Raw genomic sequence first — 56,467 nt, 5'->3', positions numbered from 1 at the left:
GGTTTCGACTCGCCACAAGCCATCAAGTTGCGCCGCCAGCTCGCGAGGATCAAGCGGTTGTTGCGGGGTCAGGCTCTGCTTTTCGCCGGCCATGTCGTTCTTGCGCATCTTGCGGAAGTGGCCCTTGAGCAGGTTGCGGTAGACCAGCGCATCGCGGTTGTAGAAGGCCAGGGACAACCAGCCATCGACACGGGTCAACTGGTGCAGCACCGGCAGGATCGCGTGAGGCTCGGCCAGCCATTCCAGCACCGCATGGCAGAGCACCAAGTCGTAGGGTTCGGTCAGTTGCCCCAGCAGTTCCTGCCAGGGCGCCTGGATGAAGGTCGCCTGCTGCCCGGCCTCGGCGAAGCGCTGGCGGGCGCCTTCGAGCATCGGCGCGGCGGGTTCGGCCAGCGTCACCTGGTGCCCCTGCTCAGCCAGCCACAAGGACATGTGCCCCAGGCCGGCGCCGATATCCAGTACCCGCAGCGGCCGTTCCGGCAACGCCTCCTTGAGGTCGGCCTGGAGCACCGCGAGACGGATCGCGCCCTTGGCGCCGCCATAGATCTTCTCGGCGAAACGGGTCGCCAGCTGGTCGAAATGCCGGTCGCTCATGAGCAGAACCGCCGTTCACTGTCCGCCAGTTTGCTGCGTACCACCTGGTCCATGTCCAGCCCCAGCTCGCTGCACAGCAACAGCAGATAGAGGACGATGTCGCCCACTTCCTGGCCGGCATGGGCCAGCTTGTCCGCCGGCAGTTGCCGGGACTGGTCCTCGGTCAGCCACTGGAAGATTTCCACCAGTTCGGCCATTTCGACGCTGGCGGCCATGGCCAGGTTCTTCGGGCTGTGAAATTGCCGCCAGTCGTTGCGGTCACGAATGGCGTGCAGGCGTTGGGTCAGTTGCTCTAGGTTCATCGGGGTCTCCTGAAGGCGTATAGCTTCCGGGGGATGGCCGTGGGACGCAAGGGCGCTTTCGCCGGCCGGCCGGCTCCTACAGAATGCGCAGGCCCTGGCAGCTTCTATGCTGAACAGGGAACTCGCTGCGGGCGTTCATGGCCCAAGGTTGAGCTCGGGCACCCGCCCCCCTCTTTCATCAGGACGCATACATGCAGGTAGAAAGTTTCTTCGAGTGGCTTGGCCAGGCCATAGGTTCGGTCATCCGGTTCATCGTCGACCTGCTCAGCGGGTTGTTCAATACCCTGACCCACGCCGGCGGCAACTTCGTCGATGGGCTGGCCCGGGCCCTGGGCATGGACACTTCGATCGTCAGCATCATCGGCCTGATCATCGGCCTGATGTTTCTCTACTGGGCGATCCGCGCCTTCATGCGCGCCTCGATCATCCTCGGCATCGTCTGGCTGGTGCTGGGCCTCTGGCTGCTGAGCTGGATCATCCACTGACCCGTCTGCAATCGCTCGGCGCATCCCGGCGCCGGGGCTACAATGCCCGCTCTCGCAAGGAGCCTGCATGTCCCCGATTACCGATTGGCGTCACCGCCCCACCCATCGCCGGGTCTGGGCCCTGGCTGCGCCGATGATCCTGTCGAACATTTCCGTGCCCCTGGTGGCCCTGGTGGACAGCACGGTCATCGGCCACCTGCCCCACGCCCATCAATTGGGCGCCGTGGCGGTCGGCGCCAGCCTCTATACCTTTCTCGCCTGGGCCATGGGCTTCCTGCGCATGGGCGCCACCGGTTTCGCCGCCCAGGCCGCCGGACGCGGCGACGGTGCGGCGCTGCGCCAGATCCTGCTTCAGGGCCTGCTGCTGGCCATGGGCCTGGCGCTGCTGCTGGGGGCCATCGGCGTGCCGCTGAGCGGCGCGGCCCTGCACCTGATGCAGCCTTCGGCGGAACTGGACCAGATGACCCGGAGCTTTTTCCACACCCGCCTGCTGGGCCTGCCCGCGGCCCTGGCCAGCTTCGCCCTGGTGGGCTGGTTCCTCGGCACCCAGAACGCCCGGGCACCGCTGGCCATCCTGCTCAGCACCAACGTGCTGAACATCGCCCTCAACCTGTGGTTCGTCCTCGGCCTGGACTGGGGCGTGGTGGGTTCGGCGCGGGCCTCGGTGATCGCCGAATGGAGTGGCGCGCTGATCGGCCTGGCCATGACCCGCCCGGCCCTGCGCGCCTATCCGGGGCAGATCGCCTGGGCGGCATTGCGCCGCTGGCAGAGCTGGCGCCCGCTGCTGGCGGTGAACCGCGACATTTTCATCCGCAGCCTGGCCCTGCAATCGGTGTTTTTCCTGATTACCGTGCAGGGCGCGCGCCTGGGCGATGCCACGGTGGCGGCCAATGCCCTGCTGCTCAACGGCCTGCTGCTCACGGCCCACGCCCTGGATGGCCTGGCCCACGCGGTGGAGGCGCTGTGCGGCCACGCCATTGGCGCCCATGACCGCCCGGCCCTGCGCCGTTCGCTGGTGGTGGCCGGTGGCTGGTCGCTGCTGGCCAGCCTGGGGTTCGCCGCGCTGTTCCTGCTCGGTGGTCACCTGTTCATCGAAATGCAGACCGACATCGCCGATGTGCGCCAGACCGCCTTTACCTACCTGCCCTACCTCGCCGTGCTGCCCTTGATCGCGGTCTGGAGCTACCTGCTCGATGGCCTGTTCATCGGCGCCACCCGGGCCCGGGAAATGCGCAACGGCATGCTCCTGACCGTGCTCCTGCTGCTGCCCTTCGCCTGGGCCCTGCAAGGCCTGGGCAACCACGGCCTGTGGCTGAGCTTCCTGCTGTTCATGCTCCTGCGCAGCCTGACCCTGGGCGCCTTCGCCTGGCACCTGAAACAACGCGACGGCTGGTTCGCCGGCGCTCACTGAGCCGGCGACGCTTCGACAAAGCCGCTGACCCGCTCCAGCACCGGGGCCAGCCCGCGCAACGGCCGGGACAAGGCGGCCAGCAGAGTCGCGTGGCCGGGGCGGGCAAAGTAGAACTCCTGCACCGGCACCCCGGCGGCCCGCAACTTGTTGGCCAGGCCGCCGGTGTTGCGCTGCGGGTTGACCAGCGAGTCTTGATTGGCGGCTATCAGCAGCGCCGGCGGCGCTCCCTGGCTGACATGATTGATCGGTTGCGAATCCGCCGGCGAGTCGGGGTAGAAAAAGACCGGCCGTACCTCGGTGTTGCGAATGGGCAGGAAATCATAGGGCCCGGCCAGGCCGATCCAGCCCTTGATGATCCGCGGGCTCAGCCCGACCTGCGCCAGCCAGCGCGAGTCCAGGGCCAGCATCGCCGCGTTGTAGGCACCGGAACTGTGGCCCATCAGGTACAGGCGCTGGGTCGCGCCGCCAAATCCGCCGATGTGCTCATGAGTCCAGGCCACGGCCCGGGCCCCGTCTTCGAGAAATGCCGGATAGCGCACCTGGGGATACAGCCGGTAGTCCGCGATGACCACCACCATGCCGCGGGAAGCCAGCGCCTCGCCGACAAAGTCGTAGTCGCTGCGCGAGCCGCTGTTCCAGCTGCCGCCGTAGAAGAACACCACCACCGGAGCCCCCCGAACCGCCTGCCGCGGCTGGTAGATATCGAGCTTCTGCCGCGGATCACTGCCGTAGGCAATGCCCCGGGTCTTGATGAAGGTGCTGCCGGGCGTCAGGGAATTGAGCACCTTGAGCGGCGAGCAGGCCGCCAGCAGGCCGATCAACAGACCACCGAACAACAGCCGCCAAACGCTGCGTGGGGTATTGCTCATCGCCGTCTCCCTGATGTCGCCCGCCACGGACAACTGTGTTCAGGCTAGCTGCAATGGCTGAACCGCAGGCAAAAAAAACCCACCGCATGCGGTGGGTTTTCGCGGTTCGCGCTGACTGTCAGGACGACAGGTAGGACGAACGGGTCAGGCCCAGGCGCAGTGCGTCGAGGAACTGGGTCCGCTCGGCGGTGCTGATCTTGGCGCTGGCCACTTTATCGCGGTAGTGAGTCATCAACTCCTCCGGCGACAAGTGCACGTAGCGCAGCATGTCTTCGATGGTGTCGTGGGTCTCGATCCCGGCGTGGTACACGCTGCCGTTGGCCCGCTGGTAGATGTTCACCGAGTCGGTGTCGCCGAACAGGTTGTGCATGTCACCGAGGATTTCCTGGTAGGCGCCCACCAGGAAGATCCCCAGCAGGTAGTCCTCGCCCTCGTTGAGGCCGTGCACCGGCAGGCTGGTCTCGATGCTCTGCTCGTCGACGTACTGCTTGATCTTGCCGTCGGAGTCGCAGGTCAGGTCTTGCAGCACCGCGCGACGCAGCGGCTCTTCGTCCAGACGGTGCAGCGGCAGAATCGGCAGCACCTGGCCGATGGCCCAGGTGTCCGGCAGGCTCTGGAACACCGAGAAGTTGCAGATGTACTTGTCCGCCAGCTTGTCGTTGAGTTCGTCCAGCACCTGGCGGTGGGAACGCTGGCGCGCCTTCAGCGAGTTGTGCAGGCGCCGGCACACGGCGAAGTAGCACTGCTCGGCCAGGGCTTTCTCGGCCAGGGTCAGCTTGCCGTCGGCATACTGGGCAGCGACGTCACTCATGTAGTGCGTGGCGCGCCAGTAGGTTTCGGTGACCATCTCGATGTCGGTCGGGCCCAGCAGGTCCACCAGCCATTGCACGGTTTCCGGCAGCTCTTCCTTGTTGTCGATCTTCGGCACGTCGTCGTTGTGCTTCTCGACGTCGGTCACCTGCACCACCAGCATGGCGTGGTGGGCGGTCAGGGAACGGCCGCTCTCGGAGAAGATGTGCGGGTGCGGCAGGTTCTGCGCATCGCAGAATTCCTTGAGCATGCCCACCACCACGCCGGCGTAGTCGTCCATGTCGTAGTTGATCGAGCTGGCGTTGCGCGAGTGGGTGCCGTCGTAGTCCACGCCCAGGCCGCCACCGACGTCGATGTGATCCACGGGCAAGCCGAGGTTGCGCAGTTCGCCGTAGTAGCGGATGGCTTCCTTGAAACCGTGCTGGTAGTCCGCCAGGTTGGCGATCTGCGAGCCCATGTGGAAGTGCAGCAGGCGGATACCCTGGTCCAGGCCGGCGGCGCGGAAGCGCTCCACCACCGACAGCAGTTGCGCCGCCGACAGGCCGAACTTGGACTTTTCACCGCCGGTGTCGGCCCACTTGCTCGATGCCAGGGACGACAGGCGCACCCGCAGGCCGACCTGTGGCTTGACCTTGAGCGAGGCGGCTTCCTCGATCACCAGGCCCACCTCGGATTCTTTCTCGATCACGATGAACACGTTGTGGCCGAGCTTCTGGCCCATCAGCGCCAGGCGGATGAACTCACGGTCCTTGTAGCCGTTGCAGACGATGGTGCCGCCCTTCGGCGCCAGGGCCAGGACCGCCAGCAGCTCCGGCTTGGAACCGGCTTCCAGGCCGATGGAGACGTTCTGGGTGGCGATGATGTTCTCGATCACCGCTTCCTGCTGGTTGACCTTGATCGGGTACAGCGCGGTGTACTTGCTCTGGTATTCCAGGCGCCCGATGTTGGCGTCGAAAGCGCCGGTCAGCTGGCGCACGCGGTCCTGGAGGATGTCCGGGAAGCGCACCAGCAAAGGCAGGGACAAACCGCTCTTGCGCAGCTCCTCGACCTGCTCGAACAGATCGATGGGCAAACTGCTCGGGCCGTTCGGACGAACTTCGACGCGACCGGCGTCATTGATCGCGAAATACCCGGCCCCCCAATGGCGAATTCCGTAGACACTGCGGCTGTCCGCAACTGTCCATTGGCTGCCATCGTCTTTACGTGTGCGTCGTACGGACATCGAAGTCCCCTATAAAGAAGTCATAGAGCGCCGCCCCACTCCAGGGCTGGCGCAGTCTAAAGAATGAAAATGACGATTAGCCTGCAAGCGCAATAGACCGCGCCCACAGTGCCGAGTTTAGAAACCGTTCATGAACAGGCTCTGTGAAAACCATGGAGACGACGCTGGCGTCCTGAGCGAGTCAAGACAGGGTCCAGTCACAGGTGGTTTTCACAGAGGCTGCTAGCCGCCGGACTTCTTCGCCTTGAAACCGTGCTTGGCCAGTTCAGCCAAGAGTAGCTCGACATGGTCGCCCTGGATTTCAATGACGCCGTCTTTCAGGGCGCCACCGGTGCCACAGCGTTTCTTCAAGGTGGTCGCCAGTTCCTTGAGGGCGTCTTCGGCCAGGGGCACGCCGGTGATGGTGGTCACCGTCTTGCCGCCACGGCCCTTGCTTTCGCGACGCACGCGAGCAATGCCGTCGCCGGCCGGAATCACGGTTTGTTTGCAGATACAGGCGGCCACCGGCTGGCTACAGTCCGGGCAATGTCGACCTGCGTCGGTGGAAAACACCAGGCCACCAAGGGCGGCGAAGGATGCGGCTTTTTTGGCCACCGGCAATCCTCTTGGGAGGACAAAGACTGGTCGAAGCACATGGCGGTGCCATCGACCGCGAAGCCCCACTCAGGCAGGGGCAGCGCTACTGAACCGGGGTAGCCCGGTTCAGCTTGAAAAGTCGCGCAGTGTAACGGCAAAAAGCCCGGTTGCTAAGAGCCAATCAGCGTCAATTTATGCAACTTTAACGACGTCGCGCCAGATAGCGTTGCAAGGCGGCCAGCGAGTCCGGGCAATAGGGCTTTTGGTGGATTTCCTGGAGCACCTGATCCAGCGGAATGAAGCGTGCTTCGAGGACTTCTTCCGGCTGCAGGCGCAGCGGGCCATCCCATACGGCACTGAACGCCGAACACCAGAGGCGGTTGCCGGTGTCCTCGAAAAAGAAGTGATCGTGAGCGGTCAGTTCGACGCCGCTCACCCCCAACTCCTCTTCCAGTTCCCGGGCGGCGGACTCGGCATAGCTTTCAGTCGCCAGGACCATGCCGCCGGCGGCAACGTCCCAATAACCCGGGTAGATGGCTTTGCTCAAGGTGCGCCGGTGCACGCACAGCTCACCGGCGGAATTGAACAGCATGATGTAGGTGCCTCGCCCGATCAGGCCGCGCTCGCGCAGCTCGGAACGGACCATGGCCCCCAGCAACTGGTCTTCGCCATCGACCCAGGCAATCTGTTCAGCGTCGGAGGCGGCGCGGTGCGCCGCCTCTTTATCGGTTGCGACCATGGATCAGCCTTGATTGAGCAGTTGACGCAAGTCGATGACCGCCGCGTTGGCCCGGGAAATGTAGTTGGCCATCACCAGCGAGTGGTTGGCCAGCACGCCGAAGCCGCTGCCGTTGAGGATCATCGGGCTCCAGACCGGCTCCTGGGAAGCTTCCAGCTCGCGAATGATCTGGCGCACGCTGACGGTGGCATTCTTCTTCGCCAGCACGTCGGCGAAGTCCACCTCGATGGCCCGCAACAGGTGCGACAGCGCCCAGGCCTGGCCACGGGCTTCGTAGAACACGTTGTCGATCTGCATCCATGGGGTTTCCTCAAGCTCTTCATCGACCTGAGGCACCTGGCCGGGAGCGACCACTTCGGTTTTCAGGGCGGTGTTGAGCTTGACCCGGCCAACGCTGGCCGACAGGCGCTGGGACAGCGAACCCAGGCGCGTGCCGACATCACCCAGCCAGTTGTTCAGGTTGTCGGCACGGGCATAGAACTGCGCGGTCTTCTGGTTCGGATCGGACAGGCGTGCCTGATAGCGGCTCAGGGAGTTGATGCCGTCCTGATATTCCGACTCGCTGGACGGCAGCACCCAGCTCTTGTTGTCGAAGTTGAAGCGCGGCTCGGCCTTGGCCAGGTCGGCGTCCTCGGCGGACTGCGACTGGGAACGGGCGAAGTCCTTGCGCAGGGCGCGAGTCAGGTCGCGGACCTGGACCAGCACGCCGTATTCCCAGCTCGGCATGTTGTCCATCCACAGGCCTGGCGGAAAACGGTCGTTGGAGATATAGCCACCCGGTTTGTCGAGCAAGGTGCCGGCCACGGTCTTGAGGGTTTCCACCGTGGTGTAGCCCACCACCATTTGCCGGCCTTCCTTCTCGGCGGCGATCTGGGCGTTCTGCTGGACCGGGAACAGCGCCGGCTCCTGGCTCCAGTACCAACCCAGGGCACCGGTCACCAACAGATACAGACCCAGCAAGGTCGCCAGGGCTCGACTGAACAGCAGGCCACCGAAATAGCTGCGTGTCGCCGACTTGGGTTGGGCAGCACGATCCGGCGCGCTGCCCGCGCGATTCTTCCAATCCAGCATGGCTATGTCCTTTCAATCACTTGGGTTCATCGGTTCGACCACAACCCTACTCCATCGTGCCTTGCCTTGACGGGTTAAATCTTCCGGCAAATGCGCGTCGCGCAATGATTGCGAATCAGTCGGTCACTATAAATGAAGCACAGTCCAGAACCTATGCGACCAGTCAGTCAGGAACTGAATAACGTCGCTTTGCACATTATTGACGTACGACACTCATGGGACGCAAAAGTGGTGCTAGCATAGAGCCACCAGTCGATCTCAGCATGCACCCTAACTAGTAGTCAGGATATGACCGAGCCAGAAGACCCCAGCCGTGAGCGCCTCAAGCACCACTTTGCCCAGCGGGTAATTCATCAGGCACGTCAGATTCTTGAGATATGGCAGCGTCTGCAACGCAGCGAATGGTCCACCACCGACATGTCGGAGCTGTGCGAAGCCAACCTGCGCCTGCTGCGGTTCGCCGAACGCTTCGAGCAGCCCGAACACACGCAACTGGCCCGCAGCATCAGCCAATCCCTGGAAGCCGTGGATGCCAACCGCGGTCGCCTGAGCAGCACCCTGATCACCGATCTCAACCGCCTGATGCAACGCCTGTCGCGCACCGGCCTGCGCCACGGCGACCAGCTGGAACAAACCTTCCTGCCACCGTTGCGCAAACCGATCTACGTGATGCTGCAGGATCACGACCGCGCCGAGCGCCTGGCCAAGCAGCTGGAATTCTTTGGCCTCAGCGCCCAGTCCCTGGACAGCATTGCGGCCTTTCGCTCATCCATGGTCGAACGCCTGCCAGCGGCCATCGTCATCGATGTCGACTTCTGCGGTGCCGGCATGGGCCTGACCCTGGCCGCCGAGGCCCAGGTCGGCCTGGAGCAGAAACTCCCGTTGCTGTTCTTCAGCCTGCATGAAACCGATACCCCTACCCGCCTGGCCGCCGTGCGCGCCGGCGGCCAGGAGTTCCTCACCGGCACCCTGGAAGCCTCCAGCCTGCTGGAAAAGATCGAAGTGCTGACCTGCGTCGCCCAGTACGAACCCTATAAAGTGCTGATCATCGACGACTCCCGGGCCCAGGCGTTGCACACCGAGCGCCTGCTCAACAGCGCCGGCATCGTCACCCGCACCCTGATCGAGCCGATCCAGGCCATGGCCGAGCTGGCGGACTTCCAGCCGGACCTGATCATCCTCGACATGTACATGCCGGCCTGCACCGGCACCGAGCTGGCCAAGGTGATCCGCCACAACGACCGCTACGTCAGCGTGCCGATCATCTACCTGTCCGCCGAGGACGACCTGGACAAGCAGCTGGACGCGATGAGCGAAGGCGGTGACGACTTCCTGACCAAGCCGATCAAGCCGCGGCACCTGATCACCACCGTGCGCAACCGCGCGGCCCGCGCCCGCAACCTCAAGGCGCGGATGGTCCGCGACAGCCTTACCGGCCTGTACAACCACACCCATATCCTGCAATTGCTGGAAGACTGTAGCTTCCGCGCCCGCCGCGAAAACAAGCCGCTGAGCTTCGCCATGCTCGATATCGACCACTTCAAGCGGGTCAACGACAGCCACGGCCACCCCATGGGCGACCGGGTGATCAAGAGCCTGGCGCTGTTTCTCAAGCAGCGCCTGCGCAAGACCGACTTCATCGGCCGCTACGGCGGCGAGGAATTCGCCATCGTCATGCCCGACACCGACCAGGACGCCGCCTGCAAGGTGCTCGACGAAATCCGCCAGCGCTTTGCCGAGATCCACTACCCGGCCCAGCCCCAGGACCTGTGGTGCACCTTCAGCGCCGGAGTGGTGGAGATGCAGGAAGACTCCGACAGCTTGATGATGGCCAGCCAGGCCGACGAAGCGCTGTACCGCGCCAAGCACGGCGGCCGCAACCGGGTGCAGGCCGCGCGGCAATCAAGTCAAAGTGCCACCTTTTCATCCGAATCCACTGATTCGGTCATAACCTTGTAATACAAACGCAATAAATTCAGGCGCTTACCATTTTCGCCGTTGGTAGAGCCCTGATGCGCCTGAAGCTGCTGACCAATCTCAATACCCTGCTGCTCGTTGCCGTTTGCCTCGCCCTGGGGGCAACACTGTGGTGGTCGCAACGGGCCCTGGAACGCCCCTATCTATTAATGGAGCGTTACCTGGGGCTGTCCCAGCAGTTTCAAAACCAAGTGGCGCGCAACATCGAAGACTATCTGGCCAGCGGCGATGCCCTGCGCCTGAGCGGCGCGACCCAGGCCCTGGAAGCCCTGCAGGGCGAGCTCGGCGAACTGCCGCCGCCGCTGGCGCAAAGCCTGCGCCCGAGCCTGGCCAGCCTCGACGACTTCAGCAAGAGCGACCTGCTGGCGGCCGGCAAACTGGCAGGCGATCCTCAGGCGCTGCTGTTGCAGGCCGAGCGGGAACTGGGCGCCAACCTGGAACAACTCAGCCAATACGCCAGCGGGGCCCAGAACCCGAACGCGGCCCACTACCTGCCGCTGTTGCTTAGCGCCGCGCAACACCTGGGCAAATTGTCCCTGGCCCGGGACAAGCTGGTGAGCAGCGGCCGCAGCGAACTGGCCGCCGATGTCGAACGCGAGGTGAACAACATCCGGGCCCAGGCCGACCAGCTTGAAGCCCTGCCTTTATTAGGCGTGGCCGCCAGCAGCGAATCCGGCACCGATGATTTCGCCGCCATGATGGGCCTGGAAAATACCCAGAAGAGCGCCGCCGAAGATGCCGGCATCGGTTTCAAGCGCGAGCTCAACAGCCTGCTCAGCCGCTACCCGGCGGAACTTGAGCGCACCCGCGAACAGATCCAGAAACGCGCCGACCTGAGCGCCGCCACCCTGCTGAAGATCACCGCCGTGCGCCAGGCCATCGCCGAGCTGGAACCGGCGGTGCGCGCCCAACACGGGCAGATCCAGGGCGAAGTGCGCGTGATGCAGGGGCTGATGATCGGCCTGATCCTGCTGATTGCCCTGGTGATCGACACCTTGCAACGCAAGCTGGCCCGGGTCCTGACCAACCTTGCCCCGGCGCTGTCGATCTGGGCCGAAGGCGACTTCAGCCGGCCGATCCAGCTGGGCAAGACCAACCACGAACTGCACGCCATCGAAGAATCCCTGAACCGTCTGCGCGCCTATCTGGTGGACCTGGTGGGCACCATTCGCCAAAACGCCGAGCAAGTGGCCGGTAGCAGCCGCGCCCTCGCCGACCTCAGCAGCGGCCTGCACAGCGGGGCCGAACGCCAGGCCGGCGACACCGCGCAGATTCGCGATGCGCTGGGCGAACTGGAAGCCACCATCCAGCAGGTCGCCGGCGATGCCAGCCAGGCTGCCGATGCCAGCCGCAGTGCTGGCCTCGCGGTGCAGCAGGGGCAGAAAGTCATCGGCCTGAGCCTGACCGGGCTGCATGCGCTTGTAGGGGAAGTCCAGGGCAACGCGCAGATGATCGAGCACCTGGCGCAAGAATCCGCCACCATCGGCGGCGTGCTGACGGTGATTCGCTCGATTGCCGACCAGACCAACCTGCTGGCCCTCAATGCCGCCATCGAAGCCGCCCGCGCCGGGGAAATGGGCCGCGGCTTTGCCGTGGTCGCCGAAGAGGTGCGCTCCCTGGCCCAGCGTACCGCCGGCGCCACAGCGGAAATCCAGACCCTGATCGCCGGCCTGCAGACGGCCGCGCAACAATCGGTACAAGGCATGCGCGCCCAGGTCGAGCACGCCGAGGCCACCGCCGGCCAAGCCCAGGCGGCCGACGGTGCGCTGGACGAAATCGTCGGGGCGATCCAGACCATTGCCGATACCGCGGTGCGAATTGCCGACGTCACCGCCCAGCAGAGCGGCGCGGTCAGCGAGATCCGCGACCACAGCGAACGCATTCATCAGCTGGGTGGCGACAACCTGCTGCGCATCGGCAAAGGCCGGGCCCAGGGCGAAAACCTGCTGGACCTGGGCGGCCAACTGCATACCGCGGTGCAGGCCTTCCGCGTCTGAGCCTGTTCCACCGCCCGCCGTCGCTGCCGACCGGGCCAAGTCCGGCCGGCCTTCCGCTCTTGGGGTCGCCACGGATCATGGCGAAAGATCGCAGCGGCCGGCAGCCCTTATCAGCGCAACATCGGCGAAATCGACGCCAACCACTGCAGTGTTCCCTTCTTGCGGGCAAATGACCGGATTTAATCAGTCGGTCACATATTTTGCGCAAACATCGGTCATCGTGCTGGCTATTGCCGAGAACTGGACAGTCATAAAGTCTTTCCGGCATAGTCGCCGGGTTCTGACAACAGCCCCCCCGATAACAAGGAACGACCGATGGCCACCCTACTGGTTCTTCACGGACCCAACCTGAACCTGCTTGGCACCCGTGAACCGGGGGTCTACGGTGCAACCACTCTGGCCCAGATCAACCAGGATCTGGAGCAGCGGGCCCGTGATGCCGGGCACCATCTGCAGTATTTGCAGAGCAACGCCGAGTACGAATTGATCGAACGCATCCACGCCGCCCGCGATGAAGGCGTGGACTTCATTTTGATCAATCCAGCAGCTTTTACGCATACAAGCGTCGCATTACGTGACGCGCTGCTGGCGGTGAGCATCCCATTCATCGAAGTGCATTTGTCCAACGTGCACAAACGCGAAGCTTTCCGTCATCACTCCTACTTCTCCGATGTTGCGGTGGGAGTGATCTGCGGCCTTGGCGCCAGCGGTTACCGACTGGCCCTGGAGGCCGCCCTAGAACAGCTTGAACGACAGGCAGAAGCTTGAACGACAAGCGATAAACGCCCCTGACCGACCCTTGGGAGTTGATGATTCATGGATATCCGTAAAGTTAAGAAACTGATCGAACTGCTGGAAGAGTCCGGCATCGATGAGCTGGAGATCAAGGAAGGCGAAGAGTCCGTACGCATCAGCCGTCACAGCAAGACTCCAGCCCAGCAGTACTACGCACCGGCTCCGGTTGCCGCTCCAGTGGCTGCACCGGCCGCTGCCGCTCCTGCCGCTGCCGCAGCGCCTGCCGCCCCAGCCGCACCTGCGCTGAACGGCACCGTGGCCCGTTCGCCAATGGTCGGTACGTTCTACCGCAAGTCTTCGCCTACCTCGCCAGCCTTCGTTGAAGTCGGCCAGAGCGTGAAGAAAGGCGACACCCTGTGCATCGTCGAAGCGATGAAGATGATGAACCACATCGAAGCTGAAACCAGCGGTGTGATCGAATCCATTCTTGTCGAAGACGGCCAGCCGGTTGAGTACGACCAACCGCTGTTCACCATCGTTTGAACCGCGGAGAGTCTTTGATGTTGAAGCCTGCGAAGTTGGAAAAAGTCCTGATCGCCAACCGCGGCGAAATCGCCCTGCGGATCCTGCGTGCCTGCAAGGAAATGGGGATCAAGACCGTAGCCGTCTACTCCAAGGCCGACAAGGAGCTGATGCACCTGGGCCTGGCGGACGAATCGGTATGCATCGGCCCTGCGCAAGCCGCGCAGTCCTACCTGCACATCCCGGCCATCATCGCGGCCGCTGAAGTCACTGGCGCCACGGCGATCCACCCTGGCTACGGCTTCCTCGCGGAAAACGCCGACTTCGCCGAACAGGTGGAAAACTCCGGCTTCGCCTTCATCGGCCCGAAAGCCGAGACCATCCGCCTGATGGGCGACAAGGTTTCCGCCAAGCACGCGATGATCGCGGCTGGCGTTCCTACGGTTCCAGGTTCCGACGGCCCGCTGCCGGAAGACGAAGAAACCGCCCTGCGCATTGGCCGTGAAGTCGGCTACCCGGTGATCATCAAGGCCGCTGGCGGCGGCGGTGGTCGCGGCATGCGCGTGGTGCACAAGGAAGAAGACCTGATCGCCTCGGCGAAACTGACCCGCTCCGAAGCCGGCGCGGCGTTCGGCAACCCGATGGTCTATCTGGAGAAGTTCCTGACCAACCCACGTCACGTGGAAGTCCAGGTGCTGTCCGACGGCCAAGGCAACGCCATCCACCTGGGTGACCGCGACTGCTCGCTGCAGCGCCGGCACCAGAAGGTCCTCGAAGAAGCGCCGGCACCGGGCATCGACGAGACCGCTCGCCAGGAAGTGTTCGCTCGCTGCGTCAAGGCGTGCATCGACATCGGCTACCGCGGTGCCGGTACGTTCGAGTTCCTGTACGAGAATGGCCGCTTCTACTTCATCGAGATGAACACTCGCGTGCAGGTAGAGCACCCGGTATCGGAAATGGTCACCGGCATCGACATCGTCAAGGAAATGCTCAGCATTGCCGCTGGCAACAAGCTGTCGTTCACCCAGGACGACGTCGTGATCCGCGGCCACGCGCTGGAATGCCGGATCAACGCCGAAGACCCGAAAACCTTCATGCCTAGCCCAGGCACGGTCAAGCATTTCCATGCCCCGGGCGGCAACGGCGTGCGCGTCGATTCGCACCTGTACAGCGGTTATGCGGTTCCACCGAACTACGATTCGTTGATCGGCAAGCTGATCACCTACGGGGCGACCCGTGACGAAGCCATGGCGCGCATGCGCAATGCGCTGGACGAAATCGTCGTCGACGGAATCAAGACCAACATCCCGCTGCACCGCGACCTGACCCGTGACGAAGGCTTCTGCAAAGGGGGCGTGAACATTCACTACCTCGAGCACAAGCTGGCCGAGCAACACTGATCGGCACCCGCCACACCGACAAGGCCGCTTTCGAGCGGCCTTGTCGTATCCGCCCCCACAGCCCTGCAGGAGCGAGCGTGCTCGCGAACCGCGCAGCGGCCATTCCCTGATCAACCGCCATCGCGACCCAGCACTCGGCATCCCCCCTCGCCCCCAGGGGGCGTCTCGCGTAAACTTGCGCGCTTCTCGCGGCCCGCTAGGCTGCACATCACATATTTTCAAAGGTGCCCGCCATGCCTTGGCTGCAAGTCCGTCTCGCCATCAGCCCAGAACAAGCCGAAACCTACGAAGACGCTTTTCTTGAAGTCGGTGCCGTCTCGGTCACCTTCATGGACGCCGAGGATCAGCCGATCTTCGAGCCCGAACTGAACACCACTCCGCTGTGGTCCCACACCCACCTGCTGGCGCTGTTCGAGGGCGGCACCGAAGCCGCCAGCGTGCTCGCCCACATGGAGTTGCTGACCGGCAGCCCGCTGCCCGAGCACCACAGCGAAGTCATCGAAGACCAGGACTGGGAACGCAGCTGGATGGACAATTTCCAGCCGATGCGCTTCGGCCAGCGCCTGTGGATCGTTCCCAGCTGGCACGCCGCGCCGGAACCGGAAGCCGTCAACCTGCTGCTCGACCCGGGCCTGGCGTTCGGCACCGGCACCCACCCGACCACCGCACTGTGCCTGGAGTGGCTGGACAGCCAGGACCTGAAGGGCTGCAACGTGCTGGACTTCGGCTGCGGCTCGGGAATCCTGGCCATCGCTGCCCTGTTGCTGGGCGCCAAGCAAGCGGTCGGCACCGATATCGACGTGCAGGCGCTCGAAGCCTCCCGCGACAACGCCGGGCGCAACGGCATTGCCGACGAGCTGTTCCCGCTGTACCTGCCCGAGCAACTGCCCCAGGTCCAGGCCGATGTGCTGGTGGCCAACATCCTGGCCGGACCACTGGTGTCCCTGGCCCCGCTGCTCTCGGGCCTGGTCAAGTCCGGCGGGCGCCTGGCGCTGTCCGGGATCCTCGCCGAACAAGGCGAAGAAGTCGCCGCCGCTTATGCCCAGGACTTCGATCTGGATCCGATTGCCACCCTCGATGGCTGGGTGCGCATCACCGGCCGTCGGCGCTAGAATGGCCGCCTGCATAATCCGGATGGCCGCATGACCGACAGTTTCGTCACCCAGTGCCCGCATTGCCAAACCCGATTCCGCGTCAGCCACGCTCAATTGAGCGTGGCCCGCGGAGTGGTTCGCTGTGGCTCCTGCCTGCAGGTGTTCAACGCCGCGCGGCAGTTGCTTGAGCAGCGCGCCGCCAAGGAGGCGGCCACGCAAAAAACCGCCGCCAAGCCGGTAGCGCCGCCGGTTGCTCCAGCGGCTGTCGTGGCGCCGGCACCTGCGGCGACGAAAACCGATCTGCCGCCGCCGGCTCCCGCCACGCCTCAGCGAGCCATCAGCCAGAAACAATGGTCGGCCGCCGAGATGGACCTGGATCACCTGGACCTCGACGAAGAACTGGCCAAGCTCGAACAGCGCGAGATCCAGCCGGCCAAGGCCTTTGGCCAGGAGCGCGAACACAAGGAAGGCAGCCTCAGCGCCCGCCGCGACGCTCAGGACGCCGATGAGGCGAACTGGCCGGACGGCTTGTTCGGCAGTGCCGCCGAGCAGGACGAGGGCGAACCCTCGCCCCTCAAGGTGCCACCGAGCGACACCGAGGCCAGCCCGGAACCGCTCAAGCCCAGCCGCACCGAGCCGTCGCTGTCGTTCAACCTGGCGGATCTGGATGACGAGCCTCGGGCGCCAAGACTGCGCCTGGATGACGACCTGGAACCCCTGGAGCCGCACTCCCCTGTCGAGCAGCTCGAACAGGACGACGAACCCGAACCCGCCGCCCCAGGCAAGAAGCGCCGTGAACGCAACGAGCCGGGGGTCAAGGAAGACGTGCTGCTGGACCTGGTGGACGACCCGATCCACCTCGACTGGCAAAAGCGTCGCTCGCCCTGGGGCCGGCGCCTGCTCTGGCTGCTACTGATCCTGTTGGCCGCCGGCGGCCTGGTGGGACAATATGTCGCCTATCACTTCGATGAGCTGGCGCGCCAGGATCAGTACCGCCCTTGGTTCCAGCAACTGTGCCCGGAGTTTGGCTGTACGGTGCCATCCCGGGTGGATATCGCCCGAATCAAGAGCAGCAACCTGGTGGTACGCAGCCACCCGGAATTCAGCGGCGCCCTGGTGGTGGACGCCATCATCTACAACCGTGCGCCCTTCTCCCAACCCTTCCCGCTGCTGGAGCTGCGTTTTGCCGACCTCAACGGCCACTTGATCGCCAGCCGCAGCTTCAAACCCGGGGAATACCTGGGCGGTGATTTGCAGGATGTCGCGGAAATGCCGCCGCAGACGCCTATTCACATCGCCCTGGATATTCTCGACCCCGGACCGAAAGCCGTGAACTACAGTCTGAGCTTCCACTCGCCCGAGTGAATCACCCACACAAGCTGACGGATAACTCTGGATTGACGACAGATTTATGACTGTATCGCTCAGATTGATCCCCGGGCGATAACGGAAGAACTGTTCAGATTTTATCCAATTCAGCCTTTATCCGGTCATCGAGAGCGGGTATCATGCCAACCCTTTTTCGAACTCTCATGATCCGGCCCCACAACAGGGAAGTCCTATGTCGGCGGTACGCATCGGCCCATACACAGTGCATAACGGTTTGATTCTCGCCCCGATGGCGGGGGTGACAGACCAGCCCTTTCGTCAGCTTTGCAAGCAATTGGGCGCGGGCCTTGTAGTCTCGGAAATGGTCACCAGCGACATGAGCTTGTGGAACAGCCGCAAATCGCGGTTGCGCATGATCCACGAAGGCGATCCCGAGCCGCGCTCGGTACAGATTGCCGGTGGCGATGCACAGATGCTGGCAGACGCCGCCCGCGCCAACGTCGAGTTGGGCGCACAGATTATTGATATCAACATGGGTTGCCCGGCGAAGAAGGTCTGCAACAAGGCTGCCGGCTCCGCGTTGCTGAAAGATGAAGCCCTGGTCAACGAGATTCTCCAGGCGGTGGTGGCCGCGGTGGATGTACCGGTCACCCTGAAGATCCGCACCGGCTGGGACCGGGAGCACAAGAACGGCCTGACGGTGGCGAAGATCGCCGAACAGGCAGGCATTACGGCACTGGCGGTCCACGGTCGGACCCGGGCCGACCTGTACACCGGTGAAGCCGAGTACGACACCATTGCCGCGATCAAGCAGGCGGTGTCGATTCCGGTCTTTGCCAATGGCGATATCGACTCGCCCGAGAAGGCCCGGCGGGTATTGCACGCCACCGGCGCCGACGGGCTGTTGATCGGCCGGGCCGCCCAGGGGCGGCCATGGATTTTTCGTGAAATCGAACACTTCCTGACGACCGGTGAAACCCTCCCGGCGCTGGAGCTGTTCGAGGTGGAACGTATTCTGCTAGAGCACCTGGCCGCGCTGCATGCCTTCTATGGGGATGTCATGGGCGTACGCATTGCGCGCAAGCATGTGGGCTGGTATCTCGCAACCCTGCCGGGCGCCAGGGAGTTTCGCGCCCACTTCAATCGTTTGGAAGATACGGAAGCACAATGCGCCAACGTTCGTGAGTTCTTCGCCGGACGTTACAAGAGCCTGGAAACAGGGGACGGAGAGGGGGTGGCCGCATGACGATGATGACCGAGACTTTAGTGAGTGGAACAACACCCGTGAGCGACAACGTGAATTTGAAACAGCACCTCAATACCCCCAGCGAAGAAGGCCAGACCCTTCGCGGGAGTGTCGAGAAGGCGCTGCACAATTATTTCGCCCACCTTGAGGGCGCTGCCGTCACGGACGTGTACAACCTGGTGCTCTCCGAAGTCGAGGCTCCGTTGCTCGAAAGCGTGATGAACTACGTCAAGGGCAACCAGACCAAGGCCAGCGAACTCCTGGGCCTGAACCGCGGCACCCTGCGCAAGAAACTCAAGCAGTACGATTTGCTGTAAGCATTCAATCAAACCAGAAAGGCGCCCGCGTAAAAAACGGTCGCCTTTTTTGCTGACTCCTTTGCTTTTGATGGAAATTGAGATGACCGACCAGACTACCCGCCTGCCGATCCGCCGCGCCTTGATCAGTGTTTCCGACAAGACCGGGATCCTCGAATTCGCCAAGGAACTGGAAGCCCTTGGTGTGGAGATCCTCTCCACCGGCGGGACCTTCAAGCTGCTGCAGGACAACGGCGTGTCCGCAGTGGAAGTCGCGGATTACACCGGTTTCGCGGAAATGATGGACGGCCGGGTGAAGACCCTGCACCCGAAAATCCACGGCGGTATCCTCGGTCGTCGCGGCATCGACGATGCCATCATGAACGAGCACGGGATCAAGCCGATCGATCTGGTGGCGGTCAACCTCTACCCCTTCGAGGCCACCATTTCCAAGCCCGGCTGCGACCTGCCGACCGCCATCGAGAACATCGACATCGGCGGCCCGACCATGGTCCGCTCGGCGGCCAAGAACCATAAGGACGTGGCCATCGTGGTCAACGCCAGCGACTACGCCGGCGTCCTCGAAAGCCTCAAGGCCGGCGGCCTGACCTACGCCCAGCGTTTCGACCTGATGCTCAAGGCCTTCGAACACACCGCGGCCTACGACGGCATGATTGCCAACTACATGGGCACCGTGAACCAGGCCGCTGAAACCCTCAGCACAGAAGGTCGCAGCGAATTCCCGCGGACCTTCAACAGCCAGTTCATCAAGGCCCAGGAAATGCGCTACGGCGAGAACCCGCACCAGAGCGCGGCGTTCTACGTGGAAGCCAAGCCGGCCGAAGTCGGCATCGCCACCGCCACCCAGCTGCAAGGCAAGGAGCTGTCCTACAACAACGTCGCCGACACCGACGCCGCCCTGGAATGCGTGAAGAGCTTCGTCAAGCCGGCCTGCGTCATCGTCAAGCACGCCAACCCGTGCGGCGTGGCGGTCAGCCCGGACGCTGAAGGCGGCATTCGCCAGGCCTATGAACTGGCCTACGCCACCGACACCGAATCGGCCTTCGGCGGCATCATCGCCTTCAACCGCGAACTGGATGCTGAAACCGCCAAAGCCATCGTCGAGCGTCAGTTCGTCGAAGTGATCATCGCCCCGTCGGTGAGCGAAGAAGCCCGCGCCATCGTCGCCGCCAAGGCCAACGTGCGCCTGCTGGCCTGTGGCGAGTGGTCGGCTGACCGCGCTGCCGCCTGGGACTACAAGCGCGTCAACGGCGGCCTGCTGGTGCAGAGCCGTGATATCGGCATGATCAGCGCCGATGACCTGAAAGTGGTGACCAAGCGCGCCCCGACCGAGCAAGAGATCAACGACCTGATCTTCGCCTGGAAAGTCGCCAAGTACGTTAAATCCAACGCCATCGTCTACGCCAAGAACCGCCAGACCATCGGTGTCGGCGCCGGCCAGATGAGCCGCGTGAACTCCGCGCGCATCGCCGCCATCAAGGCCGAGCACGCCGGCCTGCAGGTAGCGGGTTCGGTGATGGCCTCCGACGCGTTCTTCCCGTTCCGCGACGGCCTGGACAACGCCGCCAAGGTCGGCATCACCGCCGTGATCCAGCCAGGCGGCTCGATGCGTGATGCCGAAGTAATTGCTGCTGCCGACGAAGCCGGCATTGCCATGGTGTTCACCGGCATGCGCCACTTCCGTCACTAACAGCAGCCACAAGCATCAAGCTGCAAGCGACAAGCCAGAGCCGACCGCAGTCGCCCTTGCTTGCACTTGCAGCCTTTCTCATTCAAAGCCGCACGCTGCACTTCAGAGCGACCCAGATTGCTCTTCACTTGCAGCTTGCGGCTTGTAGCTTCCTCCGAAGGAGTCTGACTTGAACGTTTTGATCATTGGTAGCGGCGGTCGTGAACACGCTCTGGCCTGGAAAGTCGCTCAGGACCCACGGGTTCAGAAAGTGTTCGTCGCCCCGGGCAACGCCGGTACCGCCATCGAAGCCAAGTGCGAGAACGTCGCCATCGACGTCCTGGCCCTGGAGCAACTGGCCGATTTCGCCGAGAAGAATGTGTCGCTGACCATCGTCGGCCCGGAAGTGCCGCTGGTGGCCGGTGTGGTCGACCTGTTCCGCTCCCGTGGCCTGGACTGCTTCGGTCCGACGGCCGGTGCGGCGCAGCTGGAAGGTTCGAAAGCCTTCACCAAGGATTTCCTCGCGCGCCACAAGATCCCGACCGCCGATTACCAGAACTTCACCGAGATCGAGCCGGCGCTGGCCTACCTGCGTGAGAAAGGCGCACCGATCGTGATCAAGGCCGACGGCCTGGCGGCCGGTAAAGGCGTGATCGTCGCCATGACCCTGGCCGAAGCCGAGGACGCCGTGCGCGACATGCTGGCCGGCAATGCCTTCGGCGACGCCGGCTCCCGCGTGGTGATCGAAGAGTTCCTCGACGGCGAGGAAGCCAGCTTCATCGTCATGGTCGACGGCAAGAACGTCCTGCCCATGGCCACCAGCCAGGACCACAAGCGCGTCGGCGACGGCGACACTGGCCCCAATACCGGTGGCATGGGCGCTTACTCGCCAGCACCGGTGGTCACCGCCGAAGTGCACCAGCGGGTCATGGACCTGGTGATCTGGCCGACCGTGCGCGGCATGGCCGAGGAAGGCAACGTCTACACCGGCTTCCTCTACGCCGGGCTGATGATCGACAAGGCCGGCAACCCGAAAGTCATCGAGTTCAACTGCCGCTTCGGCGACCCGGAAACCCAGCCGGTGATGCTGCGCCTGCAATCGAGCCTGGTGCTGCTGGTGGAAGCCGCCCTGGCCCAGGCCCTGGACAAGGTCGAAGCGCAATGGGACCCCCGCCCGAGCCTGGGTATCGTTCTGGCGGCCGGCGGCTACCCTGGTGACTACGCCAAGGGCGCGGCCATTACGGGCCTGGACGCCGCGGCCGCACTGGAAGGCAAGGTGTTCCATGCCGGTACCGCGCTCAAGGATGGCCAGGTCGTGACCTCCGGCGGCCGGGTACTGTGCGCCACCGCCATGGGCGACAGCGTTGATGCGGCCCAGCAGCAGGCCTACCGCCTGGCGGCCGAGATCGACTGGCAGGGCTGCTTCTACCGCAAGGATATCGGCTACCGTGCCATTGCCCGCGAGCGTGGCCAGGAATAAAGCGTTGAGTGACGGCGGCAAGGGCCTCGCGCCCTTGTCGTGCGGTCTTTACGCCGCGCATAGTTATAATCAGGCTTCAACCAACGAAGGGATTTCGCCGTGCGCTGGCTCCGGATTGCCCTAGGCTTCACCGTCACCTTGCTGACCCTGCTCTGCTTGAACCCGGCCCTGGCCGCTCAAGGCAGTGGCTGGGCGGTTTTGCTCGACGAACAGGCCAGCCTGCAGCTCAGTGACATCCGCTCCCCGCGCTACACCAACCAGTTCAGCCCGATCGAACTGGACAAACTCACCGCTGCCGAGCCCGATGGCGCTCTGTGGCTACGCTTCAGGCTCCAGCCGGGAACCCACGAGCAGATCCTGCGGATCTTCGCCCCCGACCTGTCCCACCTGAACCTCTACGTGCTCGAAGGCGACAAGCTGATCGAGCAAGTGAACACCGGCTCCAGCCAGCCGCAAGCGCAAAAGCCCCTGCCCAGCAGCGATTTCATGCTGCCGCTGCCGCAAAGCGCCAAGCCGCTGGAGGTTTATGTACGCCTGGTGTCGGAACACGAACTGCGTCCCTACATCACCCTGCAAGCGGCCGTGATAGGCGCCGCCGACCAGAGCCAGACACTGATCTACGGCCTGCTCTTCGGCTGCCTGGCGATGCTGATCCTGCACAACCTCACGCGCTTCGCCTACACCCGCTCGCGCAGCAGCCTGTGGCTGGCGGCCTGCGAGGGCCTGCTGACCCTCAGCCTGCTGATGCTGCTGAACCTGTTCGGGCCCTGGCTGCCGGACTGGCAGGCGCTGCAGACACCGGGCGCCTATGTCGCCCTGCTGCTGACCGCGCCCTGCGGGATGATGTTCGCCTACCGCTTTTTCGCGCCCCTGGGGCCGCACCCGCTGAACCGCCTGTTGCTGGGCAACATCCTGCTGATCAGCCTGTCCGGTTTGTTGCTGCTGTTCGTCGATACCCTGCCGCTGAACATCATCACCTACGGCCTGGTGGCCATGGCCGGCCTGAGCATGCTGTTCGTCGGCGGCTACCACTGGCACAAGGGCTACCGCCCGGCTCGGCTGTTCGTCACCGCCATGGTGATCTTCAACCTCGGCACCCTGGTGATTCTCCCGGCCCTGCTGGGCCTGACCCTGGTGGCGCCGCAAGGGTTGATCGTCACCCTGCTGAGCGTGGTGTGCATTGCCGGGCTGCTGATGAGCGTTGCCCTCGGCGAGCGCCAGCGCAACATCACCGAGAATCGCTTCAGCGTCAGCCGCGACCTGGCCGCCAGCACCGCCGAGGTCAATGCCAAGGCCGAATTCCTGGCCAAGATCAGCCACGAGATCCGTACCCCGATGAACGGCGTGCTGGGCATGACCGAGCTGCTGCTGGGCACGCCGCTATCGGTCAAGCAGCGTGACTACGTGCAGACCATCCACAGCGCCGGCAACGAGCTGCTGACCCTGATCAACGAGATCCTCGACATCTCCAAGCTGGAGTCCGGGCAGATCGAGCTGGACGACGTGCAGTTCGACCTCAACGCCCTGATCGAAGACTGCCTGAGCATCTTCCGGGCCAAGGCCGAACAGCAGAATGTCGAGCTGATCAGCTTTATCCAGCCCCAGGTGCCACGGGTCATCAGCGGTGACCCGACCCGCCTGCGCCAGGCGCTGCTGAGCCTGCTGGAAAATGCCCTGAAGAAGACCGACGAAGGCGAAGTGCTGATCGTCGTCGCCCTCGACGAACGCAGCAGCAAGCCGCGCCTGCGGATTGCCGTGCAGGACAGCGGCCAGCCGATGGACGCCGAAGAACGCGAGGCGCTGCTGCACACCGAGCTGCACAGCAAGAACTTCCTCGCCACCACGCGCCTGGGCGGCAACCTGGGCCTGGTGATCGCCCGCCAGCTGATCCTGCTGATGCATGGTGAATTCGGCATCAAGAGCGGCACCAACCAGGGCAGCACCCTGTGGCTGACCCTGCCCCTGGACGCCGAGCGCCTGGAGCACCCGACCGCCGACCTCGACGGCCCCCTGCAAGGCGCGCGGGTGCTGGTGGTGGACGACAACGACACCTGCCGCAAGGTCCTGGTGCAGCAATGCAGCGCCTGGGGCCTGAACGTCAGCGCCGTGCCTTCGGGCAAGGAAGCCCTGGCCCTGCTGCGCACCAAGGCGCACCTGCGGGACTACTTCGACGTGGTCCTGCTGGACCAGAACATGCCCGGCATGACCGGCATGCAACTGGCGGCGAAGATCAAGGAAGACCCGAGCCTGAACCACGACATTCTGCTGATCATGCTCACCGGCATCAGCAACGCGCCGAGCAAGGTGATTGCACGCAATGCCGGGATCAAGCGCATCCTCGCCAAGCCCGTGGCCGGCTACACCCTCAAGACTACCCTGGCGGACGAACTCAACCAGCGCGACAAGGCTCCCGCCGCGCCCTACAACATGCCCCTGACCCCAGCCCAAGGCCCTGCTCAGGTCACCGTGCCCAGCGACTTCAGCATCCTGGTGGCCGAGGACAACAGCATCTCCACCAAGGTCATCCGCGGCATGCTCGGCAAGCTCAACCTGCAGCCCGATACCGCCAGCAACGGCGAAGAAGCGCTGCAGGCGATGAAAGCCAAGCGCTACGACCTGGTGCTGATGGACTGCGAAATGCCGGTGCTCGATGGCTTCTCCGCCACTCAGCAACTGCGGGCCTGGGAAGTCGGCAACCAGCGCGTACGCACCCCGGTGGTGGCGCTCACCGCGCACATCCTGGCCGAGCACAAGGAACGCGCGCGCCAGGCCGGCATGGACGGGCACATGGCCAAGCCGGTGGAGCTCTCGCAACTGCGCGAACTGGTGGAGCACTGGGTCACCCAGCGCGACCTGCGCGAACGCAGCGCCGCACACACCAGTTGAGCCGACAGCCCGTGCGGCGCCTGTTAAACTCTCGCTCGCCCTCCTTTAGTCGTGAGCTCCCACCATGCTCCACGTGCTGTTCAGCGTTTACCTGAAGATGCTGGTGCTCTACAGCCCCTTCTTCGTGCTCTCGTGTTTCATCAGCCTGACCCGCGGCTACTCGCTCAAGGAGCGCCGGCGCCTGGCCTGGAAAGTCGCCCTGGCGACCCTGATCTCCAGCGTCCTGCTGTACCTGTTCGGGCGGGTGATCTTCGGTGTGTTCGGCATCACCGTCGACGCCTTCCGCATCGGCGCCGGCAGCGTGCTGTTCATCTCGGCCCTGGGCATGGCCCAGGGCAAGTCGGCGGTGCAGACCGACAACGTGCAGCAGGACGTGACCATCGTCCCGCTGACCATTCCCCTGACCGTGGGCCCGGGGACCATCGGCGCCCTCCTGGTCATGGGCGTCAGCCAGCCGCACTGGGATGACAAGCTCACCGCCATCCTCAGCATCGCCCTGGCCAGCCTCACCGTGGGCGTGGTGCTGTACCTGTCCAACCGCATCGAACGCATCCTCGGCGACCAGGGCTTGCAGATCGTCAGCCGCTTGATGGGGCTGTTCGTCTGCGCCCTGGCGGCGCAGATCATCTTCACCGGGGTCAAAGGCTATCTGGTGCCCTGACACCGGCTCGACCCGGCAGCGGATAAGGAACATCACATGCCCGGCAGTGAAGACCGCCAACTCATCCAGCAGCAATGGCAGGACGAACGCTACCCCAGGGAGAACTCCATCTCTCTGGGCGCTGGCTTCTATTGCCTGTTCGAGCTGCCCCATGAGTATCCCCAACTGATCAACAAGCAGTGGATGCCAGCCTCGGACTACAGCGCCAGCCAGGACTGTGAGGGCCTCGCGGCCCTGGCGCAGTGCGTCGCCAGCACCGGGCCTTGGCAGGCCTGGGCCGGCGAGTGCAGCGCTCATGGCGCCGATGGTTTCCTGTCGTTGCAGGAGAAGGATTCAGGCGCGCTGATCTGGCTGGTGGTCTTGAAGGACAGCAACCCCTTCAACCGGGTCGAGATCCGGCACCGGCACCTTTTTGCCGAATCGACCTCCGGCGTCACAGTGCGGGTCCCTCTTGAGCGCCCCGACCAGTTGACCCTGACTTGGCCCTGACCCTCGCACTCCACAAACCGAGCCCCATGGAAACACTCACCGCCACCACCGCCATCGACCTCCTCAGCCGGCACAGGCTGCCCAATCTCGATGCCGCTGCCCGCGCCTGCCACCTGCTGAACTGGTGGTGGCTGGACAGCGACGACTTCGAGTTCGCGACACTGCCACCCAGCCTGCAGCAACAGTTGAACTCGCAAGCAGAACCCCCGGACGATGCGCGGGACCCGGTCTACGATGCCCTGCTGCTGATCGCCCTGCGCGCCGAATACCGCGGCGTGACCCACCTGTACCTGAGGCGCTGCCTGGGTGAAGCCGGGCTGGGCGACTACGCCGTCAGCGCGGATATCGAGTACCTGGAGGCCTGCCCCTGCTGCGGTTATCGAACCCTCTCGGCACGGGGCGAATACGAGATCTGCGACCTGTGCCAATGGGAAGACGATGGCAGCGAGGCGCTGGATGTGCTGAGCGGGCCCAACCACAAAACCCTGGGCCAGGCCCGGGAACACTTTGCCCGGCAGCAGGACCGCCTGCCCTTGGACAAGTGGCCACACATGACCAAGGACACCCCATGATTCCCCCGCAGTTGATCGCCCTGATCGAAGCCCAGCCCCGCTTCCGCCCGCGCCCCGACACCGCCGAGGTCACCCGAGCACTGGCAACATTAGGGATTGCCCTGGACAGCGAGTTCGCACAGATCTACCTGGCCTACCACCCCGCCGACTTCGAAAGCCGAGCGAGCTACGAAGTACTGATGGATATCGACGGGCCCAGTGAAGAAATCCTGATGTGCACCGAGTTCATTCATGACGTGTGGGAGTTGCCGCAGAACTTTATCGCCTTCACTTCATTGCAGGGCGAAGGCGGCTACTTGCTGGACAAGGACAGCGGCGGCGTCTGGGATTTCGACCTGGGCGACTGGGAGGCTTTTATCGCCGGGCGCATTCCCGCCAGATGGGCCAGCTTCTTCGAATTCATCACCTGGCTGCTGACCGCCAAGGACAAGGACGAGGATGAGTGACCCTGCACGCTAGAAACCGCTGCCGGCGATGGCGATCTTACGAGCGCCTTCGCCGGCAAGCCGACTCCTACAATGGTTTTTGACCGTACCAACGCGGCGTGTACACCCACTCGCCGCCCTCGGCCCGGGGGAACACGCAGGTGGTGGAAGAACCCACCAGCACCATGGTGCGCATGTCCACCTGCGCCGGGGTCAGCTCACCCAGGGTGATGACACGCAGGGTCTGGCCAGGGCGGCCAATGTCTCGCCCCAATACCACCGGGGTTTGCGGCGTGCGGTGCTGGCGCACGATCTCCAGGGCCCGGCCCAGCTGCCAGGGCCGCGAGCGGGAAATCGGGTTGTAGAAGGCCAGGGCCAAATCGGCCTGGGAGGCGAGGTCCAGACGCTTCTCGATGATGTCCCAGGGCTTGAGGTTGTCCGACAGCGACAGCACGCAGAAGTCATGACCCAGCGGTGCACCGGCCTGGGCCGCAGTGGCCAGGGACGCGGAAACCCCGGGAAGGATCTCCAGGTCGACCCTGTGCCACGCCGGATCGCTGGATTCGTGCAGGGCTTCGAGCACCGCCGCAGCCATGGCGAACACGCCCGGGTCGCCGGACGACACCACCACCACCGAACGGCCTTGCGCCGCCAGTTCAAAGGCGTGACGGGCGCGCTGCATTTCTTCGCGGTTGTCGGTGCAGTGCATGACCTGATCGGCGCGGAACGGGCCGGCCATGCGCACGTAGGTTTCATAACCCAGAATGTCGTTGGCCCGGGCCAGTTCGGCTTTCACCGCCGGCACCATGAGTTCGGCGGCGCCCGGGCCGAGGCCGATCACGGCCAGGCGACCGCGGGGACGGCCGATCTGCTCGGGGTCCAGGGGCTGGTTGGCCACGGCAATGGCAATCTCGTCGCCGACCTTCAGCGGCGGCAGCAATTGCGGCACGGCCTGTTGCGCCAGTTCGGCGACACTGTCGGCGGCCGGCAGGAAGCGCAGCGGTACGCCCAGTTGCGCCGCCGCCTGGTGCAGCGCGCGGTTGGCCATGTCGCTGTCGGCGGCCAGCAGGCAGGCCACGGACTGCGCGGCAATTCGCGCCTGATGCAGGGCCTGGCGGATCGACGTGGCGAGCTCGGTATCGCCTTCGCCCGCACGCTGGCTGCCACGGCAAGCGACGAGGACGCTGCGAGGGTAGATCAGCAGCTCGTTGGCCGCAGGTTCACGCTCGGCGGAACCGACCCGGATGGTCAGCCGGGCCTGGTCGTCCTCGGGCAGCTTCGCCGCGGCCAGCCACGGGGCTGCGCCTTCGATGCGCACGCTTTCGCCACCCAGCAGGTCGGAAACGAAACGCTTGCCCAGTTCCAGGTCGCCCAGGGCATAACCGCTGGGCGGGTTGAGCAGGCACGTGCCGAAGCGCAGTTCACCACTGGTGGTAATGGCCGCCGCCACGCCAAGGCCCGCAGCGATTTCTCGGGCCATGACATTGACCCCGCCCAAGCCACCCAGCAGCGGCACCACGGCACTGCCGTCCTCGGCCACCGCCAGCACCGGCGGCTCGGCGCCCTTTTCCAGCAGCAACGGTGCCAGGGTGCGGATGACGATACCGGCCGCGCACAGGGCGATGATCGGCGTGTCCTGTTGATACAACTGGCGCAGCGTCGCGCCGAATTCGTGGTAGATCCGATCGGCGCCTTCGACCCGCTCCGCCAGACCGTGGATCAACGAGTCGGGGTACAGCCGCTGGATCTGCCGCGCGGTGTCGAGGCTGCCTTGGCCCAGGATGACGATGGCCGGAGTTGAACGGGCCATCAGCCTTGCCACCTTTCGCCGGGCACGATGATCAGCGAGAAGTACGGCGAGGACATCGGCTCCACTTCATCCAGCGGCACGATCTTCTGGTTGGCCATGGTGGCGCGCTCGACATACAGCGCCCGCTGCGCCAGCCCCAGCTCTTCGAGGACCTGACGCACCTTGGGGAAGTTGCGCCCCAGCTTCATCACCACCGCCGCATCGGCATCCGCCAGGCGACGCTTGAGTTCGTCATGCGGCAGCACCCCGGAAAGCACCGACAGGCTCTGGTTGCGATACACCAATGGCGCGCCCAGTACCGAGGCGCCGCCCAGCATCGAGCACACCCCCGGCACCACTTCGGCCTGGTAACGCTCGGCCAGGCGATCGTGCAGGTACATGTAGGAACCGTAGAAGAACGGGTCGCCTTCGCAGATCACCGCCACGTCGCGGCCAGCGTCCAGATGCTTCGCCAGCTCTTCGCTGGCGCTGTCGTAGAAGTCGCTGATCACTTGTTCGTAGGACAGCGGCGCCGGCAGCACTTCGGTGGTGACCGGGTAGACCAGGGGCAGCAGGGTCTGGGCCTGTTGCAGGTGCCCTTCGATGATGCCGAAGGCATTGCCTTTCTTGCCCTTGGCCACGAAGTAGGCCACCACCGGCGACTCGCGCAGCAGGCGCAGGGCCTTCAAGGTAATCAGTTCCGGGTCACCGGGGCCCACGCCAAGGCCGATCAAACGTCCAGGTTGCTGCATCATTCGATCTCCGTGGCCAGGGCGTTGACCGCAGCCGCGGCCATGGCGCTACCGCCCAGGCGGCCCTGCATGATCACGAAAGGCACGCCGCGGCTGTTGGCGGCGAGCATCGCCTTGGATTCGGCGGCGCCCACGAAACCCACCGGAAAGCCGAGGATCAGCGCCGGCTTCGGCGCACCGGCATCGAGCATCTCCAGCAGGTAGAACAATGCAGTAGGCGCATTGCCAATCACCACCACGCTGCCTTCCAGGTGCGGGCGCCACAGCTCCAGGGCCGCCGCCGAACGGGTATTGCCCAGCTCCCGGGCCAGCTGCGGCACGCTGTCGTCGCGCAGGGTGCAGATCACCTCGTTGTTGGCGGGCAGGCGGGCCCGGGTAATGCCCTCGGACACCATCCGCGCATCGCAGAGGATCGGCGCCCCCGCGGCCAGAGCCTCACGCCCGGCCCGGCCGGCCCCGTCGGAAAACTGCAGGCCATCAATGGCCTCGACCATGCCGCAGGCATGGATCACCCGCACGGCGAGTTTCTCCAGGTCGGCCGGAATGCGTTCCAGCCTGGCTTCTTCGCGAATGATCGCGAAGGAGTTGCGATAGATCTCCTGACCGTCGCGGATGTAATCAATCATCGGTGTTGCTCCGTGGGCGGGCATCGAGCAATGCCTCTGCCGCTTCAATAGAAAGGTTGCGTGCGTGCAGCGTGCCGAAACCCGGCAGCGCTGCATCGCGCAAATACACGTCGTAGCGTCCCGGGGCCACCGCCAGCAGAGTGGTCGGTGCCACATGGGCGGCGGCGCAGGAGCGCGGGCAGGCGGACAGGTGCACGTCCGGTTGGCGCCCCTGGCGCTGGAGCAGGGCCGCCAGTTGCAGGGCATCGTTTTTGGTGTCGGCCAGGGCCTTGCCGCAGCCACTGGAGCCGGTGCAGGCAATCAGGTGAGCCAGGGCCTGATCCGGGCTGCACAGCAGGCCCAGTTGGGCCAGGCCGGCAGTGACCGCCGGTGCATCGGCCACGGCAATCGATGGCAGCAGCAGGCTCTGCCAGGGCGTCAGGCGCAGGCTGGCGTCGCCGTATTGCTCGGCCAGCTGTGCCGCGCCCTTGAGCATGGCCGGGTCGAGGCGGCCCAGGGGCGTGCCCGCGCCGACATAGACCCGCCCGGGCTCGGCCTGTGGATAAGTGCCGATGTGTCGCGGCGCGGCACCGGCCGGGCGCCGCCAGCCATCGACATTCAACAGCGGGCAGCTCAGGCGGGGGGCCAGTTGGGCAAGAAAATCCGCCAGCGAAACGTCCGTCAGCAGATGGCGCATGCGCGTCTGCTCCGGCCGCGCCAAGTCGAGAAACAGCTCCAGCACCGCCACCAGCAGTGCGTGCCCGTGAGCCAGGGGCACCGCTGCCAGGGGTTTATCCACAGGGCAGCCGGCCAGGCCGAACGCCAGCAACAACTGCCCCTCGCGCTCAAGGGCCGACAGCCACAGGTCGTGGTGATGTTCGAGCATCGCCAGGGCCTCGCCACCGTCGAGTTGCACGGCGAACTTGGCCGACAGCTCAGGGAACCGCGGGTGGCTCTGCAAGGTGTCGAGGATGTGCGCGGCCAGGGGCCGGGTGTCGATCAGCCGCTGCCGGTCAATCCCGGCACTGGGGCTGAGCATCAGGTTGCGCACGTCGTCGCCCGCCGCGGTAGTCGGCCCCAGCCCGGCGGCCAGCAGCGCGCCGATCAACGCCTGATGCTCTGCGCCGATGCCACGAATCTGCAGGTTGGCGCGGTTGGTCGCCTCGATCACTCCGCCGGCATAGGCCTGTGCCGCCTCGGCCACCGCCACCGCCTGAGCCGCGCTGATGGCGCCACCGGCCAGCTTGATCCGGCAAATGCCGCCGTCCAGCGCCGGGACGATGCGCAACAACCCCGGACAGGCCGAGGGGCGAATGGCAGTAGACAACGGGCGTTCGTTCAAAGGGGCGACCGGCAGTGTGGGAAAAGCGCTTCGTCAGCGAAGGCGCGGTATTATGCCTGCTTTGTCCGAAGGCATGAAAAGCCTGCCTGTCGGAACAACAGGTTTTGCGCTCGAGGAATGTAGATGTCGCCCTGGCTGACAGTAGTGGGAATCGGTGAAGACGGCTTCAAGGGCCTGGGCAGGAATGCCCGCCACGCGCTGCTGGGCGCCACGCGGATCGTCGGCGCCCAGCGCCAGCTGGATCTGCTGCCGTCGTGCATCCGTGGCGAGCGCCAGCTGTGGCCCAGCCCGTTTTCCCTGGCGCCGGTGCTGGGCCTGCGCGGAACGGCGGTCTGCGTACTGGCCAGCGGCGACCCCATGCTGTTCGGCGTCGGCGCCAGCCTGGCGCGGCAACTGCCCCCGGAGGAAATCCAGGTTCTGCCTTTCCCCTCCTCCTATTCCCTGGCCGCCGCCCGCCTGGGCTGGCCATTGCAGGACGTCGTCACGCTGTCGGTGGTGGCGCGGCCGATCAGCGCGCTCAACGCCCAACTGTCCAGTGGCGTGCGCCTGCTGGTGCTGAGCAATGACGGCAGCAGCCCGGCGGCCATCGCCGGGCTGCTGCGCGAACGCGGCTTCGGCCCGAGCCGGATCAGCGTGCTGGAACACCTGGGCGGCCCCCTGGAGCGACGCATCGACGGCACCGCCAACGACTGGAACGACCCGCTGCTTGCCGACCTCAACTTGCTGGCCATCGAGTGCCGGGCCGAGGCCGGCACTCCGCGCCTGTCACGGCTCGCCGGCCTGCCGGACGCCGCCTTTCGCCACGACGGCCAGTTGACCAAGCGCGACATGCGCGCCATGACCCTGGCGCGCCTGGCGCCGGTGCCCGGCGAGCTGCTCTGGGACGTCGGCGCCGGCAGTGGCTCCATCGGCATCGAGTGGATGCGCGCCCACCCCAGTTGCCGCGCCCTGGCCATTGAGGCCGACGACGGCCGCCAGCAACTGATCGAACACAACCGCGAGGTGCTCGGGGTGCCCGGGCTGCAACTGATTCGCGGCCGTGCGCCCCAGGCCCTCGCGGGGCTGGAACGCCCGGATGCCATTTTCATCGGCGGCGGCGTCACCCGCGAAGGCGTCCTGCAAACCTGCTGGGAGCAGCTCAAGCCCGGTGGGCGCCTGGTGGCCAACGCCGTGACCCTGCAAAGTGAAATGACCCTGATGGATTGGCGTGAGCGCCACGGCGGCGAACTGACCCGCATCCACATCGCCCAGGCTCAACCGCTGGGAGAGTTCGACACTTGGCGCCAGGCCCTGCCGATCACCCTACTGGACCTGAGCAAAGCCCTGGACGCGCCATGACCCGTATTCTGCTGCTGGGCGGGGTCACCGAGGCCCTGGCCATCGCCCGTACCCTGGGCCCGCAACATACCTACAGCCTGGCCGGGGTCGGCCGGGTGCCCAGCGACTTGCAATGCCAGGTGCGGGTCGGCGGCTATGGCGGTGCCGAGGGGCTGGCGCGCTACATCAGCGAACAGCAGATCAGCCTGCTGCTGGATGCCACCCACCCTTACGCGGCGCAGATCAGCGCCAACGCGGTGGCCGCCGCCGCCCTCGCCGGGGTGCCCTGCTGGGCCTTGCGGCGCCCGGCCTGGCAGCCGCAGGCGGGTGACGATTGGCGCGAGATCGCCGGTTGGGATCACCTGATGCAAGCGCTGCGGCCCTTCAAGCGGCCGCTGTTCACCCTGGGCCGCGAGCCGTTGCAGCACCTGGATGACATTCCGCCCGGGCAGTTCTGGACCCTGCGTGCCCTGGACTCCTGCCCCGGCAACGAGCGTTGCGAAATCATCGGGGCCCGCGGGCCCTTCCTGCTCGAAGACGAACGCCAGCTGTTCGCCCGGCGCGACATCGACGTGCTGATCAGCAAGAACAGCGGCAGCAGCGCCACCGAGCCCAAGCTGGAAGTCGCCCGCGAACGCGGCATACCGGTGCTGATCCTCAAGCGCCCGGTGCTGCCCGAAGCCGATCGCCACTTCGGCAGCGTGGCCGAGTTGCTGCTGGCCCTGGGCTCGCCGGACAAAACCTGACAGGCAAAACCGCAGCGCCCCACAAACACTTGGGAGGCCCCTGGCAGCGCGCTGCCAACTCCATGCTTTAGCCTCCTTGGAGAGCCTCAATGGCGCCGGCTCCGCTCGTCGCCTGATTGAGCTGCACGCGGGCAAATGGGTTGCCACGCCGTATCCCAAGGAATACATTCGCCATGTACGTCTTCGAGCAGACCCTGGAGTTCAGCCGCTGGCTCCTGCACCTGAAGGACCCGCAAGGCAAAACCCGTGTACTGGCCAGGATCCGCGCCGCCCAACTGGGCCGTTTCGGCGACTGCGAACCACTGGGTGGAGGCGTCTACGAAATGCGCATCCACCGGGGCCCCGGCTACCGGGTGTACTTCTCACGCCGGGGCACAGTGATCTATCTGCTGTTGATCGGCGGCGACAAGGCCACCCAGAAACGCGATATCCAACGGGCCAGGCAACTGGCCCACGACCTCAAGAGCGAGGCTTGAAACATGCACACCCCAGTCACCCGCTTCGACGCGGCGGAATACCTCAAGACCCCTGAAGACATGGTCGCCTACCTCGACGCCTGCTTCGAGGAAGACACCGGCGACGGCAAGCTGATCCGCGCCGCCCTCAACGACATCGCTCGCGCTCGCGGCATGACCCAGGTCGCCCGCGATACCGGCCTGGGTCGTGAGAGCCTGTACAAGGCCCTGGGCAGCCAGGGCAATCCCGAGTTCGCGACTATCATCAAGGTCATGAAGGCGCTCGGGCTCAAGCTCCACGTCAGCCCGGCCTGAACTGGCACTGCGACACCACACCGCATACGCTGCTTTTTTACTTATCCACAGCGATCAGGCTAAATACCCGCCTGATCGCTCAACCGACGGATCGTCCCCATGTCCCGACAACGGCTCGCATTTGCCTGGATCGCCTGCTTCGCAGTGCTGTTCAACATGCTTGCCATGCCGCTTTCAGGGGCCATGCAGCGCAACGATCCGGGGCTGAACGAACAACTGCTGTGGGGCAGTTTCTGCTCGTCCACCGGCACCAAGCTGGTGGCCATTTCCCTGGGCAAGCTCGACCAGCAGGCCCCACAGAACGACGACCATTCGGCCATGCAGCACTGCTGGTGCTGCTCCGGCTCGCCGCCACTGGTGGCCTTGCCCGGGCACGTTCCCCAGCTGTATGTCACGCGTTTCGCCGCCCGGCCGGGCGCGCCGCAACCGCAGATCGAAATGCTCACCCTGCGCCAGCAATGGCCCAGCCTGAACCCCGGTGCACCGCCTCTGGCATGATTCCCTTTCGCAAGTGATCTGCGTCTTTGAATCGTTCTGGAGAACCCTCATGTTCAAACCATCCCTGGTCAAGCAATCCCTGCTGCTGGCCGCACTGCTGCTGCCTGCCTGTTTCGCCACCGCCCACGACTACAAGGCTGGCGAGCTGCAGATCGCCCATCCCTGGTCCCAGGAACTGCCGCCGAACGCGCCGACCGTGGCCGCGTACTTCGTGGTGCACAACCCGAGCAAGAACGCCGACACCCTGCTCAGCGTCGACTCGCCGATTGCCGGCAAGGCCGAGCTGCACGAGCACGTCAAGCAAGGCGACATGATGAAGATGCAACAGGTGGCCAAGGTGGCGGTACCCGCTGACGGCGAGGTGACCTTCGCTCCCATGGGCTACCACGTGATGCTGATGGAGCTCAAGGACCGCAGCCTGCTCACCGACGGCAAGCGTTTCCCGCTGACCCTGCACTTCGAGAAGGCCGGCAATGTCACGGTCGAGGTGGCGGTACAGAAACAGGCGCCGGATGGCATGCAAGGGCATATGCACGCCCAGTAAGCACTGACCGGTCCTCACCGTGAACGCTCCGCACGCGCCTGGCCGCGGGCGGTCCATGCCACGTCGCAGCTCCCTGGGAGTTCGACGCGGCAGCTGGATCAGCCTGTTCGCCATGCTGATGATCTTTATCGGCCCGCTGATTTCCCAGTCGATGCCGATGGATCACGCGATGCCGATGAACCTGTCCGTCGCCATGGACATGAGCGACGGCGCGCCCGGCTGCCACGGTGAAACTCCGCACCCTGCACAACAGGGCAAATCCCAGGGCGAGCAACATGTGCTCTGGGAGAAATGCGGCTATTGCAGCCTGCTGTTCAATTGCCCGGCGCTGCCTTCGGGGCTGACATTCACCGCCCTGGCGACGCCCCCCAGCCACTCGTTCCTGATCCCCGCCACGCGCCTGGGCCACGCCCGGCAGACCGTGTTCCCCGGCGCCCTGACCCGCGCCCCACCGATCCCCGCCTGAGTCCCCTGCTCATCTCACACGGCCGGCTGTCAACGCGACAGACGCGTACCCGCGGCCGTGTCATTCAAGACTGATCGATGGAACCTCTATGTTTTCTGCTGACACTCGCCTGGGCGTTGCCCAGCCATCCAAGCCCTTTGCCCTGAACCCTTCGCGCCTGCGCTTCAACCACGCCCTGGCAGTGCTCTGCGGCGTACTGCTGACGCCCCTGGCCCAGGCCGACGAAGCGATGGACCACGCCCAACACAGCACCGAACTGAGCCCGACGGTGATCACCGCCGTCGCCCCAAGCTCGCCGCTGACCGTGGTCACCAACCCCAAGGACCCGCGCCAACCGGTCCCGGCCAGTGACGGCGGCGACTACCTGAAAACCATTCCCGGCTTTGCCCTGGTGCGCAACGGCGGCACCAACGGCGACCCGGTGCTGCGCGGCATGTTCGGCTCGCGGCTGAACATCCTGACCAACGGCGGCATGATCCTCGGCGCCTGCCCCGGGCGCATGGATGCACCCACCTCCTATATCTCCCCGGAAACCTACGATCGCCTGACCGTGATCAAGGGCCCGCAAACCGTGCTCTGGGGCCCGGGCGCCTCGGCCGGCACGGTGCTCTTCGAACGTGAGCCGGAACACTTTGGCGAACTCGGCACCCGGGTCAACGCCAGCCTGCTGGCGGGCTCCAACGGCCGCTTCGACAAGACCCTGGACGCCGCCGCCGGCGGGCCCCTGGGTTATGTACGGGTGATCGGCAACACCGCTCAAGCTGACGACTACAAAGACGGCAACCACGACACCGTGGCCTCGCGCTACGACAAGTGGAACGGTGACGTGGCCCTGGGCTGGACCCCGGACGCCGACACCCTGCTGGAGCTCACCGCCGGCAAGGGCGACGGCGAAGCCCGCTCCGCCGGGCGCGGCATGGACGGTTCGCAGTTCAAGCGCGAAAGCCTGGGCCTGCGCTTCGAGAAATCCAACCTCGGCGAGGTGCTGGACAAGGTCGAGGCCCAGGTCTACTACAACTACGCCGACCACGTGATGGACAACTACAGCCTGCGCACACCGTCCGGCACCGGGATGATGGCCGGCCCCATGGCTTCCAACGTCGACCGCCGCACCCTCGGCGCGCGGATCAAGGCCACCTGGCGCTGGGCCGACCTGCAGCTGATCAGCGGCCTGGATGCCCAGACCAACGAACATCGCGCCCGGGCCAGCAGCGGCATCGATACCTACAAGCAACTGCCCCGCACCAAGGATGCCGACTTCCACAACTACGGCGCCTTCGGCGAACTGACCTGGTACGCCGCCGAGCGTGATCGCCTGATCACCGGCGCGCGCCTGGACCGCGCTTCGGCCAAGGACTATCGCGAGCGCATCGGCTCGGGAATGATGAGCCGCGCCAACCCCACCGCCGGCGACACCCGCGCCGACACCCTGCCCAGCGGCTTCGTGCGCTACGAGCATGACCTGGCCGACAGCCCGACCACGCTCTACGTGGGCCTTGGCCACACCCAGCGCTTCCCCGACTACTGGGAGCTGTTCTCGCCGAAAATGGGCCCGGCCGGCTCGCTGAACGCCTTCGATTCGATCAAGCCGGAAAAGACCACCCAGCTGGACTTCGGCCTGCAATACCAGGGTCAGGACCTGGAAGCCTGGGCCTCGGGCTACATCGGCCAGGTGCGCGACTACATCCTCTTCGACTACAACGCCAGGATGATGAACATGAGCACCTCCCAGGCCGAGAACATCGACGCGCGGATCATGGGCGGTGAACTGGGCGCGGCCTACAAGCTGACCTCCAACTGGAAAGCCGATGCGACCCTGGCCTACGCCTGGGGCAAGAACAGCAGCGATGGCAAGGCCCTGCCGCAGATGCCGCCGCTGGATGCGCGCTTCGGCCTGACCTACAGCGAGGACGACTGGAGCGCCGGGGCCTTGTGGCGGGTAGTGGCGGCGCAAAACCGCATCGACCTGAACAAGGGCAACGTGGTCGGCAAGGACTTCGGCAAGAGCGGTGGCTTCGGCGTGTTCTCCCTCAACGGCGCCTACCGGGTGACCAAGAACCTCAAGCTCAGCACCGGGGTCGACAACCTGTTCGGCAAGGCCTACGCCGAGCACCTGAACCTGGCGGGCAACGCCGGCTTCGGCTACCCGGCCGATGATCCCCAGGCGATCAAGGAGCCCGGACGCACCCTCTGGACCAAGGTCGACCTGAGCTTCTGATCCCCCTTCGCCGGCACGCCGGCTCCTTACCGCAGGAGCTGGCTGGCCGGCGAACAGCCCCCATAAGAAAAGATCCACTGCCCTGCGGAGCGTTCCCCGATGAGTCGACCCAACGTGTCTTTCTACAACCTGGCCTGGCGCTGGCATTTCTACGCCGGGCTGTTCGTGGCGCCATTCATGGTGATGCTGGCCCTGACCGGCATCGTCTATCTGTTCAAGCCGCAACTGGACCCCTTGATGTACGGCAGCCTGCTCAAGGTTCCCGGCGGCCATCACAGCCTCAGCGCCGATGAGCTGCTGCAACGGGTGCAAGCGGCCTATCCCCACGGCCATATCAAGCAGTACCTGCCCCCCATCGATGCCGAACGCAGTGCGCAGTTCGTGGTGCAGGACGCCGGCCAGGAACTCAATGTGTTCATCGACCCCTACCACGGCGACGTGCTCGGCGAGCAGGATGCCAAGCGCAACCTGCAGGCCGTGGCCCGGGCCATTCACGGTGAGCTGATGATCGGCACCGTCGGCGACCGGCTGGTGGAACTGGCCGCGGGCTGGGGCATCGTCCTGGTGGTCTCGGGCCTGTACCTGTGGTGGCCGCGAGGCCAGTCCTCGGCGGGGGTGCTGTGGCCGCGCTTCAGCGCTCGCGGCCGCCTGTTCTGGCGTGACCTGCACAGTGTGCTGGGTTTCTGGGGCGCGGCATTCCTGTTGCTGATGCTGCTCAGCGGCATGACCTGGACCGGCTTCTGGGGCAAGCAGTACGCCGACCTGTGGAACCGCTTCCCGGCGGCCATGTGGAACGACGTGCCGACCTCCGACCAGCAGGCCCGGGAACTCAATAGCGCCACGCGCCAGACCGTGCCCTGGGCCCTGGAGAACACCCCGCTGCCGATGTCCGGCGACCACGCCGAACACATGGCTCACACCAGCACCGACGCCGCCCCGGCAGCGCCGTCCATCAGCCTGCAGGCGGTGCAGGACATCGCCCGTCAGCGCCAGGTCGAAGCGGGCTACAGCATCACCCTGCCGAGCACGGCCACGGGCGTGTTCACCATCGCCGTGTTCGCCGATGACCCGCGCAACGATGCCACCCTGCATGTCGACCAGTACACCGGCAAGGTCCTGGCCGACGTGCGCTGGCAGCATTACAGCAACGTTGCCCGGGCCACCGAGCTGGGGGTGATGCTGCACGAGGGCAAGATGTTCGGCCGCTTCAACCAGATCGCGGTGCTGGTGGTGTGCCTGATGATCCTGCTCAGTGCCGTGAGCGGCATCGTCATCTGGTGGAAGCGTCGTCCCCAGGGTCGACTCGGCGTCCCGCCACTGCGTCACGACCTGCCGAAATGGAAAACCGCGACCCTGATCATGGCGCTGCTGGCCCTGGCCTTTCCGTTGGTCGGGGCCTCGCTGATTGCCGTGTGGCTGCTGGATCGGCTGCTGCTTTCACGCTTCAACCGCGGCCCTGAATCTGCTTCATCTTCAACATGAACCAGCCGAGATGCGCGTTCCAGAGGGCTCTGTAGAATTTCTGCGCTTTAGTCATGCACAGTTATAATGTTATTTTATAACACTAAAGTGTAAGATCCCGGCCCGCAGTTCCCCACTGCGGGTACCCCTCGAAGAAGTGATTCACCGTCCCGATGAACAAGTACCTGCTGCCCAGCCTTTGCCTGATCACCCTGCCCGTCCTGGCCCAGGTGGACGCCTCTGCCCCTGCCTTGGCCTTGCCCGCCGGGACCATTTCAGCCCCGGCCAGCGAGGCCGACGACAGCGTCAGCCTGAAGACCCCCACCAGCGCCGGTTCGCGCCTGAACCTGAGCGCCCTGGAAACCCCAGCCAGCACCGACAGCCTGAGTGGCGAACGGATCCGCGCCCGGGGCGATCGCAGCATTCAGGACGCGGTATCGCGCAGCACCGGCATCAGCCGCACCGGCACCCCGGGGGACGGCGGCACGTCGCTGTCGGCACGGGGCTTTACCGGACAAAGCTCGGTGATGCAGTTGTATGACGGCAACCGCCTGTACACCGGCATGGGCACCGTGACCTTCCCGGTGGACACCTGGGCAGTGGAACGGGTCGACGTGCTGCGTGGCCCGGCCTCGGTGCTGTATGGCGAAGGCGCCACCGGCGCGGTGATCAACACCCTCCCGAAAAAGCCCTTCAGCGGCGCGATCGAAAACCACCTGCGCCTGGGCTATGGCTCCTTCGATCGCCAGCAGCAGGCCCTGGACAGCGGCGGTTCCCTGAGCGACACCCTGAGCTACCGGCTCAACCTCAACCGCGAGCGCAGCAATGGCTGGATCGACCGTGGCGATTCCTCCGGCGACTTCGTCAGCGCCGCCCTGCGCTGGCAAGCCCGCGACGACCTGGCCTTCACCCTGGCCCACGACTACGGCGACCAGAACCCGATGAACAACTTCGGCACGCCGCTGATCGACGGGCGTTTGCACAAGCGCCTGCGGGACAAGAACTACAACGTCGGCAATGACCAGCAGCACTACAACGACCAGTGGACGCGCCTGACCAGTGAATGGCAGATCTCCGACACCCTCAGTGCCAGCAACGAGCTGTACTACCTCAAGGTCCAGCGCCGCTGGCAGAACGCCGAGAACTACAACTACGACCCGGCCAGCCGGCAACTGACCCGCAGCGGCAACTACGGCATCGGCCACCAGCAGGAACAGGTCGGCGACCGCCAGACCTTCACCTTCAAGCACACAGTGTTCGGCCTCGACAGCCAGACCCTGGCCGGGGTCGACTACAACCGCATCCGCTTCCACATGAAGAGCAACTCGCCCTTCACCGACCGTTTTACCGACGGCCAGCCAGTGGATCTGTACCACCCGGCCCCGGGCGACTTCGCCAGCGCCAGCCCCTACCGCGACCAGTTCAAGACCACCACCCGGCAGATGTCGCTGTTCGCCGAAAACCGCCTGCAGCTCAGCGAGCGCTGGTCCCTGGTGACCGGCGCACGTCGCGACTATGTGCATATCGACCGCGATGACCTGAAGGACGGTTCGCGGGACGACAAGACCCTGACCGGCAACAACTGGAAGGCCGGGCTGGTGTTCGCCGTGACTCCCGACACTTCGCTCTATGGCCTGTACGCCACCAGCACCGACGGCGTCGGCGGGCTGATTTCCCTGAGCAAGAGCCAGCAGCAATTCGACCTGTCCACCGCCAAACAGACCGAGATCGGCCTCAAGCAGATGTTCTGGGACCAACGTGGCGAATGGACCCTGGCGGCCTACCACATCGTCAAGAAGAAGCTGTTGACCGACGTTCCGGGCGACCCGCAACACAAACAGCAAGTGGGCCAGCAATCCTCCAACGGCCTGGAAGCCAGCCTGGAGCTGCAACTGCCCCAGGCCTGGCAACTGCAGGCCAACGCCGCCCTCGTTCGCGCCCAGTACGACGACTTCAAGCAGGACATCAACGGCGTGCAAGTCTCCCGCGACGGCAATCGCCCGGTGGACGTGCCACGCCGTACCGCCAACCTGTGGCTGAGCAAGGCCCTCAACGATGACCTGCGGGCCGGCGCCGGGGTGCGTTACGTGGATGCGCGCTACGCCGACCAGGCCAACCGCAACGAACTGCCCAGCTACACCGTGGTCGACGCCAACCTGTCGTGGAAAGCCCTGCCCAATACCACCCTGGGCCTGCAATTGAACAACCTGTTTGACCGCCAGTACGCACAAAGCCAATACAATGACGGCCAGCAATGGATTCTCGGCGAGCCGCGCTCGTTGTTCGTCACCGCTGACTACACCTTTTAACCTCACCGGCTGGACCACACGGACACGGCATGACCTCGCTGAACCTCACCAACCTGGCCTGGACACCCCTGGGCCAGGGCCATTGCCATCACCAGTTCCAACTGCGTGAGGCCAGCCTGCAAGTGGCGGCCGGCGAATTCGTCGGCCTGATCGGGCCCAACGGCAGCGGCAAGACCAGCCTGCTGCGCTGCGCCTACCGCTTCAGCAAGCCGCAGCAGGGCGAGGTGCAGCTGGCCCATCACAATGTGTGGAAGCAGTCGCCGCGCTGGTGCGCGCAACGCATCGCCGTGGTGCTCCAGGAGTTTCCCGACGCCTTCGGCCTGACCGTGGAGGAAGTGGTCGCCATGGGCCGCACGCCGCACAAGGGCCTGTTCGACGGCGACACCGCAGACGACCGACGCATCGCCCGCGAAGCCCTGGAATCGGTGGGCTTGCTGGGCTTCGAGGACCACGCCTTTGCCACCCTTTCCGGCGGTGAAAAACAGCGCGTGATCCTGGCCCGGGCCCTGGCCCAGCAACCGCAGTTGCTGATTCTCGACGAACCGACCAACCACCTCGACCCGCGCTACCAGCTGGAGCTGCTGCAACGGGTCAAGCGCCTGGGCATCGGCACCCTGGCGAGCATCCACGACCTGAACCTGGCCGCCGCGTTCTGCGACCGGCTGTACGTCCTCGATCACGGGCGCATCGTCGCCAGCGGCGCGCCCGACGAAGTGCTCACCGTCGAGCTGCTGCGCAACGTCTTCGGGGTCGATGCCCTGATCGATGCCCACCCCCTGTCCGGCTACCCACGAATCACCTGGATCACTCAACCATGACCTTGCGCTCCCTGCTCCGCCGCAGCCTGTTTCTGGCCCTGTCACTGGGCAGCGCCCAAGCCTTCGCCGCAGCCACCCACTACCCGCTGACGATCAACAGCTGCGACCGCCACGTGACCTTCAAGCAGGCGCCGCAACACGCCCTCAGCCATGACATCAACATGACCCAGATGATGCTCGCCCTGGGGCTCAAGCCGCGCATGGTGGGCTACAGCGGAATCAGCGGCTGGAAAGCCGTGACCCCGCAGATGAGCACCCTGCTCGACGGCTTGCCCGAGCTGGCGGCCAAGTACCCGTCGGTGGAAACCCTGCTCAATGCCAACGTCGACTTTTTCTTCGCCGGCTGGGACTACGGCATGCGCATCGGCGGCGACCTCACGCCGCAGACCCTGGCGCCACTGGGGATCAACGTCTACGAGCTGACCGAGTCCTGCGCCTTCGTGATGAAGCGCCCGGCGGCCAGCCTCGACGACACCTACAACGACCTGCGCAACCTGGGCCGGATCTTCGACGTGCAGGACCGGGCCAACGCGCTGATCGCGCAGATGCAGGAACAGGTCGCCGAGGTACAGAAGGACCTGCCCAAGGACAAGCCACGGGTGTTCCTCTACGACAGCGGCGAAGACCGCGCCATGACCTCGGGCCGCCTGGGCATGCCCCAGGCCCTGATCGACGCGGCCGGCGGGCGCAACATTCTCGACGACGTCGAGGCCAGCTGGACCCGGGTCAACTGGGAAACCGTGGTCGAACGCAACCCGCAGGTGATCGTCATCGTCGACTACAGCGAAGTCAGCGCCGAGCAGAAGCAGCAGTTCCTGCTGAACAACAAGGCCCTGCAAGGGGTCGACGCGATCAAGAACCAGCGTTTCATCGTCATTCCCTATGTGCAGGCCACCCCGGGCATCGACAACGTGCTGGCGGTGGAAACCCTGGCCAAGGGTTTCCACGGCGAATGATCAACCCTCGTTATGCCGCACTGTTGATGGCCCTGGGTGCCCTGTTGCTGGTGTCCTGCGTGGTGTCCCTGGGCTTTGGCCCGGCGCGGGTGCCGGTGGATGTGGTCGGGCGCATCCTGCTGCACAAGGCCCTGGGCCTTGGCGCAGTGGACTGGAGCCCGGGCCAGGAACACATCGTCTGGCTGATCCGCGTACCGCGCATGCTCCTCGGTGCCCTGGTCGGCGCCGGGCTGGCGCTGATCGGCGCGGTGCTGCAAGCGGTGACCCGCAACCCACTGGCCGACCCGCACCTGCTCGGGGTGACCTCCGGCGCCACCCTCGGCGCGGTAATCGTGGTGCTGCACCTGGGGCAGGTCATCGGCCTCCTGACCCTGCCCCTGGCGGCCTTTGTCGGCGCGCTGCTGAGCATGGCCCTGGTGCTGGGGATCGCCGCCCGCAACGGGCGCCTGGACAGCGACCGGCTGCTGCTGTGCGGGGTGGCGGTGTCCTTCGTGATGATGGCGGTGGCCAACCTGCTGCTGTTCATGGGCGATCACCGGGCCAGCTCTGCAGTGATGTTCTGGATGCTCGGCGGCCTGGGCCTGGCGCGCTGGGAATTGCTGGCGGTTCCCGCCGCCAGCGTGCTGCTGGGGCTGGTGTTGCTGCTGGGCATGGCCCGGCCGCTGAATGCCCTGATGGCCGGCGAGCAGACCGCCGTGACCCTGGGCCTGAATGCGCGCAACGTGCGCCTGAAGGTGTTCCTGATCGCCTCGCTGATGACCGGGGTGCTGGTGTCCATCAGCGGTTCCATCGGTTTTGTCGGGCTGATGGTGCCGCACATTGCCCGGCGCCTGGTAGGCGCCGAACATCGTCGCTTGCTACCGGTGTGCGTGCTGCTGGGCAGCGTGTTCCTGGTGTGGGTGGATGTGGCCGCGCGTACCCTGATCGCCCCCGAGGACTTGCCCATCGGCGTGGCCACCGCGGCCATTGGCGGGGTGTTCTTCATCGGCCTGATGCGCCGCCGCTGACCTCGCCCTGCAGGAGCCCTTGCTTTAAGATCGCGCGCTTCGATCTCTCAGGATGAGTCTCATGTTCAGAAGCGCACTCTTGGCCTTGCTGCTCGGTACCTCCCTTGGCGCCCAGGCCGGCACCTCGGTCGACGTCTCGAAAATCTACGGCAACATCCAGATCGTCAACAGCTTCCCCGACTACAAGGTCAAGGTGGTGAACTCCTTTCCCGACCTGAAGGTGAAGCAGGTCAACTCCTTTGCCGACTCGCCGGGCAAGTGGAAGATCGTCAACAGCTATCCCGATTACAAGATCCAGATCGTCGACTCCTTTCCCGATTTCACCATCAAATACGTCGACTCCTTCCCTGGCGTGAACTGAAGCCCTTCGCTGGCCAAGGCTGCCGCTCCGCGGCAGCACCACAATGACGCATCCCTGCGCACCATCCTCTGATCCAGGCCTCCTCTTGGGGCATCGACCGCCCTGCCCCAGCGCCTGAAGCGACGTTTTCATGCCCTGCGGCGACTCGGCACATCCCTTGCAAAACAGCCCTTCAGTACAGGCCGAGGTTTTCACGGAGCCTGTGAAGTCCGCATCTGCCACCTGAAAAAAATCAAAAGTTCATGGAGATCGCACAATGAAGCGTCGTAGTTTGCTCAAGGCTTTCACCCTCTCGGCAAGCATTGCCGCGATGGGCATGACCTGGACCGTCCAGGCCGCCGAGACCATCAAGGTCGGTATCCTGCATTCCCTGTCGGGGACCATGGCGATCTCTGAAACCTCGCTCAAAGACATGGCGCTGATGACCATCGACGAGATCAACGCCAAGGGCGGGGTCAACGGCAAGCTGCTGGAACCGGTGGTGGTGGACCCGGCGTCCAACTGGCCGCTGTTCGCCGAGAAGGGCCGCCAGTTGCTGACCCAGGACAAGGTGGCGGTGGTGTTCGGCTGCTGGACTTCGGTGTCGCGCAAATCGGTGCTGCCGGTGTTCGAGGAACTCAACGGCCTGCTGTTCTACCCGGTGCAGTACGAAGGCGAAGAAATGTCGCCCAACGTCTTCTACACCGGCGCCGCACCGAACCAGCAGGCGATCCCGGCCGTGGAATACCTGATGAGCGAAGATGGCGGCAGCGCCAAGCGCTTCTTCCTGCTGGGCACCGACTACGTCTACCCGCGCACCACCAACAAGATTTTGCGTTCGTTCCTGCACTCCAAGGGCGTGGCCGACAAGGACATCGAAGAGGTCTACACCCCGTTCGGCCACAGCGACTATCAAACCATCGTCGCCAACATCAAGAAGTTCTCCACCGGCGGCAAGACCGCGGTGATTTCCACGGTCAACGGCGACTCCAACGTGCCCTTCTACAAGGAGCTGGCCAACCAGGGCCTGAAGGCCACCGACGTGCCGGTGGTGGCGTTCTCGGTGGGCGAGGAAGAACTGCGCGGCATCGACACCAAGCCGCTGGTGGGCAACCTCGCGGCGTGGAACTACTTCGAGTCGGTGGATAACCCAGTGAACCAGAAATTCGTCGCCGCCTGGAAGGCCTACGCCAAGGCCAAGAACCTGCCCGGCGCGGACAAGGCGGTGACCAACGACCCGATGGAAGCCACCTACGTCGGCATCCACATGTGGGCCCAGGCGGTCGAGAAAGCCAAGTCCACCGAGGTCGACAAAGTTCGTGAGGCACTGGCCGGGCAGACCTTCGCCGCGCCGTCGGGCTACACCCTGACCATGGACAAGACCAACCACCACCTGCACAAGCCGGTGATGATCGGCGAGATCCAGCCAGACGGTCAGTTCAACGTGGTGTGGCAGACCGAAGGGCCGATCCGTGCCCAGCCGTGGAGCCCGTTCATTCCGGGCAACGACAAGAAGCCGGACTACGCGGTCAAGAGCAACTGATCCAGCCCCAGGCCTGACGCCTTCCCTGTAGGAGCGAGCTTGCTCGCGATGAGGTCCGCAGGACCTGCAACGAAAACCGCTCGGCTGGCCGCTGCGCGGATCGCGAGCAAGCTCGCTCCTACGGGTTACCCGGGTGTTTTCAAGGACATCGCCATGCCCACTGCCCTCTACCGCTTGCTCCTCGCCTGCCTGTTGCTGCTGCCCATTGCAGCCCATGCCGGTGAAGCCGAAGATTTTGTCGCGGCCAATTCCAACCAACAGGCGCAACTGCTGGAAACCTGGGCCGCGCAGCCCGACCCGGCACGCCTGGAACTGCTCAAGGCCCTGCAACAAGGCCAGTTGAGCATCGCCGGCGAAAGCAAGACCCTGCGCCTGAACAACCGCCTGCGGGGCCTGATCGACACCACGCTGGCCAGCCATCAATTGCTCGCCGCCGAGGCCAGTACCCGGCTCGATGCCGCCCGGCAATTGCAGAAAAGCGCCAAGCCGGCGCAACTGAAATTCCTCGACGCCCGGCTGGCCGCCGAGCAAGACCCCGGCGTGCACGACGCCCTGAGCCTGGCCCTGGCCAACTTGCAACTGGTGGACGGCGACCCGACGGTGCGCCTGGCCGCCGTGCGCCTGCTGGGGGAAACCGGCGACCCGCTGGCCCGCACCCGCCTCGAAGGCCTGCTGCAACCGGGGGCCGAGGCCGAGGCCAACGTGCGCACCGCCGCCGAAACCAGCCTGGCCCAGGTCAAGCGCAAGCTGCTGGTGGGGGAAGTCCTCGGCCAGGCCTTCAGCGGCTTGTCGCTGGGTTCGATCCTGCTGTTGGCGGCCCTGGGGCTGGCCATCACCTTCGGCCTGCTGGGGGTGATCAACATGGCCCACGGCGAGATGCTGATGCTCGGCGCCTACTCCACCTACGTGGTGCAGTGGCTGTTCCAGCGTTTTGCCCCACAGGCCATCGAGCTCTACCCGTTGCTGGCCCTGCCGGTGGCATTTTTTGTCACCGCCGCAATCGGCATGGCCCTGGAGCGCACGGTAATCCGCCATCTCTACGGCCGCCCCCTGGAAACCCTGCTGGCCACCTGGGGCATCAGCCTGATGCTGATCCAGCTGGTGCGCCTGCTATTCGGCGCGCAGAACGTCGAAGTGGCCAACCCGGCCTGGCTGTCGGGCGGCATCCAGGTCCTGCCCAACCTGGTGCTGCCGTACAACCGCATCGTGATCATCGCCTTCGCCCTGTTTGTCGTCGTGCTCACCTGGCTGCTGCTGAACAAGACGCGCCTGGGCCTGAACGTGCGCGCGGTGACCCAGAACCGCAACATGGCCGCCTGCTGCGGCGTGCCCACCGGACGCGTGGACATGCTCGCCTTCGGCCTCGGCTCGGGCATCGCGGGCCTGGGTGGCGTGGCCCTGAGCCAGATCGGCAACGTCGGCCCGGACCTGGGCCAGAGCTACATCATCGACTCGTTCCTGGTGGTGGTGCTCGGCGGCGTCGGCCAGTTGGCCGGCAGCGTGCTGGCGGCCTTCGGCCTGGGGATCGCCAACAAGATCCTCGAACCGCAGATCGGCGCCGTGCTCGGCAAGATCCTGATCCTCGCGCTGATCATTCTGTTCATCCAGAAACGTCCGCAGGGACTCTTCGCACTGAAAGGACGGGTGATCGACTGATGAACCAGCCATTGATGCTGACCGCCACGCAGAAAGCCGGCCCCAGGCTGACGATTGCCGCCGGCGCCGTGATCCTGAGCCTGCTGCTGGCCCTGCCCCTGCTCTCGCTGCTGCCGGCGGACAACCCGCTGCAGGTCTCGGCCTACACCCTGACCCTGGTGGGCAAGATCCTCTGCTACGCCATCGTCGCCCTGGCCCTGGACCTGGTCTGGGGCTATGCCGGGTTGCTGTCCCTGGGCCACGGTCTGTTCTTCGCCCTGGGCGGCTACGCCATGGGCATGTACCTGATGCGCCAGGCCGCCGGGGATGGCTTGCCGGCGTTCATGACCTTTCTCTCGTGGAACGAGTTGCCCTGGTACTGGGCCGGCACCGAGCACTTCCTCTGGGCCCTGTGCCTGGTGGTGCTGGCGCCGGGCTTGCTGGCCCTGGTGTTCGGTTTCTTCGCCTTCCGCTCACGGATCAAGGGCGTGTACTTCTCGATCATGACCCAGGCCCTGACCTTCGCCGGGATGCTGCTGCTGTTTCGCAACGAGACCGGGTTCGGCGGCAACAACGGCTTCACCAACTTCCGCAGCATCCTGGGTTTCGGCATCACCGAGCCGGGCACCCGGGCGGTGCTGTTCCTGGCCACCGTAGCGCTGCTGGTGGCCAGCCTGTACCTGGGCTGGCGCCTGGCCCGGAGCAAGTTCGGCCGGGTGCTGACCGCCCTGCGCGACGCCGAGAACCGCCTGATGTTCTGCGGCTACGACCCACGCGGCTTCAAGTTGTTCGTCTGGGTGCTGAGCGCCGTGCTCTGTGGCCTGGCCGGGGCCTTGTATGTGCCCCAGGTGGGCATCATCAACCCCAGCGAAATGTCCCCCACCAACTCGATCGAGGCCGCGGTGTGGGTGGCCCTGGGCGGGCGCGGCACGCTGATCGGCCCGCTGCTGGGGGCCGGGCTGGTCAACGGCATGAAGAGCTGGTTCACCGTGGCCTTCCCCGAGTACTGGCTGTTCTTCCTCGGCGCCCTGTTCATCGTGGTGACCCTGTACCTGCCCAAGGGCGTGATCGGCCTGCTGAAGAAACGAGGTGAACAATGAGAGTCACGGCCACGGTGGACTTCATGCTCGAACCCATCCTCGAACCCAACAAGGACCAGGGCAGCAGCCGCGACGCCATCGGCCTTGGCCAGGCCGCCGGCAAGGGCCTGAACACCCGCCATGGAACCATCCTGACCCTGGAAGACATCAGCGTCAGCTTCGACGGTTTCAAGGCCCTCAACGACCTCAACCTGTACATCGGCGTCGGCGAGCTGCGCTGCATCATCGGCCCCAACGGCGCGGGCAAGACCACCCTGATGGACGTGATCACCGGCAAGACCCGGCCGACCCGGGGCAAGGCCTGGTTCGGCGAAACCCTGGACCTGACCCGGATGAGCGAAGTGCAGATCGCCCAGGCCGGGATCGGCCGCAAGTTCCAGAAACCCACGGTGTTCGAGGCCTTGAGCGTGTTCGAGAACCTGGAGCTGGCGCAGAAGACCGACAAGTCGGTGTGGGCCAGCCTCGGCGCGCGCCTGAGCAGCGAACAGCAGGACCGCATCGCCCAGGTGCTGGAGACCATTCGCCTGAGCCCCTCGGCCCAGCGCCAGGCCGGCCTGTTGTCCCACGGCCAGAAGCAGTTCCTGGAGATCGGCATGCTGCTGATGCAGGACCCGCAACTGCTGTTGCTCGACGAACCGGTGGCGGGCATGACCGATGCCGAGACCGAGTTCACCGCCGAGCTGTTCAAGACCCTGGCCGGCAAGCACTCGCTGATGGTGGTGGAGCACGACATGGGCTTTGTCGGCTCGATTGCCGACCACGTCACCGTGCTGCACCAGGGCAGCGTGCTGGCCGAAGGGTCGCTGGAGCAGGTGCAGGAAAACGAGCGGGTGATCGAGGTCTACCTGGGCCGCTGACCCAACCAACCACCTTTGTAGCCGCTGCCGCAGGCTGCGATCGGCCTTGAAGAGGACGTGCTCTGCAAGGCCCATGAAGGTCCTGTGGACCTTGTCGCAGCCTGCGGCAGCGGCTACAGGTTTTTGAAGGAATCCGAACATGCTGCAAGTCGACCAGTTGCACCAGTACTACGGCGGTAGCCACATCCTCCGGGGCCTGAGCTTCGAAGCGCGGATCGGCGAAGTGACCTGCCTGCTCGGGCGCAACGGCGTGGGCAAGACCACCCTGCTCAAATGCCTGATGGGCCTGCTGTCGGCCAAACAGGGAGCGGTGCACTGGGAAGGCCAGGCCATCACCGGCTACAAGCCGCACCAGCGCGTTCACGCCGGCATCGCCTACGTGCCCCAGGGCCGGGAAATCTTCGGCCGCCTGACCGTCGAGGAAAACCTGCTGATGGGCCTTTCGCGTTTCGGCGCGCAAGAAGCCAAGGCAGTCCCGGCCTTCATCTATGAGCTGTTTCCAGTGCTGTTGCAGATGAAGCAGCGCCGTGGCGGCGACCTTTCCGGTGGCCAGCAGCAACAGCTGGCCATCGGCCGGGCCCTGGCCAGTCGGCCCCGGCTGCTGATCCTCGATGAGCCCACCGAAGGCATCCAGCCCTCGGTGATCAAGGAGATCGGCGCGGTGATCAAGCAGCTCGCGGCCCGGGGCGACATGGCGATTGTGCTGGTGGAGCAGTTCTACGATTTTGCCGCCGAACTGGCCGACCAGTACCTGGTGATGTCCCGCGGGGAAATCATCCAGCAGGGCCGTGGCGAAAATATGCAGGCCGACGGTGTACGCGGCCTGGTTACGATCTAATCTGTAGCCTCCTAACGATAACGACCGAGCATGAACCTACCTGCCGCCACCGCCCTGTTCACCCCCAGCTGGCACGCCGAGCTGGAGCTGGCCTACGCCCGCTTCGGTGCCAGCACGCGCCCGGTGCTGCGCCGCCACCTGGGGCCGCTGCGGGTGCAGAAGCACCTGTACGCCGAAGGCCCCGAGGTGTGCCAGCACATCATCGTCCACCCGCCTGGCGGCATCGCCGGCGGCGACCGGCTGGCCATCCGTGCCCGGGTCGACAGCGGTGCCTGGGCCCAGTTGACCAGCCCCGGCGCCGCCAAGTGGTATCGCGCCAACGGCCCGGCCGGGCAGACCCTGGACCTGCAGGTGGCCGCGGGAGCGACCCTGGAGTGGCTGCCCCAGGAAACCATTGTCTTCAGCGCCGCCCAGGCCGAACTGACGACCCGGATCGACCTGCAAGGCGACGCCCGGCTGTTCTACTGGGACATCGTCGCCCTCGGTCGCCCGGCCAGCGGCGAGCGTTTCGAATTGGGGTATGTCCAGGCCCACCTGGACATCCGCCGCGACGGCCGGCCGCTGTGGCATGAACGCCAGCGCATCACCGGCGGCGATGGCCTGCTGGACTCGCCCATCGGCCTGGACGGCCAGCCGGTGTTCGCCACCTTGCTGGTGACCGGTGAAATCGACAGCCAACTGCTGGAGCGTTGCCGCGCCCTGGAACACCCGGTGCGCGGCGACCTGAGCCAGCTGCCGGGGCTGCTGGTGGCCCGCTGCCTGGCCAGCGAGGCCCTGCTGGCCCGTGCCTGGCTGATCGACCTGTGGCGCTTGCTGCGCCCGGCCCTGCTGGGCCGCGAGGCCCTACCGCCAAGGATCTGGAACACATGAAACACCTGCCCTTTTCAAACTGCCCAACGACGGATCGATCACGATGGACCTGACCCCACGCGAAAAAGACAAGCTGCTGATCTTCACCGCCGGCCTGGTGGCCGAGCGGCGACTGGCCCGCGGCCTCAAGCTCAATTACCCGGAGGCCATGGCCTACATTTCCGCCGCGCTGCTCGAAGGCGCCCGGGACGGCCAGACCGTGGCCGACCTGATGCACTACGGCACCACCCTGCTCAGCCGCGAACAGGTGATGGAGGGCATCCCGGAGATGATCCCGGAGATTCAAGTGGAAGCCACCTTCCCCGACGGCACCAAGCTGGTCACCGTCCACCAACCCATCGCCTGAGGCCGCGCCATGACTTATCGCATCCGCGATGCGCTGCACGCCGACCTGCCAGCGATCCGCGACATCTACAACGACGCCGTGCAGAACACCACGGCGATCTGGAACGAGCAACCGGTGGACCTGGGCAACCGCCAGGCCTGGTTCAGCGCGCGCCAGGGCCAGGGCTACCCGATCCTGGTGATCGTCAACGCCGAGGAGCAGGTGCTCGGCTACGCTTCCTTCGGCGACTGGCGGCCCTTCGACGGCTTTCGCCACACCGTGGAACATTCGGTCTACGTGCGCAGCGACCAACGCGGCAAAGGCCTGGGCCCGCTGTTGATGGAGGTGCTGGTGGAGCGCGCCAGAAGCGCTGGCAAGCACGTGATGGTGGCCGCCATCGAAAGTGGCAACCACGCCTCGATCCGCCTGCATGAGCGCCTCGGTTTCATCAGCACCGGGCAGATGCCCCAGGTGGGCAGCAAGTTCGGGCGCTGGCTGGACCTGACCTTCATGCAGCTGATTCTCAACCCCGGGGCGCAACCGCCCGCCCCTCACCAGGAGTGACCTCTCGATGAACGCCGCCCAACTGCGCCGAGTCCATGGAGAAAGCTTTGCCCATTACCGTCAGGGACTGATCGACCTGCTGCTGGACGCGGTGCAACACGGCGCCTCCATCGGCTTCATGGCCGACCTCGACGACGCTCAGGCTCGGGCCTACCTCGGCAGCGTGCAGGCCGGGGTCGAGGACGGCAGCCTGCTGCTGTGGGTGGTGGTTGACGACGAGAAGGTCCTGGCCAGCGTGCAGCTGGCGCTGTGCATGAAGGCCAACGGACGCAACCGCGCCGAGGTGCAGAAACTCCAGGTGCTGCACAGCGCCCGGCGCCGTGGCCTGGGCCAGCAACTGATGAATGCCCTGGAACAGGCCGCCCGCCAGCACCGACGCGGGCTGCTGTACCTGGACACCGAAGCCGGCTCGGCGGCGGAAGCGTTCTACCGCGCCCTGGGTTACACCCGGGTCGGTGAACTGCCCAACTACTGCCAGAGCCCGGACGGCACCTACACCCCCACCGCCATCTACTTCAAGACCCTGGGACAACCGCTATGATTCCTGGCCAATACCAGATCCAGCCCGGCGAGATCGAACTCAACGCCGGGCGCCGCACCCTGACCCTGAAGGTATCCAACAGCGGCGACCGGCCGATCCAGGTCGGCTCGCACTACCACTTTTTCGAAACCAACGACGCCCTGAGCTTCGACCGCGCCGCCAGCCGCGGCATGCGCCTGAACATCGCCGCCGGCACCGCGGTGCGTTTCGAACCGGGCCAGACCCGGGAAGTGGAACTGGTGGAACTGGCCGGCAAGCGCCGGGTGTTCGGTTTCGCCGGGCGCATCATGGGCGACCTCTGAACGCAGCGCCCAGTGGCACGCTTCAAGCGGCCAGCAACAGCGGCCTGAAGCGCTATCGATGTCTTTTGATTTTTCTTGCAGCTGGCAGCTTGAAGCTTGCCGCTCATTTCCGAGGAACGAGGAATGCGCATTTCCCGTGAAGCCTACGCCGACATGTTCGGCCCCACCGTGGGCGACAAGGTACGGCTGGCCGACACCGAGTTGTGGATCGAAGTGGAGAAGGACTTCACCACCTACGGTGAAGAAGTGAAGTTCGGTGGCGGCAAGGTGATCCGCGACGGCATGGGCCAGAGCCAACTGCTGGCGGCCGAGGTGGTGGATACGCTGATCACCAACGCGCTGATCATCGATCACTGGGGCATCGTCAAGGCCGACGTGGGCCTCAAGGACGGGCGCATCGCCGCCATCGGCAAGGCTGGCAACCCGGATATCCAGCCGGACGTGACCATCGCCATCGGCGCCAGCACCGAAGTGATCGCCGGGGAAGGCATGATCCTCACCGCCGGCGGCATCGACACCCATATCCACTTCATCTGCCCGCAGCAGATCGAAGAAGCGCTGATGAGTGGCGTCACCACCATGATCGGCGGCGGCACCGGACCCGCCACCGGGACCAACGCCACCACCTGCACCTCGGGGCCGTGGCACATGGCGCGCATGCTCCAGGCCGCGGACGCCTTCCCGATGAACATCGGCTTTACCGGCAAGGGCAACGCCAGCCTGCCGGAGCCGCTGATCGAACAGGTCAAGGCCGGGGCCATCGGCCTCAAGCTGCATGAGGACTGGGGCAGCACCCCGGCCAGCATCGACAATTGCCTGAGCGTGGCCGACCAGTACGACGTGCAGGTGGCGATCCACACCGACACCCTCAACGAGTCAGGCTTCGTCGAAACCACCCTCGCGGCCTTCAAGGGGCGGACCATCCACACCTACCACACCGAAGGCGCCGGCGGCGGCCACGCCCCGGACATCATCAAGGCCTGTGGTTTTTCCAACGTGCTGCCCAGCTCCACCAACCCGACCCGGCCCTTCACCCGCAACACCATCGACGAACACCTGGACATGCTCATGGTCTGCCATCACCTGGACCCGAGCATCGCCGAGGACGTGGCCTTCGCCGAAAGCCGCATCCGCCGCGAGACCATCGCCGCCGAGGACATCCTCCACGACCTGGGGGCGTTCTCGATGATCAGCTCCGACAGCCAGGCCATGGGCCGGGTCGGCGAGGTGGTGACCCGCACCTGGCAGACCGCCGACAAGATGCACAAGCAGCGCGGCCCGCTGCCGGGCGATGGCCCGGGTAACAGCAACTTCCGGGTCAAGCGCTACATCGCCAAGTACACCATCAACCCGGCGATCACCCACGGCATCAGCCATGAAGTGGGCTCCATCGAAGTCGGCAAGTGGGCCGACCTGGTGCTCTGGCGCCCGGCGTTCTTCGGGGTCAAGCCGACCCTGATCCTCAAGGGCGGGGCGATTGCCGCAAGCCTGATGGGCGACGCCAACGCCTCGATCCCGACCCCGCAGCCGGTGCACTACCGGCCGATGTTCGCCAGCTATGGCGGCAGCCGCCACGCCACCAGCCTGACCTTTATCAGCCAGGCGGCGCTGGACGCCGGAGTACCGGAACAATTGGGCCTGAAGAAACGCATCGCCGTGGTCAAGGGCTGTCGCACGGTGCAAAAGAGCGACCTGATCCACAACGACTACCTGCCCACTATCGAGGTCGATCCGCAGACCTATCAGGTCAGGGCCGATGGCGTTCTGCTTTGGTGTGAACCGGCGGATGTGCTGCCCATGGCGCAGCGCTATTTTCTCTTCTAGAACCCGCCCGCCACTGGGCAGGATGGCTGCTGGAGCCACTGATTAGGCGCTAAGATGCGTCTCGGTTTTCCACTCTCTGCCCAGTAAGGTGCCCGGCTATGCGCCTGTCCGACTTTATCGTGCAGCACGTTGATCGAATCGTTGATGAATGGGAACAGTTTGCCAGGAGCCTGGCCCCCAACACCCTGACCCGCCGTGACCTGCGCGACCACTCTCGCTCGATCCTGCTGGCTGCCGCCCGGGACATGTGCACCGCGCAAAGCCCCGGCGAACAGGTGGCCAAGGCCAAGGGCGAAGGCCCGGAGAAGACCCCGAGCCTGGATGCCGCGGCCGCCAGCCATGGCGAACTGCGCCATCACGTGGGCTTCGACCTGGTGCAGATGACCTCGGAGTTCCGCCACCTGCGGGCCTGCGTGATCCGCCTGTGGGTGGCCAGCCTGGCGACCCCGGACCTGGAGCACCTGCAGGACATGATCCGCTTCAACGAGGCGATCGACGAAGCCCTGGCCGAGTCCACCTCCGCCTATGCCGAGCAGGTCAGCCGCTCGCGGGACATCTTCCTGGCGATTCTTGGCCACGATCTGCGGGCGCCGCTGCAAGCGGTGAGCATGTCCACCGAGATGCTGGCGCGCAAAGTACCGCTGGACGACGACGCCCAGGCCTTCGTTTCACGCATCAAGAGCGGCACCCGGCACATGGGCGCCATGGTCAGCGATTTGCTGGAATTCGTCCGCAGCCGCCTGGGCAACGGCCTGCCCATCGACCCCGCGCCCATGGACCTGGCCAGCGCGGCCAGGGCGGCGATGGACGAAGCCTGCGCGGGCCAGCCCGACTGCCTGCCGCTATTGAGCTTCGAAGGTGACAGCCACGGCATCTGGGACCGCGCCCGCATCGAGCAGATGCTGCAGAACCTGATCGGCAACGCCCTGCAGCACGGCAGCAACCGCCGCACCGTGACGGTGACCCTCACCGGCGGCGCCGAGCAAGTGCTACTGACCGTGCACAACTACGGCGCCCCCATCCCCCAGGAAGCCTTGGCCACCCTGTTTGACCCGCTGGTACGCAGTGCCGACGAGGAGCTGGGCAGTACCAGCACCAGCCTTGGCCTGGGCTTGTTCATCGTCAAGGAAGTGGTGACGGCGCACCAGGGCAGCATCGAAGTCAGCTCCAGCGAGAGCGACGGCACCACTTTCACCGTCACCCTGCCACGCGTCTCCCGCGCCTGAGGCACGTTACAAACGCTAGCGCCCGT

The 56,467-nt window shown here is 65.1% G+C and carries 55 protein-coding genes (1 of these 55 cut by a window edge); 44 read left to right on the top strand and 11 right to left on the bottom strand.

All coding sequences use genetic code 11. The annotated features are described in order from the left end of the window. Nucleotides 1-594, bottom strand: partial view of a methyltransferase gene (locus tag LXM55_RS29790; protein WP_233323698.1) — the 5' portion only. It extends 156 nt beyond the left edge of the window; 594 of the gene's 750 nt are visible here — the first part of the coding sequence; the start codon lies at nucleotides 592-594; its stop codon lies off the left edge, out of view. Continuing rightward, entirely contained in the window at nucleotides 591-896 is a 306-nt protein-coding gene (locus LXM55_RS29785) for a MazG-like family protein (protein ID WP_016967051.1), read from the bottom strand. Before LXM55_RS29785 ends, LXM55_RS29790 begins: the two co-directional genes overlap by 4 nt. A 191-nt stretch (nucleotides 897-1,087) precedes the next feature. On the opposite strand from LXM55_RS29785, the gene LXM55_RS29780 reads away from it, so the two are divergent. Both LXM55_RS29780 and LXM55_RS29775 read left to right on the top strand, forming a co-directional pair. Beyond that, nucleotides 1,088-1,381, top strand: a complete 294-nt coding sequence (locus LXM55_RS29780; RefSeq protein ID WP_233323697.1) for a hypothetical protein — start codon at nucleotides 1,088-1,090, stop codon at nucleotides 1,379-1,381. A 67-nt stretch (nucleotides 1,382-1,448) separates the two neighbouring features. After that, the gene (locus tag LXM55_RS29775; RefSeq protein ID WP_233323696.1) at nucleotides 1,449-2,792 is read left to right on the top strand and encodes an MATE family efflux transporter; all 1,344 of its coding nucleotides are present in this window, start codon (nucleotides 1,449-1,451) and stop codon (nucleotides 2,790-2,792) included. On the opposite strand, the gene LXM55_RS29770 is transcribed toward LXM55_RS29775, so the two are convergent. The 5 genes from LXM55_RS29770 to LXM55_RS29750 all read right to left on the bottom strand — a co-directional run bounded on the left by LXM55_RS29770 (nucleotide 2,786) and on the right by LXM55_RS29750 (nucleotide 8,079). Further along, a complete protein-coding gene (locus LXM55_RS29770) occupies nucleotides 2,786-3,661 on the bottom strand; it encodes an alpha/beta hydrolase (protein WP_233323695.1) in 876 nt (291 codons plus the stop codon). The two genes, LXM55_RS29775 and LXM55_RS29770, sit on opposite strands and share 7 nt — an antisense overlap. Nucleotides 3,662-3,779: 118 nt before the next feature. Further along, entirely contained in the window at nucleotides 3,780-5,693 is a 1,914-nt protein-coding gene (speA, locus tag LXM55_RS29765; RefSeq protein WP_233323694.1) for an arginine decarboxylase, read from the bottom strand. Between the two features lie 222 nt (nucleotides 5,694-5,915). Further along, the gene (locus LXM55_RS29760) at nucleotides 5,916-6,287 is read right to left on the bottom strand and encodes a translation initiation factor Sui1 (RefSeq protein ID WP_233323693.1); all 372 of its coding nucleotides are present in this window, start codon (nucleotides 6,285-6,287) and stop codon (nucleotides 5,916-5,918) included. Nucleotides 6,288-6,471: 184 nt separating this feature from the next. Next, the gene (locus LXM55_RS29755; RefSeq protein WP_233323692.1) at nucleotides 6,472-7,008 is read right to left on the bottom strand and encodes an NUDIX hydrolase; all 537 of its coding nucleotides are present in this window, start codon (nucleotides 7,006-7,008) and stop codon (nucleotides 6,472-6,474) included. 3 nt (nucleotides 7,009-7,011) lie between these two features. Then, nucleotides 7,012-8,079, bottom strand: a complete 1,068-nt coding sequence (locus tag LXM55_RS29750) for a DUF2333 family protein (RefSeq protein WP_233323691.1) — start codon at nucleotides 8,077-8,079, stop codon at nucleotides 7,012-7,014. Between the two features lie 288 nt (nucleotides 8,080-8,367). Between LXM55_RS29750 and gcbA the strand changes: the two genes are divergently transcribed. The 16 genes from gcbA to LXM55_RS29670 all read left to right on the top strand — a co-directional run bounded on the left by gcbA (nucleotide 8,368) and on the right by LXM55_RS29670 (nucleotide 26,899). Next, entirely contained in the window at nucleotides 8,368-10,038 is a 1,671-nt protein-coding gene (gene gcbA, locus LXM55_RS29745) for a diguanylate cyclase GcbA (RefSeq protein ID WP_233323690.1), read from the top strand. 53 nt (nucleotides 10,039-10,091) lie between these two features. Further along, nucleotides 10,092-12,053: a methyl-accepting chemotaxis protein gene (locus tag LXM55_RS29740; RefSeq protein ID WP_233323689.1), complete on the top strand. Its 1,962-nt coding sequence runs from the start codon at nucleotides 10,092-10,094 to the stop codon at nucleotides 12,051-12,053. Between the two features lie 315 nt (nucleotides 12,054-12,368). Next, on the top strand, nucleotides 12,369-12,821 hold the full coding sequence (gene aroQ / locus LXM55_RS29735) for a type II 3-dehydroquinate dehydratase (RefSeq protein WP_233323688.1): 453 nt from the start codon (nucleotides 12,369-12,371) through the stop codon (nucleotides 12,819-12,821). 48 nt (nucleotides 12,822-12,869) lie between these two features. After that, nucleotides 12,870-13,331: an acetyl-CoA carboxylase biotin carboxyl carrier protein gene (gene accB / locus LXM55_RS29730; protein ID WP_015633997.1), complete on the top strand. Its 462-nt coding sequence runs from the start codon at nucleotides 12,870-12,872 to the stop codon at nucleotides 13,329-13,331. 17 nt (nucleotides 13,332-13,348) lie between these two features. Further along, the gene (gene accC, locus LXM55_RS29725; RefSeq protein ID WP_015633996.1) at nucleotides 13,349-14,710 is read left to right on the top strand and encodes an acetyl-CoA carboxylase biotin carboxylase subunit; all 1,362 of its coding nucleotides are present in this window, start codon (nucleotides 13,349-13,351) and stop codon (nucleotides 14,708-14,710) included. Nucleotides 14,711-14,943: 233 nt separating this feature from the next. Then, entirely contained in the window at nucleotides 14,944-15,822 is an 879-nt protein-coding gene (gene prmA, locus LXM55_RS29720; protein ID WP_233323687.1) for a 50S ribosomal protein L11 methyltransferase, read from the top strand. Nucleotides 15,823-15,852: 30 nt separating this feature from the next. After that, nucleotides 15,853-17,169 carry a DUF3426 domain-containing protein gene (locus LXM55_RS29715; protein WP_233323686.1) on the top strand — a complete coding sequence of 439 codons (1,317 nt, stop codon included), beginning with the start codon at nucleotides 15,853-15,855 and terminating at the stop codon, nucleotides 17,167-17,169. A gap of 196 nt (nucleotides 17,170-17,365) precedes the next feature. Then, the gene (dusB, locus tag LXM55_RS29710) at nucleotides 17,366-18,379 is read left to right on the top strand and encodes a tRNA dihydrouridine synthase DusB (RefSeq protein WP_233323685.1); all 1,014 of its coding nucleotides are present in this window, start codon (nucleotides 17,366-17,368) and stop codon (nucleotides 18,377-18,379) included. Beyond that, entirely contained in the window at nucleotides 18,376-18,696 is a 321-nt protein-coding gene (gene fis, locus LXM55_RS29705) for a DNA-binding transcriptional regulator Fis (RefSeq protein WP_003186237.1), read from the top strand. The genes dusB and fis overlap by 4 nt, the downstream gene beginning before the upstream one ends. 82 nt (nucleotides 18,697-18,778) lie before the next feature. Beyond that, nucleotides 18,779-20,386: a bifunctional phosphoribosylaminoimidazolecarboxamide formyltransferase/IMP cyclohydrolase gene (gene purH / locus LXM55_RS29700; protein WP_233323684.1), complete on the top strand. Its 1,608-nt coding sequence runs from the start codon at nucleotides 18,779-18,781 to the stop codon at nucleotides 20,384-20,386. 169 nt (nucleotides 20,387-20,555) lie between these two features. Continuing rightward, nucleotides 20,556-21,845: a phosphoribosylamine--glycine ligase gene (gene purD, locus LXM55_RS29695; RefSeq protein WP_233323683.1), complete on the top strand. Its 1,290-nt coding sequence runs from the start codon at nucleotides 20,556-20,558 to the stop codon at nucleotides 21,843-21,845. A gap of 99 nt (nucleotides 21,846-21,944) precedes the next feature. After that, nucleotides 21,945-24,731, top strand: coding sequence for a hybrid sensor histidine kinase/response regulator (locus tag LXM55_RS29690; protein ID WP_233323682.1), 2,787 nt, complete (start codon nucleotides 21,945-21,947; stop codon nucleotides 24,729-24,731). 64 nt (nucleotides 24,732-24,795) lie between these two features. Next, entirely contained in the window at nucleotides 24,796-25,392 is a 597-nt protein-coding gene (locus LXM55_RS29685) for a MarC family protein (RefSeq protein WP_233323681.1), read from the top strand. 36 nt (nucleotides 25,393-25,428) lie between these two features. Further along, nucleotides 25,429-25,881, top strand: coding sequence for a hypothetical protein (locus tag LXM55_RS29680; RefSeq protein ID WP_233323680.1), 453 nt, complete (start codon nucleotides 25,429-25,431; stop codon nucleotides 25,879-25,881). A gap of 26 nt (nucleotides 25,882-25,907) precedes the next feature. Further along, entirely contained in the window at nucleotides 25,908-26,453 is a 546-nt protein-coding gene (locus LXM55_RS29675) for a CPCC family cysteine-rich protein (RefSeq protein ID WP_233323679.1), read from the top strand. Beyond that, nucleotides 26,450-26,899 (top strand): SMI1/KNR4 family protein, encoded by a 450-nt coding sequence (locus LXM55_RS29670; protein ID WP_233323678.1) that lies wholly within the window; start codon nucleotides 26,450-26,452, stop codon nucleotides 26,897-26,899. The genes LXM55_RS29675 and LXM55_RS29670 overlap by 4 nt, the downstream gene beginning before the upstream one ends. 67 nt (nucleotides 26,900-26,966) lie before the next feature. On the opposite strand, the gene cobJ is transcribed toward LXM55_RS29670, so the two are convergent. From cobJ to cobG, 4 genes are read right to left on the bottom strand one after another with little or no spacing between them, the layout of a single operon-like run. Then, nucleotides 26,967-28,688: a precorrin-3B C(17)-methyltransferase gene (cobJ, locus tag LXM55_RS29665; protein WP_233323677.1), complete on the bottom strand. Its 1,722-nt coding sequence runs from the start codon at nucleotides 28,686-28,688 to the stop codon at nucleotides 26,967-26,969. Further along, a complete protein-coding gene (locus tag LXM55_RS29660) occupies nucleotides 28,688-29,419 on the bottom strand; it encodes a precorrin-2 C(20)-methyltransferase (protein WP_233323750.1) in 732 nt (243 codons plus the stop codon). Before LXM55_RS29660 ends, cobJ begins: the two co-directional genes overlap by 1 nt. Continuing rightward, entirely contained in the window at nucleotides 29,419-30,045 is a 627-nt protein-coding gene (locus LXM55_RS29655; protein ID WP_233323676.1) for a precorrin-8X methylmutase, read from the bottom strand. Before LXM55_RS29655 ends, LXM55_RS29660 begins: the two co-directional genes overlap by 1 nt. Further along, nucleotides 30,038-31,351, bottom strand: a complete 1,314-nt coding sequence (cobG, locus tag LXM55_RS29650) for a precorrin-3B synthase (protein ID WP_325169928.1) — start codon at nucleotides 31,349-31,351, stop codon at nucleotides 30,038-30,040. Before cobG ends, LXM55_RS29655 begins: the two co-directional genes overlap by 8 nt. A gap of 138 nt (nucleotides 31,352-31,489) precedes the next feature. Between cobG and cbiE the strand changes: the two genes are divergently transcribed. The 26 genes from cbiE (at nucleotide 31,490) to LXM55_RS29520 (ending at nucleotide 56,441) form a co-directional block, all read left to right on the top strand. Continuing rightward, on the top strand, nucleotides 31,490-32,704 hold the full coding sequence (cbiE, locus tag LXM55_RS29645) for a precorrin-6y C5,15-methyltransferase (decarboxylating) subunit CbiE (RefSeq protein ID WP_233323675.1): 1,215 nt from the start codon (nucleotides 31,490-31,492) through the stop codon (nucleotides 32,702-32,704). Then, on the top strand, nucleotides 32,701-33,429 hold the full coding sequence (locus tag LXM55_RS29640; RefSeq protein WP_233323674.1) for a cobalt-precorrin-6A reductase: 729 nt from the start codon (nucleotides 32,701-32,703) through the stop codon (nucleotides 33,427-33,429). Before cbiE ends, LXM55_RS29640 begins: the two co-directional genes overlap by 4 nt. Before the next feature lie 173 nt (nucleotides 33,430-33,602). After that, complete coding sequence (locus LXM55_RS29635; RefSeq protein ID WP_233323673.1) at nucleotides 33,603-33,905, top strand: type II toxin-antitoxin system RelE/ParE family toxin; 303 nt, start codon at nucleotides 33,603-33,605, stop codon at nucleotides 33,903-33,905. A gap of 3 nt (nucleotides 33,906-33,908) precedes the next feature. Further along, a complete protein-coding gene (locus LXM55_RS29630; protein WP_233323672.1) occupies nucleotides 33,909-34,199 on the top strand; it encodes an addiction module antidote protein in 291 nt (96 codons plus the stop codon). 99 nt (nucleotides 34,200-34,298) lie between these two features. Then, nucleotides 34,299-34,697, top strand: coding sequence for a DUF2946 domain-containing protein (locus LXM55_RS29625; protein WP_233323671.1), 399 nt, complete (start codon nucleotides 34,299-34,301; stop codon nucleotides 34,695-34,697). A 49-nt stretch (nucleotides 34,698-34,746) separates the two neighbouring features. After that, nucleotides 34,747-35,241, top strand: coding sequence for a copper chaperone PCu(A)C (locus LXM55_RS29620; protein WP_233323670.1), 495 nt, complete (start codon nucleotides 34,747-34,749; stop codon nucleotides 35,239-35,241). A 55-nt stretch (nucleotides 35,242-35,296) separates the two neighbouring features. Continuing rightward, complete coding sequence (locus LXM55_RS29615; RefSeq protein WP_233323669.1) at nucleotides 35,297-35,707, top strand: DUF2946 domain-containing protein; 411 nt, start codon at nucleotides 35,297-35,299, stop codon at nucleotides 35,705-35,707. 88 nt (nucleotides 35,708-35,795) lie between these two features. Then, complete coding sequence (locus LXM55_RS29610) at nucleotides 35,796-37,925, top strand: TonB-dependent copper receptor (protein ID WP_233323668.1); 2,130 nt, start codon at nucleotides 35,796-35,798, stop codon at nucleotides 37,923-37,925. Nucleotides 37,926-38,024: 99 nt separating this feature from the next. Continuing rightward, complete coding sequence (locus tag LXM55_RS29605; protein WP_233323667.1) at nucleotides 38,025-39,407, top strand: PepSY-associated TM helix domain-containing protein; 1,383 nt, start codon at nucleotides 38,025-38,027, stop codon at nucleotides 39,405-39,407. Nucleotides 39,408-39,559: 152 nt separating this feature from the next. Then, the gene (locus tag LXM55_RS29600) at nucleotides 39,560-41,695 is read left to right on the top strand and encodes a TonB-dependent receptor (protein ID WP_233323666.1); all 2,136 of its coding nucleotides are present in this window, start codon (nucleotides 39,560-39,562) and stop codon (nucleotides 41,693-41,695) included. Nucleotides 41,696-41,724: 29 nt separating this feature from the next. Beyond that, nucleotides 41,725-42,513 carry an ABC transporter ATP-binding protein gene (locus tag LXM55_RS29595; protein WP_233323665.1) on the top strand — a complete coding sequence of 263 codons (789 nt, stop codon included), beginning with the start codon at nucleotides 41,725-41,727 and terminating at the stop codon, nucleotides 42,511-42,513. After that, complete coding sequence (locus LXM55_RS29590; protein ID WP_233323664.1) at nucleotides 42,510-43,469, top strand: ABC transporter substrate-binding protein; 960 nt, start codon at nucleotides 42,510-42,512, stop codon at nucleotides 43,467-43,469. Before LXM55_RS29595 ends, LXM55_RS29590 begins: the two co-directional genes overlap by 4 nt. Next, nucleotides 43,466-44,476, top strand: a complete 1,011-nt coding sequence (locus LXM55_RS29585; RefSeq protein ID WP_233323663.1) for a FecCD family ABC transporter permease — start codon at nucleotides 43,466-43,468, stop codon at nucleotides 44,474-44,476. The genes LXM55_RS29590 and LXM55_RS29585 overlap by 4 nt, the downstream gene beginning before the upstream one ends. A 61-nt stretch (nucleotides 44,477-44,537) precedes the next feature. Beyond that, nucleotides 44,538-44,837, top strand: coding sequence for a hypothetical protein (locus LXM55_RS29580; RefSeq protein WP_233323662.1), 300 nt, complete (start codon nucleotides 44,538-44,540; stop codon nucleotides 44,835-44,837). A gap of 256 nt (nucleotides 44,838-45,093) precedes the next feature. Beyond that, nucleotides 45,094-46,359 (top strand): urea ABC transporter substrate-binding protein, encoded by a 1,266-nt coding sequence (gene urtA / locus LXM55_RS29575; protein ID WP_233323661.1) that lies wholly within the window; start codon nucleotides 45,094-45,096, stop codon nucleotides 46,357-46,359. A 153-nt stretch (nucleotides 46,360-46,512) separates the two neighbouring features. Continuing rightward, on the top strand, nucleotides 46,513-48,015 hold the full coding sequence (gene urtB / locus LXM55_RS29570) for an urea ABC transporter permease subunit UrtB (RefSeq protein WP_233323660.1): 1,503 nt from the start codon (nucleotides 46,513-46,515) through the stop codon (nucleotides 48,013-48,015). Then, a complete protein-coding gene (gene urtC, locus LXM55_RS29565) occupies nucleotides 48,015-49,094 on the top strand; it encodes an urea ABC transporter permease subunit UrtC (RefSeq protein WP_233323659.1) in 1,080 nt (359 codons plus the stop codon). Before urtB ends, urtC begins: the two co-directional genes overlap by 1 nt. Next, the gene (gene urtD / locus LXM55_RS29560; protein ID WP_442799799.1) at nucleotides 49,091-49,951 is read left to right on the top strand and encodes an urea ABC transporter ATP-binding protein UrtD; all 861 of its coding nucleotides are present in this window, start codon (nucleotides 49,091-49,093) and stop codon (nucleotides 49,949-49,951) included. Before urtC ends, urtD begins: the two co-directional genes overlap by 4 nt. A 139-nt stretch (nucleotides 49,952-50,090) precedes the next feature. Beyond that, on the top strand, nucleotides 50,091-50,789 hold the full coding sequence (gene urtE, locus LXM55_RS29555) for an urea ABC transporter ATP-binding subunit UrtE (protein ID WP_233323658.1): 699 nt from the start codon (nucleotides 50,091-50,093) through the stop codon (nucleotides 50,787-50,789). A gap of 30 nt (nucleotides 50,790-50,819) precedes the next feature. Further along, complete coding sequence (locus LXM55_RS29550; RefSeq protein WP_233323657.1) at nucleotides 50,820-51,659, top strand: urease accessory protein UreD; 840 nt, start codon at nucleotides 50,820-50,822, stop codon at nucleotides 51,657-51,659. Nucleotides 51,660-51,702: 43 nt separating this feature from the next. Beyond that, a complete protein-coding gene (locus LXM55_RS29545) occupies nucleotides 51,703-52,005 on the top strand; it encodes an urease subunit gamma (RefSeq protein WP_016967035.1) in 303 nt (100 codons plus the stop codon). A gap of 9 nt (nucleotides 52,006-52,014) precedes the next feature. Continuing rightward, complete coding sequence (locus tag LXM55_RS29540) at nucleotides 52,015-52,548, top strand: GNAT family N-acetyltransferase (RefSeq protein ID WP_233323656.1); 534 nt, start codon at nucleotides 52,015-52,017, stop codon at nucleotides 52,546-52,548. 7 nt (nucleotides 52,549-52,555) lie between these two features. After that, entirely contained in the window at nucleotides 52,556-53,089 is a 534-nt protein-coding gene (locus LXM55_RS29535; protein ID WP_233323655.1) for a GNAT family N-acetyltransferase, read from the top strand. Then, nucleotides 53,086-53,391, top strand: coding sequence for an urease subunit beta (locus LXM55_RS29530; protein WP_233323654.1), 306 nt, complete (start codon nucleotides 53,086-53,088; stop codon nucleotides 53,389-53,391). The genes LXM55_RS29535 and LXM55_RS29530 overlap by 4 nt, the downstream gene beginning before the upstream one ends. Nucleotides 53,392-53,514: 123 nt before the next feature. After that, complete coding sequence (gene ureC, locus LXM55_RS29525) at nucleotides 53,515-55,215, top strand: urease subunit alpha (protein ID WP_233323653.1); 1,701 nt, start codon at nucleotides 53,515-53,517, stop codon at nucleotides 55,213-55,215. 98 nt (nucleotides 55,216-55,313) lie between these two features. Further along, nucleotides 55,314-56,441, top strand: coding sequence for a sensor histidine kinase (locus LXM55_RS29520; protein WP_233323652.1), 1,128 nt, complete (start codon nucleotides 55,314-55,316; stop codon nucleotides 56,439-56,441). The last annotated feature ends 26 nt before the right edge of the window (nucleotides 56,442-56,467 follow it).

Origin of the sequence: Pseudomonas sp. Au-Pse12, from assembly GCF_021341665.1 — a bacterium.
Taxonomy (GTDB): domain Bacteria; phylum Pseudomonadota; class Gammaproteobacteria; order Pseudomonadales; family Pseudomonadaceae; genus Aquipseudomonas.
Note: the sequence above shows the minus strand (reverse complement) of the source record. Positions and strands in the feature narration are given on the sequence as shown.

Coding starts and splice junctions, on each gene's coding strand:
- urtB (WP_233323660.1), top strand. CDS start 46,513: ATGCCCACTGCCCTCTACCGCTTGCTCCTCGCCTGCCTGTTGCTGCTG.
- LXM55_RS29540 (WP_233323656.1), top strand. CDS start 52,015: ATGACTTATCGCATCCGCGATGCGCTGCACGCCGACCTGCCAGCGATC.
- LXM55_RS29595 (WP_233323665.1), top strand. CDS start 41,725: ATGACCTCGCTGAACCTCACCAACCTGGCCTGGACACCCCTGGGCCAG.
- LXM55_RS29770 (WP_233323695.1), bottom strand. CDS start 3,661: ATGAGCAATACCCCACGCAGCGTTTGGCGGCTGTTGTTCGGTGGTCTG.
- cobJ (WP_233323677.1), bottom strand. CDS start 28,688: ATGGCCCGTTCAACTCCGGCCATCGTCATCCTGGGCCAAGGCAGCCTC.
- LXM55_RS29740 (WP_233323689.1), top strand. CDS start 10,092: ATGCGCCTGAAGCTGCTGACCAATCTCAATACCCTGCTGCTCGTTGCC.
- urtA (WP_233323661.1), top strand. CDS start 45,094: ATGAAGCGTCGTAGTTTGCTCAAGGCTTTCACCCTCTCGGCAAGCATT.
- LXM55_RS29660 (WP_233323750.1), bottom strand. CDS start 29,419: ATGCAGCAACCTGGACGTTTGATCGGCCTTGGCGTGGGCCCCGGTGAC.
- LXM55_RS29630 (WP_233323672.1), top strand. CDS start 33,909: ATGCACACCCCAGTCACCCGCTTCGACGCGGCGGAATACCTCAAGACC.
- LXM55_RS29615 (WP_233323669.1), top strand. CDS start 35,297: ATGCCACGTCGCAGCTCCCTGGGAGTTCGACGCGGCAGCTGGATCAGC.
- LXM55_RS29675 (WP_233323679.1), top strand. CDS start 25,908: ATGGAAACACTCACCGCCACCACCGCCATCGACCTCCTCAGCCGGCAC.
- LXM55_RS29520 (WP_233323652.1), top strand. CDS start 55,314: ATGCGCCTGTCCGACTTTATCGTGCAGCACGTTGATCGAATCGTTGAT.
- LXM55_RS29750 (WP_233323691.1), bottom strand. CDS start 8,079: ATGCTGGATTGGAAGAATCGCGCGGGCAGCGCGCCGGATCGTGCTGCC.
- LXM55_RS29670 (WP_233323678.1), top strand. CDS start 26,450: ATGATTCCCCCGCAGTTGATCGCCCTGATCGAAGCCCAGCCCCGCTTC.
- fis (WP_003186237.1), top strand. CDS start 18,376: ATGACGATGATGACCGAGACTTTAGTGAGTGGAACAACACCCGTGAGC.
- accB (WP_015633997.1), top strand. CDS start 12,870: ATGGATATCCGTAAAGTTAAGAAACTGATCGAACTGCTGGAAGAGTCC.
- LXM55_RS29655 (WP_233323676.1), bottom strand. CDS start 30,045: ATGATTGATTACATCCGCGACGGTCAGGAGATCTATCGCAACTCCTTC.
- prmA (WP_233323687.1), top strand. CDS start 14,944: ATGCCTTGGCTGCAAGTCCGTCTCGCCATCAGCCCAGAACAAGCCGAA.
- LXM55_RS29785 (WP_016967051.1), bottom strand. CDS start 896: ATGAACCTAGAGCAACTGACCCAACGCCTGCACGCCATTCGTGACCGC.
- LXM55_RS29590 (WP_233323664.1), top strand. CDS start 42,510: ATGACCTTGCGCTCCCTGCTCCGCCGCAGCCTGTTTCTGGCCCTGTCA.
- LXM55_RS29535 (WP_233323655.1), top strand. CDS start 52,556: ATGAACGCCGCCCAACTGCGCCGAGTCCATGGAGAAAGCTTTGCCCAT.
- LXM55_RS29620 (WP_233323670.1), top strand. CDS start 34,747: ATGTTCAAACCATCCCTGGTCAAGCAATCCCTGCTGCTGGCCGCACTG.
- gcbA (WP_233323690.1), top strand. CDS start 8,368: ATGACCGAGCCAGAAGACCCCAGCCGTGAGCGCCTCAAGCACCACTTT.
- urtD (WP_442799799.1), top strand. CDS start 49,091: ATGAGAGTCACGGCCACGGTGGACTTCATGCTCGAACCCATCCTCGAA.
- speA (WP_233323694.1), bottom strand. CDS start 5,693: ATGTCCGTACGACGCACACGTAAAGACGATGGCAGCCAATGGACAGTT.
- LXM55_RS29545 (WP_016967035.1), top strand. CDS start 51,703: ATGGACCTGACCCCACGCGAAAAAGACAAGCTGCTGATCTTCACCGCC.
- urtC (WP_233323659.1), top strand. CDS start 48,015: ATGAACCAGCCATTGATGCTGACCGCCACGCAGAAAGCCGGCCCCAGG.
- LXM55_RS29605 (WP_233323667.1), top strand. CDS start 38,025: ATGAGTCGACCCAACGTGTCTTTCTACAACCTGGCCTGGCGCTGGCAT.
- LXM55_RS29685 (WP_233323681.1), top strand. CDS start 24,796: ATGCTCCACGTGCTGTTCAGCGTTTACCTGAAGATGCTGGTGCTCTAC.
- LXM55_RS29530 (WP_233323654.1), top strand. CDS start 53,086: ATGATTCCTGGCCAATACCAGATCCAGCCCGGCGAGATCGAACTCAAC.
- LXM55_RS29625 (WP_233323671.1), top strand. CDS start 34,299: ATGTCCCGACAACGGCTCGCATTTGCCTGGATCGCCTGCTTCGCAGTG.
- LXM55_RS29610 (WP_233323668.1), top strand. CDS start 35,796: ATGTTTTCTGCTGACACTCGCCTGGGCGTTGCCCAGCCATCCAAGCCC.
- dusB (WP_233323685.1), top strand. CDS start 17,366: ATGTCGGCGGTACGCATCGGCCCATACACAGTGCATAACGGTTTGATT.
- LXM55_RS29775 (WP_233323696.1), top strand. CDS start 1,449: ATGTCCCCGATTACCGATTGGCGTCACCGCCCCACCCATCGCCGGGTC.
- aroQ (WP_233323688.1), top strand. CDS start 12,369: ATGGCCACCCTACTGGTTCTTCACGGACCCAACCTGAACCTGCTTGGC.
- accC (WP_015633996.1), top strand. CDS start 13,349: ATGTTGAAGCCTGCGAAGTTGGAAAAAGTCCTGATCGCCAACCGCGGC.
- LXM55_RS29640 (WP_233323674.1), top strand. CDS start 32,701: ATGACCCGTATTCTGCTGCTGGGCGGGGTCACCGAGGCCCTGGCCATC.
- LXM55_RS29550 (WP_233323657.1), top strand. CDS start 50,820: ATGAACCTACCTGCCGCCACCGCCCTGTTCACCCCCAGCTGGCACGCC.
- LXM55_RS29715 (WP_233323686.1), top strand. CDS start 15,853: ATGACCGACAGTTTCGTCACCCAGTGCCCGCATTGCCAAACCCGATTC.
- LXM55_RS29585 (WP_233323663.1), top strand. CDS start 43,466: ATGATCAACCCTCGTTATGCCGCACTGTTGATGGCCCTGGGTGCCCTG.
- LXM55_RS29600 (WP_233323666.1), top strand. CDS start 39,560: ATGAACAAGTACCTGCTGCCCAGCCTTTGCCTGATCACCCTGCCCGTC.
- purH (WP_233323684.1), top strand. CDS start 18,779: ATGACCGACCAGACTACCCGCCTGCCGATCCGCCGCGCCTTGATCAGT.
- urtE (WP_233323658.1), top strand. CDS start 50,091: ATGCTGCAAGTCGACCAGTTGCACCAGTACTACGGCGGTAGCCACATC.
- LXM55_RS29755 (WP_233323692.1), bottom strand. CDS start 7,008: ATGGTCGCAACCGATAAAGAGGCGGCGCACCGCGCCGCCTCCGACGCT.
- LXM55_RS29780 (WP_233323697.1), top strand. CDS start 1,088: ATGCAGGTAGAAAGTTTCTTCGAGTGGCTTGGCCAGGCCATAGGTTCG.
- LXM55_RS29580 (WP_233323662.1), top strand. CDS start 44,538: ATGTTCAGAAGCGCACTCTTGGCCTTGCTGCTCGGTACCTCCCTTGGC.
- LXM55_RS29680 (WP_233323680.1), top strand. CDS start 25,429: ATGCCCGGCAGTGAAGACCGCCAACTCATCCAGCAGCAATGGCAGGAC.
- LXM55_RS29635 (WP_233323673.1), top strand. CDS start 33,603: ATGTACGTCTTCGAGCAGACCCTGGAGTTCAGCCGCTGGCTCCTGCAC.
- ureC (WP_233323653.1), top strand. CDS start 53,515: ATGCGCATTTCCCGTGAAGCCTACGCCGACATGTTCGGCCCCACCGTG.
- cbiE (WP_233323675.1), top strand. CDS start 31,490: ATGTCGCCCTGGCTGACAGTAGTGGGAATCGGTGAAGACGGCTTCAAG.